The 57,671-nt window shown below is 66.9% G+C and carries 46 protein-coding genes, 1 tRNA gene and 1 pseudogene (2 of these 48 only partly in view); 32 read left to right on the forward strand and 16 right to left on the reverse strand.

The features are described 5' to 3' along the window. Positions 1-519, reverse strand: the 5' portion of a protein-coding gene (locus BKA23_RS07595; protein ID WP_211841621.1) for an LLM class flavin-dependent oxidoreductase. It extends 513 nt beyond the left edge of the window; the window shows 519 of its 1,032 coding nt (coding positions 1-519); its start codon is at positions 517-519; its stop codon lies off the left edge, out of view. A gap of 97 nt (positions 520-616) precedes the next feature. Between BKA23_RS07595 and BKA23_RS07600 the strand changes: the two genes are divergently transcribed. After that, on the forward strand, positions 617-2,155 hold the full coding sequence (locus tag BKA23_RS07600) for a S53 family peptidase (protein ID WP_145226937.1): 1,539 nt from the start codon (positions 617-619) through the stop codon (positions 2,153-2,155). 59 nt (positions 2,156-2,214) lie between these two features. On the opposite strand, the gene BKA23_RS07605 is transcribed toward BKA23_RS07600, so the two are convergent. Continuing rightward, entirely contained in the window at positions 2,215-3,225 is a 1,011-nt protein-coding gene (locus BKA23_RS07605; RefSeq protein ID WP_145226939.1) for an ankyrin repeat domain-containing protein, read from the reverse strand. 178 nt (positions 3,226-3,403) lie between these two features. Here BKA23_RS07605 and BKA23_RS07610 point away from each other — a divergent pair, with 178 nt between their 5' ends. From BKA23_RS07610 to BKA23_RS07640, 8 genes and pseudogenes are all read left to right on the forward strand, one after another. Next, positions 3,404-4,177 (forward strand): lysophospholipid acyltransferase family protein, encoded by a 774-nt coding sequence (locus BKA23_RS07610; protein WP_145226941.1) that lies wholly within the window; start codon positions 3,404-3,406, stop codon positions 4,175-4,177. A 3-nt stretch (positions 4,178-4,180) separates the two neighbouring features. Then, positions 4,181-6,280 carry a RecQ family ATP-dependent DNA helicase gene (locus BKA23_RS07615; protein ID WP_145226943.1) on the forward strand — a complete coding sequence of 700 codons (2,100 nt, stop codon included), beginning with the start codon at positions 4,181-4,183 and terminating at the stop codon, positions 6,278-6,280. Between the two features lie 95 nt (positions 6,281-6,375). Further along, positions 6,376-6,603 (forward strand): annotated as a pseudogene (locus BKA23_RS17965) (alcohol dehydrogenase catalytic domain-containing protein); the annotation flags it as partial. Between the two features lie 109 nt (positions 6,604-6,712). Further along, positions 6,713-7,372 (forward strand): MDR/zinc-dependent alcohol dehydrogenase-like family protein, encoded by a 660-nt coding sequence (locus BKA23_RS17970; RefSeq protein ID WP_246104509.1) that lies wholly within the window; start codon positions 6,713-6,715, stop codon positions 7,370-7,372. Between the two features lie 120 nt (positions 7,373-7,492). Continuing rightward, positions 7,493-8,872 (forward strand): DNA polymerase IV, encoded by a 1,380-nt coding sequence (locus tag BKA23_RS07625; RefSeq protein WP_145226946.1) that lies wholly within the window; start codon positions 7,493-7,495, stop codon positions 8,870-8,872. A gap of 102 nt (positions 8,873-8,974) precedes the next feature. Next, positions 8,975-12,394: a transglutaminase family protein gene (locus tag BKA23_RS07630; protein ID WP_145226949.1), complete on the forward strand. Its 3,420-nt coding sequence runs from the start codon at positions 8,975-8,977 to the stop codon at positions 12,392-12,394. A 13-nt stretch (positions 12,395-12,407) separates the two neighbouring features. Then, complete coding sequence (locus BKA23_RS07635) at positions 12,408-15,038, forward strand: circularly permuted type 2 ATP-grasp protein (RefSeq protein WP_145226951.1); 2,631 nt, start codon at positions 12,408-12,410, stop codon at positions 15,036-15,038. Next, a complete protein-coding gene (locus BKA23_RS07640) occupies positions 15,031-15,993 on the forward strand; it encodes a transglutaminase family protein (protein WP_145226953.1) in 963 nt (320 codons plus the stop codon). Before BKA23_RS07635 ends, BKA23_RS07640 begins: the two co-directional genes overlap by 8 nt. Positions 15,994-16,039: 46 nt before the next feature. Here the strand turns inward: BKA23_RS07640 and folP are convergent, their stop codons facing one another. Together folP and BKA23_RS07650 are read right to left on the reverse strand one after the other, a co-directional pair. Next, positions 16,040-16,906, reverse strand: coding sequence for a dihydropteroate synthase (folP, locus tag BKA23_RS07645; protein WP_145226955.1), 867 nt, complete (start codon positions 16,904-16,906; stop codon positions 16,040-16,042). Between the two features lie 128 nt (positions 16,907-17,034). Then, positions 17,035-17,328, reverse strand: coding sequence for a putative quinol monooxygenase (locus tag BKA23_RS07650; protein ID WP_145226957.1), 294 nt, complete (start codon positions 17,326-17,328; stop codon positions 17,035-17,037). 325 nt (positions 17,329-17,653) lie between these two features. Between BKA23_RS07650 and BKA23_RS07655 the strand changes: the two genes are divergently transcribed. Next, complete coding sequence (locus BKA23_RS07655) at positions 17,654-18,121, forward strand: class III extradiol ring-cleavage dioxygenase family protein (protein ID WP_145226959.1); 468 nt, start codon at positions 17,654-17,656, stop codon at positions 18,119-18,121. A gap of 7 nt (positions 18,122-18,128) precedes the next feature. Then, positions 18,129-18,956: a uracil-DNA glycosylase gene (locus tag BKA23_RS07660; RefSeq protein ID WP_145226961.1), complete on the forward strand. Its 828-nt coding sequence runs from the start codon at positions 18,129-18,131 to the stop codon at positions 18,954-18,956. A 903-nt stretch (positions 18,957-19,859) separates the two neighbouring features. Here BKA23_RS07660 and BKA23_RS07665 read toward each other — a convergent pair. The 3 genes from BKA23_RS07665 to BKA23_RS07675 form a co-directional block, all read right to left on the reverse strand. Further along, positions 19,860-19,942: transfer RNA gene (locus tag BKA23_RS07665), tRNA-Leu, on the reverse strand. A 122-nt stretch (positions 19,943-20,064) separates the two neighbouring features. Further along, entirely contained in the window at positions 20,065-20,649 is a 585-nt protein-coding gene (locus BKA23_RS07670; RefSeq protein WP_145226963.1) for a TerD family protein, read from the reverse strand. 93 nt (positions 20,650-20,742) lie between these two features. Beyond that, on the reverse strand, positions 20,743-21,750 hold the full coding sequence (locus BKA23_RS07675) for an NADP-dependent oxidoreductase (protein ID WP_145226965.1): 1,008 nt from the start codon (positions 21,748-21,750) through the stop codon (positions 20,743-20,745). A gap of 46 nt (positions 21,751-21,796) precedes the next feature. Between BKA23_RS07675 and BKA23_RS07680 the strand changes: the two genes are divergently transcribed. Beyond that, on the forward strand, positions 21,797-23,539 hold the full coding sequence (locus tag BKA23_RS07680; RefSeq protein WP_145228327.1) for an ATP-dependent DNA ligase: 1,743 nt from the start codon (positions 21,797-21,799) through the stop codon (positions 23,537-23,539). Positions 23,540-23,566: 27 nt separating this feature from the next. Beyond that, positions 23,567-24,910, forward strand: coding sequence for a M20/M25/M40 family metallo-hydrolase (locus BKA23_RS07685; RefSeq protein ID WP_145226967.1), 1,344 nt, complete (start codon positions 23,567-23,569; stop codon positions 24,908-24,910). A 138-nt stretch (positions 24,911-25,048) separates the two neighbouring features. Here the strand turns inward: BKA23_RS07685 and BKA23_RS07690 are convergent, their stop codons facing one another. Together BKA23_RS07690 and BKA23_RS07695 are read right to left on the reverse strand one after the other, a co-directional pair. Then, a complete protein-coding gene (locus BKA23_RS07690) occupies positions 25,049-26,848 on the reverse strand; it encodes an HNH endonuclease signature motif containing protein (RefSeq protein ID WP_145226969.1) in 1,800 nt (599 codons plus the stop codon). A 583-nt stretch (positions 26,849-27,431) separates the two neighbouring features. Next, positions 27,432-27,617, reverse strand: a complete 186-nt coding sequence (locus tag BKA23_RS07695; RefSeq protein WP_145226971.1) for a DUF5703 family protein — start codon at positions 27,615-27,617, stop codon at positions 27,432-27,434. 111 nt (positions 27,618-27,728) lie between these two features. Here BKA23_RS07695 and BKA23_RS17625 point away from each other — a divergent pair, with 111 nt between their 5' ends. Beyond that, entirely contained in the window at positions 27,729-28,070 is a 342-nt protein-coding gene (locus tag BKA23_RS17625; RefSeq protein ID WP_170226416.1) for a hypothetical protein, read from the forward strand. Between the two features lie 81 nt (positions 28,071-28,151). Here BKA23_RS17625 and BKA23_RS07700 read toward each other — a convergent pair whose 3' ends face one another. Continuing rightward, positions 28,152-29,108: an aldo/keto reductase gene (locus BKA23_RS07700; RefSeq protein WP_145226973.1), complete on the reverse strand. Its 957-nt coding sequence runs from the start codon at positions 29,106-29,108 to the stop codon at positions 28,152-28,154. Between the two features lie 56 nt (positions 29,109-29,164). Between BKA23_RS07700 and BKA23_RS07705 the strand changes: the two genes are divergently transcribed. The 6 genes from BKA23_RS07705 to BKA23_RS07730 all read left to right on the forward strand — a co-directional run bounded on the left by BKA23_RS07705 (position 29,165) and on the right by BKA23_RS07730 (position 34,360). Then, a complete protein-coding gene (locus tag BKA23_RS07705) occupies positions 29,165-30,253 on the forward strand; it encodes an LLM class F420-dependent oxidoreductase (RefSeq protein ID WP_145226975.1) in 1,089 nt (362 codons plus the stop codon). Positions 30,254-30,269: 16 nt separating this feature from the next. Beyond that, a complete protein-coding gene (locus BKA23_RS07710) occupies positions 30,270-30,977 on the forward strand; it encodes an MSMEG_4193 family putative phosphomutase (protein WP_145226977.1) in 708 nt (235 codons plus the stop codon). A gap of 9 nt (positions 30,978-30,986) precedes the next feature. Beyond that, positions 30,987-31,526, forward strand: a complete 540-nt coding sequence (locus BKA23_RS07715) for a DUF3090 domain-containing protein (RefSeq protein ID WP_145226979.1) — start codon at positions 30,987-30,989, stop codon at positions 31,524-31,526. Further along, complete coding sequence (locus tag BKA23_RS07720) at positions 31,504-32,310, forward strand: SCO1664 family protein (RefSeq protein WP_211841622.1); 807 nt, start codon at positions 31,504-31,506, stop codon at positions 32,308-32,310. Before BKA23_RS07715 ends, BKA23_RS07720 begins: the two co-directional genes overlap by 23 nt. A 25-nt stretch (positions 32,311-32,335) precedes the next feature. Further along, positions 32,336-33,580 carry a cysteine--1-D-myo-inosityl 2-amino-2-deoxy-alpha-D-glucopyranoside ligase gene (mshC, locus tag BKA23_RS07725; RefSeq protein ID WP_145228329.1) on the forward strand — a complete coding sequence of 415 codons (1,245 nt, stop codon included), beginning with the start codon at positions 32,336-32,338 and terminating at the stop codon, positions 33,578-33,580. Positions 33,581-33,763: 183 nt separating this feature from the next. Next, on the forward strand, positions 33,764-34,360 hold the full coding sequence (locus BKA23_RS07730; protein ID WP_145226983.1) for a GNAT family N-acetyltransferase: 597 nt from the start codon (positions 33,764-33,766) through the stop codon (positions 34,358-34,360). Between the two features lie 86 nt (positions 34,361-34,446). Here BKA23_RS07730 and BKA23_RS07735 read toward each other — a convergent pair whose 3' ends face one another. Then, positions 34,447-35,292, reverse strand: coding sequence for a PAC2 family protein (locus BKA23_RS07735; protein WP_145226985.1), 846 nt, complete (start codon positions 35,290-35,292; stop codon positions 34,447-34,449). Positions 35,293-35,575: 283 nt separating this feature from the next. On the opposite strand from BKA23_RS07735, the gene metH reads away from it, so the two are divergent. Then, positions 35,576-39,313, forward strand: coding sequence for a methionine synthase (gene metH / locus BKA23_RS07740; RefSeq protein ID WP_145228331.1), 3,738 nt, complete (start codon positions 35,576-35,578; stop codon positions 39,311-39,313). Positions 39,314-39,327: 14 nt separating this feature from the next. Further along, on the forward strand, positions 39,328-40,005 hold the full coding sequence (locus BKA23_RS07745) for an HAD family hydrolase (RefSeq protein ID WP_145226987.1): 678 nt from the start codon (positions 39,328-39,330) through the stop codon (positions 40,003-40,005). Positions 40,006-40,025: 20 nt separating this feature from the next. Here the strand turns inward: BKA23_RS07745 and BKA23_RS07750 are convergent, their stop codons facing one another. The 3 genes from BKA23_RS07750 to BKA23_RS07760 form a co-directional block, all read right to left on the reverse strand. Beyond that, a complete protein-coding gene (locus BKA23_RS07750) occupies positions 40,026-40,829 on the reverse strand; it encodes a RecB family exonuclease (RefSeq protein WP_246104603.1) in 804 nt (267 codons plus the stop codon). Between the two features lie 171 nt (positions 40,830-41,000). Next, positions 41,001-42,647 (reverse strand): hypothetical protein, encoded by a 1,647-nt coding sequence (locus BKA23_RS07755; protein ID WP_145226989.1) that lies wholly within the window; start codon positions 42,645-42,647, stop codon positions 41,001-41,003. Next, positions 42,644-43,603, reverse strand: a complete 960-nt coding sequence (locus tag BKA23_RS07760; protein WP_145226991.1) for an ABC transporter ATP-binding protein — start codon at positions 43,601-43,603, stop codon at positions 42,644-42,646. The genes BKA23_RS07755 and BKA23_RS07760 overlap by 4 nt, the downstream gene beginning before the upstream one ends. 161 nt (positions 43,604-43,764) lie before the next feature. Between BKA23_RS07760 and BKA23_RS07765 the strand changes: the two genes are divergently transcribed. From BKA23_RS07765 to arc, 4 genes are all read left to right on the forward strand, one after another. Beyond that, on the forward strand, positions 43,765-44,571 hold the full coding sequence (locus BKA23_RS07765) for an alpha/beta fold hydrolase (protein WP_170226418.1): 807 nt from the start codon (positions 43,765-43,767) through the stop codon (positions 44,569-44,571). Positions 44,572-44,649: 78 nt separating this feature from the next. After that, a complete protein-coding gene (locus BKA23_RS07770) occupies positions 44,650-45,792 on the forward strand; it encodes a M50 family metallopeptidase (protein WP_145226995.1) in 1,143 nt (380 codons plus the stop codon). A gap of 146 nt (positions 45,793-45,938) precedes the next feature. Next, a complete protein-coding gene (locus tag BKA23_RS07775; protein WP_246104510.1) occupies positions 45,939-46,967 on the forward strand; it encodes a tRNA (adenine-N1)-methyltransferase in 1,029 nt (342 codons plus the stop codon). Between the two features lie 71 nt (positions 46,968-47,038). Then, a complete protein-coding gene (gene arc, locus BKA23_RS07780) occupies positions 47,039-48,775 on the forward strand; it encodes a proteasome ATPase (RefSeq protein ID WP_211841623.1) in 1,737 nt (578 codons plus the stop codon). Positions 48,776-48,840: 65 nt separating this feature from the next. On the opposite strand, the gene BKA23_RS07785 is transcribed toward arc, so the two are convergent. Together BKA23_RS07785 and BKA23_RS07790 are read right to left on the reverse strand one after the other, a co-directional pair. Further along, on the reverse strand, positions 48,841-49,209 hold the full coding sequence (locus BKA23_RS07785) for a DUF3054 domain-containing protein (protein WP_246104511.1): 369 nt from the start codon (positions 49,207-49,209) through the stop codon (positions 48,841-48,843). After that, positions 49,206-50,174, reverse strand: a complete 969-nt coding sequence (locus tag BKA23_RS07790) for an alpha/beta hydrolase (RefSeq protein ID WP_145227003.1) — start codon at positions 50,172-50,174, stop codon at positions 49,206-49,208. Before BKA23_RS07790 ends, BKA23_RS07785 begins: the two co-directional genes overlap by 4 nt. 49 nt (positions 50,175-50,223) lie before the next feature. Here BKA23_RS07790 and dop point away from each other — a divergent pair, with 49 nt between their 5' ends. The 6 genes from dop to BKA23_RS07820 form a co-directional block, all read left to right on the forward strand. After that, positions 50,224-51,753, forward strand: a complete 1,530-nt coding sequence (gene dop, locus BKA23_RS07795) for a depupylase/deamidase Dop (protein ID WP_145227006.1) — start codon at positions 50,224-50,226, stop codon at positions 51,751-51,753. Positions 51,754-51,835: 82 nt separating this feature from the next. Then, positions 51,836-52,033, forward strand: coding sequence for a ubiquitin-like protein Pup (locus BKA23_RS07800; RefSeq protein WP_145227008.1), 198 nt, complete (start codon positions 51,836-51,838; stop codon positions 52,031-52,033). Further along, a complete protein-coding gene (gene prcB / locus BKA23_RS07805; RefSeq protein WP_145227010.1) occupies positions 52,030-52,857 on the forward strand; it encodes a proteasome subunit beta in 828 nt (275 codons plus the stop codon). Before BKA23_RS07800 ends, prcB begins: the two co-directional genes overlap by 4 nt. Positions 52,858-52,900: 43 nt before the next feature. Next, the gene (prcA, locus tag BKA23_RS07810; RefSeq protein ID WP_145227013.1) at positions 52,901-53,680 is read left to right on the forward strand and encodes a proteasome subunit alpha; all 780 of its coding nucleotides are present in this window, start codon (positions 52,901-52,903) and stop codon (positions 53,678-53,680) included. A 209-nt stretch (positions 53,681-53,889) separates the two neighbouring features. After that, on the forward strand, positions 53,890-55,905 hold the full coding sequence (locus BKA23_RS07815) for an ABC transporter ATP-binding protein (RefSeq protein ID WP_246104512.1): 2,016 nt from the start codon (positions 53,890-53,892) through the stop codon (positions 55,903-55,905). Beyond that, positions 55,902-57,671, forward strand: the 5' portion of a protein-coding gene (locus tag BKA23_RS07820) for an ABC transporter ATP-binding protein (RefSeq protein WP_170226419.1). It continues 105 nt past the right edge of the window; the window shows 1,770 of its 1,875 coding nt (coding positions 1-1,770); its start codon is at positions 55,902-55,904; its stop codon lies off the right edge, out of view. Before BKA23_RS07815 ends, BKA23_RS07820 begins: the two co-directional genes overlap by 4 nt.

The raw sequence follows: 57,671 nt of genomic DNA on the forward strand, positions 1-57,671 counted from the left end.
CCAGATCGGCGGCAGCGGAACGTCATTCGGCTGTGCGCTGATCGGGGCGAACGGGTGGTCGGCGGGGAAGCCGTCGACATACGCCATGAGCTCGGCGAACTGTTGCGGAAAATCGTTGGCGCTCAATGCTTCCCGACTTCTGCGCAGGGTCAGTGCGGTCAGCTGGTCGGTGCCGGGTGCCCGTCCGATGCCCAGGTCGACGCGCCCGGGATGCAGGGCTTCGAGCACCCGGAATGCCTCGGCCACCTGCAGCGGCGAGTGGTTCGGCAGCATGATGCCGCCCGCACCGACCCGGATGGTGCTCGTCGCGGCTGCGACGCTCGCGATCATCACGATGGGGGAGGAACTCGCGACGCTGGGGATGTTGTGATGTTCCGCAACCCAGAAGCGCTGGTAGCCAAGGGCTTCGGTGTGTCGGGCCAGCGCGATCGTCTCGTTGAGCGCGTCGGCGCCGGAGCGACCCGAGGAGATGGGGGACAGGTCGAGCACGGAGATCGGCAGGGAGATGGCAGCTGTCACGTCCTGTGCAACAGTCCGGTCGCGCTACATCATCCCGATCAGGATCCACAGCTTCCACCGGCCGTCACTGTCACCGGTCCGGCGAATAATCGAAAGCATGACGAACTCGATGCATGCGATCCCCGGCAGTCACCGCGAAGCCGTCGGCACAGCCATCGGCCAGGTCGACCCGACGACAGTGGTCGAGGCGACGCTCGTGCTGCGTCGCCCCGGTCAGGCGCCACCGGCCGACGCACCTGCTCTGAGCCGGGAGGAGTTCGCCCAGACGTATGCCGCAGCTCCCGCCGACATCGAGGCGGTCACCGACACGCTGGCGCCGCTCGGCGTCACGGTCGTCTCGCACAACGCCGCGGCACGCACCGTTCGGGTGCGCGGAACGGCAGCCGCGATCGGCGAGGCCTTCGGCGTCCAGTTGCAGACCACCGAGCTGCCCGACGGGCGTCGACAGGAGCGGATGCGCAGCGGTGAGATCTACGTGCCGCAGGCTCTTGCCGACATCGTCGTGGCAGTGCTGGGTCTGGACGATCGCGAGCAGGCACGGCACATGTCACAAGTGGCAACAGCCGACGCCGTTGCCACGAGTTTCACGCCGCTGCAACTCGCCTCGATCTATTCGATGCCCGAGGCCGACGGGGCAGGCGAGACGATCGCGATCATCGAGCTGGGTGGCGGGTTCGCCCAGAGCGATCTCGACCACTACTTCGGCGGCTTGAAGCTGACGACGCCCAAGGTCACCGCGGTCGGTGTCGACGGCGGCACGAACGTCGCTGGGCAGGCGCCGAACGGCGCCGACGGCGAGGTGCTGCTGGACATCGAGGTCTCCGGCGCGATCGCACCGGGGGCCGACATCCTGGTGTATTTCGCACCCAACACGGACGCGGGCTTTCTGGATGCGATCACCACCGCGGCACAGGCCGAGCCGACTCCGACCGCCATGAGCATCAGCTGGGGTCAGAGCGAGGACCAGTGGACCGCGCAGGCGCGCACCGCGATGGACGACGCCATCGCCGACGCGGTCGCGCTGGGTGTGACGGTCACGGTTGCCGCGGGTGACAACGGCAGCGGCGACAACGACACCACCGGTGGCTCGGTGCACGTGGATTTCCCAGCGTCGAGCCCGCACGCGCTCGCCTGCGGCGGTACCTCACTGAAGGCCGACGGTACGACCGTGGTGAGCGAAACAGTCTGGAACGACGGCACGTCCGGCGGTGCGACCGGCGGCGGCGTCAGCGACGTCTTCCCGCTGCCGAGTTGGCAGGCCGACGTCGGCGTGCCCGAGCGCAGCGGGACCACCACCTCGGGTCGAGGGGTGCCCGATGTCGCGGGCGACGCCGACCCGCAGACCGGCTACCAGGTGTATGTCGACGGCCAGGCGATGGTGATCGGTGGCACGAGCGCGGTCGCGCCGCTCTGGGCGGGGCTCGTTGCGCGGATCGCCCAGCTGACCGGCAAACGCCTGGGTCTGCTGCAACCGACGCTGTATTCCGGGGTTGTCGCAGGCACCGCGGCGAAAGCCGTGCGAGACATCACGACCGGCAACAACGGCGCGTATGCCGCGGGTCCGGGCTGGGACGCGTGCACCGGACTCGGCGTTCCGGACGCTGCCACGGCGACCGCTTTCGGCGGCACCGCCTGAGCATTGGGAGGTGCTGTCGAGAACGATTGCCGAGAACGATTGCACCGCGACAACACGCGTCAGCTGTCCGAAAGGTGCAACGCGGCGCTGAGTTGCCGGTCCACGTCGGCGTGGCCTGATCGATGATCGATCCGCTTCGCGCCGCGACGGCACCAGTACAACGCCGTGCGTCCCTTCACCGGGTCGCGGTGGTGCGGGTCGGCACCGTGTGCCAACAGATGCGACACCGAGGCGGCACGGCCACGCTCGGCGGCGAGTCGCAATGCCTGCCGGCCGAATTCGCGATCCTCGCCGTCGATGGGCACGCCGCTCCCGAGCAAGGCGTCGACCGCCTCGAGGCGTTCGTGATCTGCCGCCATGATGAGCGCGAGCAACCGTTGCTGACGCGGCTGCCCGCGCAGGTCCCAGCCGGTCAGGTCTCCGACGGCGGCCGCCAGCGGCAGGCTGTCGTATGACGCTCCGGCGTGCACGAGCAGGTCGAGGACACCGCTCATGCCGAAGACGGCCGCGTGGGTGAGCGCCGACGCGTTCGGAACGCCTCCGGCATCCGGTGTAGAGAGCCGTTCGAGATCGGCTCCAGCTGCGATGAGCACGTGCGCGACCTCGGTGTCTCCGTAACTGGCAGCCGTGATCAACGGCGTCTCGCGGTCACCGGGACCACCGTTAAGCGGCGCTCCCGCGGCGAGCAGCGCCTGCGCGATGCGCCCGGTGCCGGGCATGTCTCGCCATACGTTCTCGCCGACGGCACACCGCATCGAGGCGACGTACTGCAGCGGTCTGATGTCGCTGTGGTCGGACCACCCATGCAGCCGAGCGACGGCCAAGTCGGGATGCTGAGCGAGCAGAGCCGCGATGCGTGCCGGATCACGGCTGTCGAGGAGGACCCGACGCTCGACCTCGGCCATGAGACGCGGCCAGCTGGTGAAGCCGTAGTCCCGGGCAATGGTGCGTTGCGCGGTGTTGAGATCGAGTGACTCAAGCACCGCGGTGCCGTCCTTGGCCGCGGCAAGCAGGTCCTTGGCCTGCCGTCGCAGGTGGTCCGGATGCGGTCGCGGGGGCAGCTTGGACACGATGTCTCCTTCGCGTTCCGGTGGTCCGCGTCCCGGCACGAGGAGAGGTCGGTCTGAACGACGTGCTCCTGCAATCAGAGGTGAACTCTGTTCTGCCCGCGGACCCGGATGCGCCCTCTCGCGCGGAGTTCACGATAGCCAGCGGGTCGAGACGGCGTCCAGCGTAGGGTTCCGTCGCATGGAACCTCTCTACGACGGTGTAGTCCGCTTCGCGCTGGGTGTCTTCGCCGCGCAGGGCATCAAGTTCACCCGCATCGGTTCGGAGAACATCCCCAGGAGCGGCGGCGCCGTCATCGCGATGAACCACATCAGCTATTTCGACTTCGCCTATGCCGGTTATCCGGCCAAGGATCGTGGCCGGTTGGTGCGTTTCATGGCCAAGAAGGAGGTCTTCCACCACCCGGTGATGGGGCCGCTGATGAAGGGGATGCATCACATCCCGGTTGACCGCGCCGCCGGTGCTGCGGCATACAAAAGTGCCGTCGACGCCTTGCGCCGCGGCGAACTCATCGGGGTGTTCCCCGAGACGACCATCTCGCGCTCGTTCGAGTTGCGGGACTTCAAATCCGGTGCGGTGCGTATGGCGCAGGAGGCAGGCGTCCCCGTCATACCGATGATCCTGTGGGGGTCGCAGCGCGTCTGGACCAAGGATCATCGCAAGACGCTCGGCCGCTCCAAGGTGCCGGTGACGATCACCACCGGCGAACCGATCGAGATCCCGGACGGGTCGGATGTCACCGATCAGACCGAGCACCTGCACAAGGTGATGGAGGCCATGCTGCACACCGCGCAGGAGTCGTATCCGACGTTGTCCGGCGACGATCTGAAATACCTTCCGGCACGACTGGGTGGCACGGCTCCCACGCCGGAGGAGGCGGTGGAGCTCGACGCGGCCGAGGCGCAACGCAAGGCTGATTCGCGGGTTGCCAAGCGCGGCAACGGCCGGAACTGACCGGTGGCGGGGGAGGCCACACGGTCAGTCGAGGAGGTCGCCGCCTCGGTGCTGGCGCTGCTGGCCGGGCCAGGCGCGGAGCTGCGCGAGGGGCAACTCGAGGCGCTGCAGGCACTGACCCAGCCAGGGTCGCGCGTGCTGGTCGTGCAGGCCACCGGCTGGGGCAAGTCGGCGGTCTACTGGATCGCGACCGCCTGGGCACGCCGACAGGGTCACGGCCCGACGCTGGTGGTGTCACCGCTGTTGTCGCTGATGCGCGATCAGGTGGCAGCTGCCGCCCGGGCGGGTCTGCGCGCCGCGGCGATCAACAGCTCCAACGTCGACTCGTGGCAGCAGATCGAAGCTGATGTCTCGGCGAATCTCGTTGACGTTCTTTTGGTTTCGCCCGAACGTCTCGCGAACCCCGGCTTTGGAGCGCGGGTGCTGGAGGGCTTCGCGGGTCGACTCGGGCTGGTGGTCATCGACGAGGCGCACTCGGTGTCGGACTGGGGCCACGACTTCCGCCCCGACTACCGCCGGGTCACCGACGTGCTGCGCCGCCTGAATCCCGCGACACCGGTCCTCGCCACCACGGCGACGGCGAACGCGCGCGTCGTCACCGACCTGGCTGCCCAGTTCGGCGAAGACACCGTGGTCCTGCGCGGGCCGCTGGCTCGATCGAGTCTGCAACTGGCGGTCGTGGCACCGATGGGGGCATTGGAGCGGTACGCCTGGGTCGTCGACCAACTGCCGGACCTGCCGGGATCCGGCATCATCTACACGCTCACGGTGGCCGACGCCGAGCGTCTGGCCCATGCGCTGCAGGTGCGGTATGCCGATGCCCCGGGCCTGCAGGTTGCGGCATACACCGGGGCATTGGACGGTGACGATCGCGAGCGTCTCGAGGAAGACCTGCGGCACAACCGGGTGAAGGCGCTGGTGGCGACGTCGGCGCTCGGAATGGGGTACGACAAGCCGGATCTCGGCTTCGTCGTGCATGTCGGCGCGCCGCCGTCGCCGGTGTCGTACTACCAGCAGGTCGGTCGCGCCGGGCGTGCGATCGACCACGCTCTGGTCGCACTGCTTCCGTCCGGTGGTGACGACGGGATCTGGGATTACTTCGCGACCGCGACGATCCCGAAGGAGTCTCAGGTCCGCAGTCTGCTCGACGTGCTCGGCACGGCGACGGCCCCGATGTCGGTACCAGCGCTCGAGGCCGAGACCGGGCTGCGGCGGACCCGTGTCGAGTTGCTGCTCAAGCAACTGGCCGTCGACGGGGTGACCGAACGCTCCAGCGACGGCTGGCTGGCCACGGGCAAAACCTGGACCTACGACCGGGATCACTACGACGGTGTGCTCGCGGTGCGACGCCACGAAGCCGACATCATGCGCTCGTATGTCGCCGGCTCCCGTTGCCTGATGCAGTTGTTGCAGCTGTCCCTCGACGACCCCGATGCGGCACCCTGTGGACGTTGCTCGGTCTGCCTCGGCCACCTGCCGTCCCCGTTGCGCGAGAGCCCGGATGCACAGACCGTCGCCGCGGTGCGGCAGTTGTTGCGTCAGGAGCAGCATGTCCTGGAGCCGCGCAAGATGTGGCCCGGCGGTGCGTTCGGAGCACGTGGCCGAATTCCCGCAGGCATGGCAGCGGAACCCGGTCGCGTGCTTGTGCATGCAGATGCCGCGGAGTGGGCCGATCTGCTGGCCGGTCCGTTGAGCACAGACGGGGCCGCACCACAGGATCTGCTGGACGCATGTGTCGGGGTCCTGCACCAGTGGCGCAGCGAGTGGGCGAGTCGCCCGACGCTCGTCGTGGGTCTGCCCGCCGCGGGGTTGTCGCACCTGGTGTCGGAGGTGCAGGCGCATCTGGCGAACGTTGGGCGACTCGCGCAGGCACCGTGGCCGATCGACAGACCTGACATCAGCGACCTCACCTCCTCGGATGAAGCGGCTGTATGGCGAAAGACGTTCGCGCAGAGCGAGATTCCGCAGGTGCTCGCAGAGGTGGTCCTGCTGGTCGTCGACGAGTCGTCGTCGGGGTGGGCCGTCACCGTCGCGGCTGCGACACTGCGCGAAGCGGGTGCCGAGATGGTGCTGCCGCTGTTGATCCACCGCCGCATCGGCTGACCCTCAGGCGGCGCCCACGGGCGACCGCTACCGTCGGCGGCATGCGCGCACTCACCGTCATACCGATGCAGCAGGGCTCTTTGGCAGTGCAGGACATGCCCGAGCCGGACGCCGGGCTCGGTGACGTGCTCGTCGACGGTCTCGCCGTCGGAGTCTGCGGCACGGACCACGAGCTGAGCGAAGGTCTCTACGGCTGGGCACCCGAGGGTGCGCAGCGGCTGATCATCGGGCACGAGTCGCTCGGCCGGGTGCGCGAAGCACCGGCGGGGTGCGGTTTCGACGCGGGCGACCTGATCGTGGGCATCGTGCGGATGCCCGACCCGAAGCCCTGCGGCGCCTGCGCACACGGTGAGTGGGACATGTGCCGCAACGGGCTCTACACCGAGCACGGCATCCAAGCAGTTGCACGGTTTCGCGGCAGAACACTGGCGGGTGCGATCCGACCACGCGGTGAAACTCGACCCCTCGCTGCAGTCGGTCGGGATGCTGATGGAACCGACGACCGTCGTCGCCAAGGCGTGGGAGCAGGTCGACCGGGTCGGTGGTCGCGGCTGGTTCGACCCGACGTCGGTGCTGATCACCGGTGCGGGTCCGATCGGGTTGCTGGGCGCCATGCTGGGCGTGCAGCGCGGGATGGACGTGCACGTGCTCGACCGGATGACCGACGGTTTGAAGCCGCAGCTCGTGCGTGACCTGGGAGCGACGTATCACAGCGACCCGGTCGGCGAGGTGCTTGCTGCGGTTCGCCCGGAGGTCGTGATCGAGGGCACCGGCGCGGCGCCGGTGATCGAGGAGACGCTGAGAAATGCTGTGCCGTATGCGATCACGGTGCTGACCGGGATCTCCAACCCCGGCAGGAGCGAGAGCATCGACCTGGGTGCCATCAACCGCGGGCTGGTGCTCGACAACGGCGCCATCGTGGGCTCGGTGAATGCAAACCTGCGGCACTACGAGGCCGCCGCGGCGGCGTTGGCTGCTGCCGACCGGTCGTGGCTGGAGCGCCTGATCACCCGGCGCGTGCCGTTGGAGCAGTTCGCTGACGCATTCGCCGCACGCGCCGATGACGTCAAGGTCGTCCTGACCATCAGCTGACCTGAGTCGTCGGCTCGCGCGCGTCGACACCGACCGGTCTGCCCGGGCATCTTCTGCGTGAACAGGACCGTCTGCCCCAGCACGTTCTGGCCTGTCACCGCTCGCAGGCAGAATGTGCGGGTGCGTTCCGAGGCCAGTGTCATGCACCTCGACCTCGACGCCTTCTTCGCCGCGGTCGAGCAGCGTGACAAACCGTCGCTGCGGGGCCGACCGGTGTGCGTCGGTGGCGTCGGCTCTCGAGGAGTGGTGTCGACCGCGTCATACGAAGCACGGGCCTTCGGCGCACGTTCTGCCATGCCGACAGCGGAGGCACGACGGCGTTGCCCGCCTGGCACGGCCTTTCTGTATCCACGCGTCGAGGCCTACCGGACATCGAGCCGAATCGTCATGGATCTGCTACGGCAGCTCTCGCCGGTCGTCGAGCAGGTGAGCGTCGACGAGGCGTATGTCGATCTCGCGGCCGACCCCGCCCGTGACCTGTCACCGGATGCGTTGCGCACCGAGATCGGTGAACTACTCGACCGGATCACCGAAACCACCGGCGGCCTCACCGCGTCGGTCGGCCTGGCATCGTCGAAGATGCTGGCCAAGATCGGTTCGGAGCTCGACAAGCCGCGCGGGCTCGTGATCGTTCCGGCCGGGCAGGAGCTGGAAGTGCTGTCACCGTTGTCGGTGCGGGTGGTGAGCGGCATCGGTCCGGCGACCGGGTCTCGGCTGCGCACCTTCGGCATTGAGAGCGTTGCCGACCTGCAGCGGCTGGAACGCGCCGACCTGGTCAGCATCTTCGGCGAAGCCCACGGCGGCAGCCTTTACGAGTTGGCTCGCGCGCGCGACGACCGGTCCGTCGTCGTCGAGCACGAGGCCAAGAGCGTGTCCGCGGAGGAGACATTCGAGACCGACATCGTCGACCGCACAGTGCTGGATGCCGAGCTCGACTCGCTGTCCCGACGCACGTCGGCTCGGCTCGCCAAGGGGGCATTGTTCGCCAGAACCGTCACGATCAAGGTCCGCCAGCACGACTTCACCACCTTCACCCGTTCGGCGACCCTCATGCACGCCACCGGCGACGCGGGGACGATCGCCGACGTCGCCCGCCGGCTGCTCGACGCAGTCGACGTGTCGGGAGGACTGCGGCTGCTCGGCGTGGGAGTGTCCGGGTTCAGCGACCATGCGCAGGAGCAACTGCGCTTCGGCGACGACATTCCTCCCACCACAGAGCCTGACCGACACGACAAGTCCGACGGAGCACCCACCGACGAAGCTGCCATCCGCCCGGGCCGTCGGACGCCGGGCCCCGCGGCATACACGAGGACAGGCCCGCTGACCTGGGCACCGGGGCAGGACGTGGAGCACGCCGAGTATGGCGCCGGCTGGGTCTGGGGCAGCGGTCGCGGGCGGGTGACAGTCCGTTTTGAAGGCCCGGCGAGAAGTTCCGGTCCGGTCCGCACCTTCGCCACCGACGACCCCGACCTCAGCGCGGCACCACCGCCGGCATGGTGATCGTGCTCAGAAGGTGACGGCGCGCGTGAGGTGATCTTCCTCGCACGGGGACATCGCTCGCACGACGCCGTCGCGAAGCGGTCGTCACACTAAGGTGACGGGGTGACGATCCGGGTTGCCCTCCAGCACCGCACGACCTACCGATTCGATCAGCCGGTCACGGTGCACCCGCACACCGTCCGGCTACGGCCGGCGCCGCACAGCCGGACTCCGATCAGCGCGTACTCACTGTCGATCGTGCCGCGTGGGCACTTCATCAACTGGCAGCAGGACGCCTTCGGCAACTACCTGGCGCGGCTGGTGTTTCCCGAGAAGGTCAGCGAACTCGACATCTGCGTCGACCTGGTCGCCGACATGACCGTGATCAACCCCTTCGATTTCTTCGTCGAGGAGTATGCCGAGCGGTATCCCTTCGACTACCCCCGTGAACTGCGCGCCGACCTCGAGCCCTACCTGCGGCCGGTCGATGAGTCCGGCACCGGCACCGGCCCGGGCGCGGTCGTGTCGTCCTGGGTGCGCGACACCATCAGCTGGCCCGACGACGGCAGCCGCATCGTGGACTTCCTCGTCACGATCAACCAGCAGGTGCACGAGGCCGTCGGCTACACGCTGCGCATGGAACCTGGCGTGCAGACGCCCGACCAGACGCTGACTGCGGCGCTCGGCTCGTGTCGTGACAGCGCCTGGCTGCTTGTGTCGGTGCTGCGGCAGCTGGGTCTGGCCGCCCGTTTCGTCTCCGGGTACCTGATCCAGTTGACCTCGGACGTCGCACCGGTGGACGGGCCGAGCGGCCCGGCGGAGGATTTCACCGACCTGCACGCGTGGGCCGAGGTCTACGTCCCCGGTGCCGGTTGGATCGGACTCGACGCAACCTCAGGGCTCTTCGCGGGCGAGGGGCATATTCCGCTGTGCGCCACGCCGCATCCCTCCAGTGCCGCACCCATCTCGGGTGCCACGGATTTTGTCGGTGTCGACTTCGAGTTCTCCAACACCGTCAGCCGGGTCTTCGAGGACCCGCGCGTCACTCGGCCCTACTCACCGGACCAGTGGTCGCGGGTCCAGGCATTGGGGGCGCATGTCGACAGCTTGCTCGAGGCGGGGGACGTGCGCCTCACGATGGGCGGTGAACCTACCTTCGTGTCCGCAGCCGACACCTCCACGCCGCAGTGGGAGACCGCTGCCGATGGTCCCGAAAAGCGTGAACTGGCAACCCGATTGGCACACACGCTCAAGCAGCGCTGGGCGCCCGGTGGCCTCAGCCACCACGGTCAGGGCAAGTGGTACCCCGGCGAACCTCTGCCGCGGTGGCAGATCGGTCTGATCTGGCGCGCCGACGGTGATCCGGTCTGGGGTGACCAGTCCCTGCTGGACGACCCGTGGGGCGAACCTGTCGTCGAGCCGGCCAGTGTCGCCGCCGCCGAGCGCGTGCGCGCCCTGGCCCACGGCATTGCCGCACGTCTTGGTGTGCCGGCCGAGTGCACCAGGGCTGCGTACGAGGATCCGGTCGACCGGCTCCTCACCGAGGTGCGGGTGCCGGCGGGCGCACGGCCGGACGACGACATCGATCCCGAATCACTCTCGAACACAACGGAATCCGATCGCCAGGAAATCGTCGAGAGTGTCGATGCCAACGCCGGAGTGCCGGCCGGCTGGGTCGTGCCGGTGTTCCCGTTGCCGGACGGTGACGGTTGGGGGACCACGCACTGGCGCACCCGCCGGTCGCGCCTGTTCCTGATGTCAGGCACCTCGCCGCTCGGGTTGAGGCTGCCGCTGGGCTCGATCGCGTGGACCGACGCGCCATACGTGCCGGACGCCTCGCCCTTCGCCGCGCGCGGTGCCCTGCCGTCATACGAGCCCGTTGACGACAACCCCGACGTCGCTCCCGCGGTCGTACTCGACATCGAGGAGGCACCGCGCACCGCCCTGGCCGTCGAAGAGCGCGATGGCCACCTGATGGTCTTCCTGCCGCCGCTGAGCGAGCTCGACGATGCGCTGTCACTGCTGCGCGCGGTGGAGGGTGCTGCTCGCGCCGTCGGCTCGCCGGTCGTGCTCGAGGGCTACGCGCCTCCTGGCGATCCGCGCACCCGGTCGCTGACGGTCACTCCGGACCCGGGTGTCATCGAGGTCAACGTCCAGCCGACGGCATCCTGGCAGGAACTCGAGACGTTGACCACGACCTTGTTCGAAGATGCCCGCCAGTGCGGCCTCGCGACGGAAAAGTTCGACCTCGATGGCACCCACACCGGCACCGGTGGTGGCAACCACATCACGCTCGGCGGGCGAAGCGCCGCGGAGTCGCCGATGCTGCGCAGGCCCGATCTGCTGCGGTCGATGCTGACCTTCTGGCAGCACCACCCGGCGATGTCCTATGTCTTCTCCGGCAGGTTCATCGGTCCGACCAGCCAGTCACCGCGCGTCGACGAGGGCCGGCACGAGACACTCTACGAACTTGAGATCGCCTTCGCCGAGTTGGAGCGCGTCGCGGCCGAGCCGCCGGAGGAGTCGCTGCCGTGGCTCACCGACCGCCTGCTGCGCCATCTGCTCACCGACATCACCGGCAACACCCACCGCTCCGAGTTCTGCGTCGACAAGCTCTACAGCCCCGACTCAGACCGAGGACGACTGGGGTTGCTGGAATTACGTGGTTTCGAGATGCCGCCGCACCCGCAGATGTCGCTCGTGCAGGCGCTGCTGGTGCGCGCGCTGGTCGCCAGATTCTGGGACGAGCCGTATGCCGGGTCTCTCGTGCGCTGGGGCACCCGTCTGCACGACCGGTTCCTCCTGCCGGCCTTCGCGGCGGCCGATCTGCGCGACGTCGTCGGCTATCTCAACGACGGGCTGCACAATGCGCCGCCGTTCGACCTGGCGTGGCTGGATCCCTTCCTGGAGTTCCGTTTCCCGCGCCTGGGTGAGGTCGACGTCGAGGGCGTGCACCTCGAACTCCGTCAGTCCGTCGAGCCATGGCATGTGCTGGGCGAGGAAGTGAGCCAGTCGGGCACCGCCCGGTATGTCGATTCCTCCGTGGAGAAGGTCCAGGTCGCTGCGACCGGTCTTGTGCCGGGGCGCCATGTCGTCACGTGCAACGGGGTGCCCGTGCCACTGGTGCCGGTCCCCGGCAGTGGTTGGGGATTCGGTTCTCCTGGCACGGGATCGGCGCCCGACACCTGGGCCGGAGGCGTGCGCTTCCGGGCGTGGGCACCACCGTCGGCGCTGCACCCCACGATCGGTGTGCACTCGCCGCTGGTCTTCGATCTGGTCGACCGCTGGAACGAGCGATCGCTGGGTGGCTTCACCTACCACGTGGTGCACCCGGGGGGCCGTTCCTACGACGACTATCCGGTCAACGCCGAGGCAGCCGAGTCGCGTCGCAATGCGCGCTTCGAGGCCATCGGACACACCTCCGGGCGCGTCGACACGAGCAGGTGGCCGGAGTACGAGCGACTGGTGCGGCACGGCGGCGGGGAGTACCCCTCGACGCTGGATCTGCGGCGCTTCTCCGCCGGCCACCGCGTCACCTCGTAGGGTGGCTGCCACCATGACAGCGCTCACCCGCGACGACACCTCCGAGGTCGTCGGCACCTACCGGCAGCGGCTGGCGGATCTGGGCGCACCGCTGCTCGACGAGGTCCTGACTGCCGATGCCGTACGGCCCGCGAGCGTCGATCTGGTGGACCGCGTGAACGCACTCGGCGTCGATGTGCTCCGCGCCCGCAAGGCCGCCGCCCGTCGCTACCTGCAGGACGACGGCGTCACCTACGGCGTGAGCGCCGACGGTAACCGCAGCGGCCAGTGGCGCCTGGATCCGCTGCCAGTGGTGATCCCGGAGGACGAATGGCGTTCTCTTCGCGCGGGATTGCAGCAACGTGCCGAGCTGCTCGATCTCGTCCTGCGTGACCTGTATGCCGATCGCCGGTTGTTGCGCGAACGGGTGATTCCAGCGCGAGCGGTCCTGGGACACCCCGGCTACCTCCCGCAAGCTGTAGCGTCGGTCGATCCTGCCAAGAGGCAATTGATCCTGCCGTGTGCCGACCTGGTCCGGTCCTCCGGCGGTGACTGGGTTGTCATCGGCGACCGCGCCCAGGCTCCGTCGGGTGCGGGATACGCGATGGCCGACCGCCGCATCGTCGGACGGACGATGCCGGGGCTCTATCGCCATACCGAACTCTCCCGGTTGCGCGGCTTCTTCGACGACATGCGCCTGGCGTTGACGGACGCCGCGGCGGAGTCTGTGGCGCAGCCACGTGTCGTGCTGCTGTCGCCCGGGCCGTTGAGCGAGACCGCATTCGACCAGGCCTTCGTCGCGAGCCTGCTGGGGCTGCCGCTGGTGCAGTCGCAGGATCTGACCATGCGCGACGGGCGGGTCTGGTTGCGCACGACCGGCCGGCTGGAACCGGTCGACGTGATCCTGCGACGGGTCGACTCCGAATGGACCGACCCACTCGATCTGCTGTCGGCGTCACGGCTCGGCGTCCCTGGGCTGCTCGAAGCGGCCAGGACCAAAGCCGTGCGGATCGTGAACCCGATCGGCTCGGGTGTCCTGGAGAATCCCGCGTTGCTGCCCTACCTCGATGACGCGGCGCGTCTGCTGCTCGGTGAGCCACTGCGCCTGACCAGCGTGCGCACCTGGTGGTGCGGCGACAAGGAGCGGTCTCGCGAGGCGCTGGACCGGCTGCCCGAACTGGTGATCAAGCGCGCCGGTTCGCACACCCGATTCGGATGGGAGCTGACCCAGGACGAGGTTGACGCCACCCGCGCACAGATCGCGGACGAACCCTGGGCGTGGTCACTGCAGGAGCAGGCACCGATGTCGACCGTGCCGGTCATCAGCGGCGACGGGCTGTGGCCCCGGCACTTCGTCCTGCGCACCTTCGGCGTCGGCACCGAAAGCGAATACCGTTTCATGCCAGGTGGATTGGGCCGTGTCGCCGTCACCGAGTCCAGTCGCATGGTCTCCAACGTCATCGGCAGCCAGGCCAAGGATGTCTGGGTGCTGTCAGCAGGCGAAACCGCCGTCGACCACCACGAGCCGTCCGGCTGGTCCCGTGAGCTGCTGCCCGGGTTCGCGACCGGCAACGTCGGCCTGGCGCCGCGAGCCGCCGAAGATCTGTTCTGGCTCGGGCGGTATGCCGAGCGCGCCGAGACAGGCTCCCGGCTGTTGCTGGTGGCCGACGATCTGGTGGCCGACACGATGGGTCGGGCAGGAACGACGGCGGCCGCAGCGACCGAGGTGTTGTTGAAGGCGATCAGTGCGCTGACAACGGTTCCCTTCACCGCGCCGAGCCCGTCCAGTTCTTCGGTGACGGGTACGTCCCACGGCACTCCGGCCGAAGCGGGCACTTCGGGCGCGTCCGACGAGGCGAGCCGGCCGGGCGGCAGCGACGAGTTGGCGTTCCTGCAGCGACTGCTGTCGGAGGGGCACACGGCGGGCACCATCGCCTTCGCAGTCGGCCGGCTCATCGACGCGGCTCGCGCCGCCCGCGAGTTGTTGTCCATCGACACCTGGCTGATCCTCGGCCGGCTCGACCGGGCGTTGCAGGATGAACTACCCGCCGACGGGCATCTGCAGCCGGTCGTGTCGCAGGTGCTCGAGTCGCTCATCGCGCTTTCCGGCCTCAGCGCGGAAAGCCTGGTGCGCGACCTGATCTGGTCCTTCCTCGACGCCGGCCGCCGGGTGGAGCGTGCCCAGCAGACCGTGGCGCTGTTGCGGCATACGGTCGCCACCGATCGTGCCCCTATCACCGACGGACAGGTCGTCGAAGCGGTGCTGCGCGCGACCGACAGTCTGATCACGCACCGCCGACGCATCGCGGGAGGGCAAGGTCCGGCCTCTCCGCTGCACGTCGCAATCGACCTGCTGCTGCGTGACCGCACCAACCCGAGATCTGTGGCCTTCCAGCTCGACCGGTTGGCTCTCGCGCTGGACGCAGTGCCGGATTCGACCATCTCGCAAGCAATTTCGCAGATGCGGCAGTCGATTGCCGACTTCGACATCGACGCAGGCGTAGATCTGCAACGGCAGGGCCTGGGGGATGTGTTGGCCAGCCTCAACGGCGATCTGCGCGCACTTGCGTCGCAGATCGAAACAACTCACTTCGTGCGGCCGGCGACACAGCAGGCTCTTTCCGGTGGTGACCTGTCCACTGTGGGAGGACGGTCGTATGACTGAAGATCTGCACGCACCGCGCCACTACGAGGTGCGTCACGCGACGGAGTACACGTACGACGACTACGTCACGACGTCATACGCCCGCGCCTGTCTGCGGCCCCGCGAGACTCCCCAGCAGACGGTGGTGTCAAATCTGATCGAGGTGCTGCCTGCTGCGGACGTCCTGACCGAGCACCGCGACGTCTTCGGCAACTGGAGCCACTACATCGAGGTGCGCACGCGGCATACCGAACTCAAGGTCAATAAGACCAGCGTGGTGACGATCACTTGGCCGGAGGTGGACCTCGATCGGCTCAACCGCTGGACGGTCGCCGAGGCCGTGAAGCAGTTGCGACGTGCCGGCGGCGTCGATCCGGTCGATCATGCGATGTACTCGCTGCCGTCGGCGCTCGTCGAGATCACGCCCGCGGTGCGGCGGTACGCGAGCGAGATCCTGCCCGCCAACCGGCCGTATGGCGAGGCTCTTGTCGATCTCCACCACCGCATCTTCACCGACTTCGCCTACACCAAGGGCGCGACATCGACCACGACCACGCTGAGTGAGCTGCTGGAGAGCCGCGCCGGCGTCTGCCAGGACTTCGCCCATCTGGGTGCCGGATGCCTGCGGGCGGTGGGGCTGCCCGGCCGCTATGTCAGCGGGTACATCGAGACGGCACCGCCGCCCGGCAAACCGAAGCTGGCCGGTTCCGATGCAACGCACGCGTGGTGCGCGGCGATGGTGCCCGGTGGTGGATGGGTCGACCTGGACCCGACGAACGACCACTTCGCGGATTCGCGGTATGTCGTGACGGCGTGGGGACGCGACTTCCGCGACGTCTCGCCGTTGAAGGGTGTGATCTTCACCGAGAGCAAGTCCAGCCGGTTGCGGGTGGCGGTCGACGTGACCCCGCTCGAGGCGTCCGCGGTGCCGACGCCGCTGCCGGGCCCGAGTTCCCGCGAGGTAGTCCCGGGCTGACGCCGGTGACCGGGCAGAGATCTCGTGAGAGGTGCCGGCTGATGCCTCAGACCAGCCCGCGAGTCACCAGCGGGGGAGGCCGGTGACCTTTGACACTGGCCACCATCTCCAGCACCTGCCGGGTCTCGACAACGTTGTGCGCGCGGAAGACCGACGCACCGTGCCACGCCGAAATAGCTGTGGCGGCCAGGGTTCCGGACAGACGCTCCGCTGGAGGAAGCCCGCCGAGGGTCTCGCCGACGAAGTCCTTGTTGGACACAGCAACCAGCACCGGCCAGCCGGTCGCGACCAGTTCATTCAGCCGACGGGTGAGCGCCAACGAGTGCCAGGTGTTCTTGCCGAAGTCGTGGGTGGGGTCGATCAGGATCCCCTCCGCCGGGACGCCGCGATCGACCAGGTCGTGTGCGGCGGCAGTCACCGTGTCGAGGACCTCGCCGACGACATCGTCATACTGCACACGGAACGGCCTGCTGCGCGGCGTGGCCCCGCCGGTATGCGAACACACGTAGCCGGTGCCGAATTCGATTGCCACGTCGGCGAGTTCGGGATCATGGCCGGCCCAGGTGTCGTTGAGCAGGTCGGCGCCCTCCGCACAGGTGGCGGCCCCGACCTCGTGGCGCCAGGTGTCGACGCTGATGATCACATCGGGAAACATCTCGCGCAGCGCAGCGACGAACGGCACCACCCGGCGACATTCCTCGGCAACATCGACATCGTCCCCGACCCCGGCCTTCACCCCACCGACGTCGAGTATGTCGGCGCCCGCCTCGACAGCGCGGCGCGCCGCGGCCATGGCCGGCGCATCGAAAAATGTCGCACCGTTGTCGTAGAACGAGTCCGGTGTGCGATTGATGATCGCCATGACCAGAGCGCGGTCACTGCGCACCGTGCGGCCACGGAACATCATCGGCATGAGTCAGAGCCTAACCAGCCGGAGCGAGCTGGATGGTCGCGGGCGCGTCCCGGCATACAGCCCGATCGGTGAGTCTGCGGAGCTACCTCCGCGGATCGGGCGCGCAGATCAGAGGTAACCGATCAAACTCAGCGGATCAGGTTCAGTGGGTGGATCGCCGGTGCACCGGCCATGTGATCGCCGGCTGCCGCAAAGGCTGCCTGGATGTGTGGCGTCTGCATGTGCGCATCGAGATCAGCTTTGGACGACCAGGTCTCGACGGTGACGAAAACCGTTGGATCCACTGTCGATTGGCTCAACTCATAGCTGACGCAGCCCTCCTCACCCCGTGTCGGTTCGACGAGATCGGTGAGGGCGTTGCGCACGATGTCCTCCGATCCGGCCTTGGCGGTGATGATGGCGACGACCTGCACATCGGGCATTGACGGATCCGCTCTGTCATCCGGTGTGAACCGGTTCGGGATGTTTCGGGTGCTCTTCATGTATACGCCCGTCGACCTCAGTGGCGATGGTTAGGCTGCCGACGTGCTCACTCATTGTGTGGTCGTACCTGACGCACCGGTCCTCATTCCGTCGTTGGGTGGGTCCTCGGATTCCCTCGACCGGTGGCGCTCTGACTGCGTATCTGCAGTTCGGGTGGTCGACTGCGAGGATGCCGTTTGGCTCGCCATCGGTGTCGGCGGGCGGTCCGAGTCGATTTCGTCCGACATGGTGGCGCGTCTTTCGTCTTTCGGCGGGGCTGGATCAGTGTCGTTCAGTGACAACGCTGTTCAGGGCATCCGGCGTCCGCCGCCGGCGATGGCGGTCGCCGGATGGCTGCGCGAACAAGCTGGTGTGGCCCGCCTGACAGCAGAAGTCGTCCGAGAGGACGCGACGGCTGTCGAGTGCCGTGCTCTCGGTGCGAAGCTGCGCGCCGCCGCGACGCACCTGCTGGTGCTCGGCAGCGGCACCTTCACCTGGGAACCGACCGACACGGCGCCGGTCGCCGACGTTCACCCGATCGATGACATCGTGGCGAAGGCGCTGTCCGCGGGCGACCTGAGCCCGGTGGCAGCACTCGACGCCGACGTATGTCGCAACCTCCGGGTGACCGGTCGCGCCCCGTGGCAGGTCCTCGCCGGTGCGACTGAAACTGCTGCCATCGCAGTGGATTCGGCGGTGATGGAGGCGCCATACGGCGTGACGTATCACTTGGCCAGCTGGCGAATCGGCTGATCTCGGGATGTTGGATCAGCACCCGATCACCGGTCAGTCCTTCGAATCACCGGTGCCACCATGCTCCGGCTGGCCTGGTGATCCGGCTGAGCCGGCCACTCCAGTGGCCAGCTCGGAGGAACAGGTCGAACGGTTGGCGGCAGGTGCGGCTGATCTGACACAGCTCAATGCCCTGGTATCGGTATGTCGTGCGTGCCCTCGTCTGGTCGCCTGGCGCGAGGAGGTGGCGACGAGCGGACGACGCAGATCCTTTGCGAATCAACCGTATTGGGGTCGGCCGGTGCCCAGCTTCGGTGATCCGAACGCGAAGCACCTCATCGTCGGGCTCGCCCCTGCGGCGAACGGCGCCAATCGCACCGGGCGGATGTTCACCGGGGATCGATCCGGTGACTGGATCTACGCTGCACTCCATCGCGCGGGCTACGCATCGCAGTCGGTCTCGGAACATGCCGGCGACGGAATGGCGCTGACCGGCATACGTATCGCGGCTGCCGTCCACTGTGCTCCGCCGGACAACAAGCCGACCGTCGACGAGCGAGCCATGTGTGGCCACTGGCTCGACAGAGAACTCGAACTGTCCCTGCCGGATCTGACGTCGATCCTGGCGCTCGGTTCGTTCGCCTGGGACGCGACGATCGGCGCGGCACGCCGGCTCAGGTGGGAGGTGCCGCGTCCCAAACCTCGATTCGGTCACGGCGCGGTCACCGAGTTCAGGGCGGCGGGACGGGTGATCCGTGTCGTGGGCAGCTACCACGTCAGCCAGCAGAACACCTTCACGGGCAAGCTCACCGAGCCCATGCTCGACGCGGCAATCGCGCTTCTCCAATGGGCATGAGTAGACACAGGATCATTGATCTCACGCGCCCGATGGCAAGCGAAGTTCGACTACGGTGAACGCAGCCAGCGATGAAACCTCATGTGCGGTGGGCAGGCTCAAAGTAATGTCATTGGACCGTCCCATCCCACGTTGGCGTGGGCGCGTCGAAGTTCGATAGGGATTGGAGTTCGACTGTGAGAGGTTGGCCGATCAGCACCGGAAACGCCTCGACCCACTTGAGTGTCCGTCCTGGCAGGATGCTGGCGTCCGAGACACCGACATTCGACTCGACATCGATTACTGGTTGAACCTCTTGTGTCCCGGCGGTCGCTTGGAAGTACAAACCGGAGGAGTCGAATGAAGTGTCGCCGGTATTCACCACTGTGACCGTGAACTTTCGAAACTTGCCACCAGCAATAGGGGTCGCCGCCGCGTACTCGCTCGGTGTGTACGCCTCAAGTGGCGAAAGAGTGATGTCGAGGTTGTCAGCGGAGTCCTTGTAGGTAGCTCCGAACGGGATCGTGCCGGACTCCTGACTGCTCGTGGCGGCTGGTATCGAGCGGCTGGGTGCCGATGTAGTTGGCCCTGATGGGACTGATGCGCTCGCGGCAGCGCTTGAAGCGGTAGACGGCGCAGATACGGACGGCGCCGATGAGGCGCTGCACCCGGTGAGCAAGGCGAGCGGTAGGACGGTGATGAGTACCCCTGATTTGTTCATGCGCCGGACAGTAACGTCCAGAGGCGACAACGTCGATGGATCAACGTCGGTGGATCACCTCGGACACAACGTCGCATGTGATTCGAATCCGCTTTGAGGATCGGATCCGCTGGCGTCACACACCGGGCTGGCTTCGGGATATGAAAGCGGGCTCCAGGTACAAGAAAGGGCTCCGGCGCTGTGCACCGAAGCCCTTTTCGCTGTGTCCGGAGGGGGACTTGAACCCCCACCCCCGTTAGGGGACTAGCACCTCAAGCTAGCGCGTCTGCCATTCCGCCACCCGGACAAGTGGACGTTGAAACCACCGGTTTCCCGGGTGGCCAACGACCGGAAACACTAGCACGGGGGCAGCCGGATTCCGGAATCGACCGATTGGCCGTCAACGAGCTCCGCCGGCCCCCACGCCGGTCAGACCGACAGGCCGAAATCCCTGATCACACCAGCGAGTCCGGAGGAGTACCCCTGCCCGACCGCGCGGAACTTCCACTCGCCGTTGTTGCGGTACAACTCTCCGAACACGAGCGCCGATTCGGTTGCGGCATCCTCGCCGAGGTCGAAGCGCGCACCCTTCTCGGAGTTCGTCGGGTCGTCGGCATCGAACACACGGATGTAGGCGTCGGAGACCTGTCCGAAGTTCTGACCACGGGCTTCCGCCTGATCGATCGAGGCGACGAAGACGAGCTTGGCGACGTCCGGGGAGACTGACGAGAGCGCGATCTTGATCTGCTCGTCGTCACCGTCGCCCTCACCGGTGCGGTTGTCGCCCTGATGCTGCACGGCACCGCCGTCACCGCTCATGTTGTTGTAGAACACGAAGTCGCTCTCGCCGCGCACCTTGCCGTCCGCACCGCAGATGATGACCGAGGCATCCAGATCGAACTGCGCTCCGTCGGTGGTGCGCGGGTTCCAGCCGAGACCGACCAGCGCGGTCGACATACCGGGCGCTGCTTTCTCCAGCGAGATGTTCGCGCCCTTGCTCAGGTTGATGGCCATGTGTGATCCCCTTGTTCGAGAGTCGATGAGTTCTGCCAGTCTCAGCGCAAGAAGCCGCCCGCAGGTTCCCGACCGTCCACTGAAAACCTCGCGTCAGGAGACTTTGACGATAAGTTTCCCGAAGTTCGCACCGCGCAACAGCCCGCGGAATGCGTCCACGGTGTTCTCCAAACCCTCGACGATGTCCTCGCGGTAGGCAACCTGACCGTCGGCGATCCACGAGCTCATGTCGCGCTGGAACTGCTCGTGCTGGCTCGGCCAGAATTCGCTCTGGATGAAGCCACGAATCGTGAGGCTCTTGGTGAGAATCCGGCCCATGAGCTGCCCGGACCGATCGGGACCCTCCGGCAACGATGTCGCGTTGTAGGACGACACCAGCCCGCAGACGGGCACCCGCGCATACAGGTTCAGCCGGGGAGCCACGGCATCCCAAACGGCGCCACCGACGTTCTCGAAGTAGACGTCGACCCCGTCGGGAGTGGCGGCCTTGAGCTGGTCGCGGAAGTCCGGAGCGCGGTGATCGATGGCCGCATCGAAGCCGAGTTCGTTCAGATAGGCGACCTTCTTCGGACCGCCGGCGATACCGACCGCCCGGGCGCCCTTGACGCGCGCGATCTGACCGACGGCTGAACCCACCGGACCGGTCGCGGCCGCCACCACGACGGTCTCACCCTCCTTGGGCTGACCGATGGTCAGCAGACCCGAATATGCAGTGAAACCAGGCATGCCCAGTACTCCCAGCGCAGTCGACAGCGGCGCTGCATCGGGATCGAGCTTCACCAAATGCTTGGTCGACTCCACCGAGGCGGATTGCCAACCGCCATACCCGAGCACCACGTCCCCCGGTTGGAACCGGTCGCTCGCCTCGACCACTCGCGAGACGGTCGCACCGACCATCGTCTGGCCGATCTCGACCGGGGCCGCGTATGACGGAGCGTCGCTCATCCGGCCGCGCATGTAGGGATCCAGCGACAGGAACAGCGTCTGCAGCAGCGCTTGGCCGTCGCCCGGTTGAGGGAGGTCCACGGTCTCGATGCGGAAGTCGTCGTCGGTTGGTTCGCCGACCGGTCGGGATGCCAGAACGATTCGTGTGGTCTGCATCCATCCAACGTATGTCAGTGCGGAGGGTCAGACTGAGCCAGTGCTGATGTATGCCGTCGTCGCCGCCTCCCGTGATCTTGCCGCGACCCGTTCACGAAACGCCAAACGGGACGTCGTCGCGAGCGTCTTGCAGGCTGCGTCGGATGTCGAGGTGCCGCTGGTCGCGGACTATCTCGCCGGGGTGCTGCCGCAACGACGAGTGGGCGTCGGTTATCGCGCACTGCAGACACTTCCCGAACCTGCCTCGTCGCCGACACTGACGGTGAGCCAGGTTGACGGTCTGCTCGGCGAACTCGGCCGAGTCGCAGGGTCCGGGTCCGGAATGACCCGAAAGTCTTTGTTGGAGAGTCTTTTCGGACTGGCGACGGCGTCCGAACAGACCTTTCTTCGCGGATTGATCCAGGGCGAGCTACGGCAGGGTGCGGGCGACGGAATCATGCTCGCAGCCATCGCACACGCAGCCGACGTGCCAGAACCGGCAGTGCGCCGGGCGGTGATGCTGGCCGGCCGCGCCGCCCCGGTGGCAGCGGCGGCCATGTCAGGCGGTCTGCCCGCAGTCGAGGCGGTGCAGCTCGAACTCGGTCGTCCGCTGCGACCGATGCTCGCCGGGTCCGAACCGACCGTCACCGACGCCCTCGGGGGACCGCGCGCTGCTGATGAGCCTGCCGCGTCGACCCCCGTCGAGCGGTCGCCGAGGGGCGAGACTCGGTCACCTGAAGCTGTGCCTGCCTCAACAGCTGTGCCTGCCTCAACAGCTGCGCACGTCATCGAGACCAAGCTCGACGGAATCCGAATCCAGGTGCACAAACGTGGGGCCGACGTGAGCGTGTTCACGCGCACGCTCGAGGTCATCACCGACCGACTGCCAGAAGTCGTTGAAGCGGTGGCAAGTCTGCCCGCGCGTGACATGGTGCTCGACGGCGAGGCCATCGCGCTGCGATCGGACGGCTCGCCCGAGCCGTTCCAGGTCACCGGTGCACGCACGGCCAGTCGTGTCGATCCTGCGACATTGCGGGTCGAAACACCGGTCACCGCCCTGTTCTTCGACCTCCTGCACATCGACGGTCGTGACCTCATCGACGAGCCCCTGCACGAGAGGCTGGCGCACCTGGATGCCGTTGTGCCTCAGCGATGGCGACCTGCACGGGTCTTCACGTCCGATCCGCTCGAGGCTGAGTCGTTCTTCGAAGATCAGGTCGCTTTCGGTCATGAGGGAGTCGTCGTCAAGACGCTGGCTGCGCCATACGCCGCGGGCCGTCGCGGAGCAGGGTGGGTGAAGGTCAAACCTCGCCACACGTTGGACCTCGTCGTGCTCGCCGTCGAGCGGGGGAGCGGTCGCAGGAGTGGATTCTTGTCGAACATCCATCTGGGCGCCCGAGATCCGCGTACCGGAGATCTGGTGATGCTCGGCAAAACGTTCAAGGGGATGACCGACGAGATGTTGCGCTGGCAGACACAGCGGTTCACCGAGCTGGCGCTACGTTCCCCGACGCAAGACTCCGGCGACGACCCGACCGGCAACGACCCGACCGGCAACGACCCGACGTGCGACGACCCGACCGATCACATTGCGCCGGACGGCAACCCCGAGGACGACACCCTCGTGGACTGGGTCGTCCGAGTGCGCCCCGAACAGGTCGTCGAGATCGCCTTCGACGGCATCCAGCGTTCGTCGCGATATCCGGCAGGTATGGCGCTGCGCTTCGCCCGCGTGCTGCGCTACCGCGATGACAAGAGCGCTGACGAGGCCGACACGATCGACGTGGTGCGCCGTCTCGCGGGTTTCTGACGAACGCGCTCGTGGCATGGTGGTGGCATGAGCGATCAGCAGACCCGTGACGCAGGCAATCTCACCGCCGAGGACGAAGTGGTCCGCATCTGTCAGGACCTCATCGGCATCGACACCAGCAACTACGGCGACGGCCGCGGCCCGGGCGAACGCAAAGCCGCCGAATATGTGATGACGGAGTTGACCGAGGTCGGACTCGACCCGGTGCTGCTGGAGAGTGAGCCCGGACGAGCCAGCGTGATCGTGCGGATCGAGGGGGAGGACAGCACCCGCCCAGGGCTTGCGGTGCACGGCCACCTCGACGTTGTTCCCGCGAATCCGGATGACTGGCAGGTGGATCCATTCGCAGCGGAAATCAAGGACGACTGCGTCTGGGGCCGCGGAGCGGTCGACATGAAGGACATGGACGCGATGATCCTGGCGAACGTCCGCGAACTCGCACGGTCCGGTCGCAAGCCGCCCCGAGACCTGGTGGTCGGGTTTCTTGCCGATGAGGAGGCCGGTGGTCTCAAGGGCAGTCACTGGCTGGTCGACAAGCACGCTGACCTGTTCGACGGGGTCAGTGAGGCCATCAGCGAAGTCGGCGGCTACTCGGTGACCTTCGATGACAAGCAGGGCCAGCAGCAGCGTGCGTATCTGCTGCAGACCGCCGAGAAGGGCATTGCGTGGCTGCGGCTGCACGCCCACGGCCGGGCCGGGCACGGTTCAGTGCCTAACGATGAGAACGCTGTCGTCCGCCTCGCCGAAGCGATCACCCGGATCAACGCGCACACCTGGCCGCGCGAGTACATCGCTTCGGTACGACAACTGCTGGATGGTTTGTCGGACCTGGTGGGCATCAGCTACACCGACGACGACGCGTCCGCCCTGATGCAACGCCTCGGCGGAGCTCGGGGGTTTGTGGAGGGCACCCTGCGCGACACCGCCAATTTCACAATGCTGGACAGCGGTTACAAGCACAACGTCATACCGCAGACCGCTTCGGCGTCGCTTGATTGCCGCTTCTTGCCGGGCCACGAGGACGAACTCATGTCGGTCATCCGGGAGCTTGCCGGCGAGTATGTCGATGTCGAGGTGCTGCATCACGACATTGCGCTGGATGCACCGTTCGAGGGGCGACTGGTCGAGGCGATGACGTCGTCTCTGCTTGCCGAAGACCCGGGCGCCGCGGTGCTGCCGTACTGCCTGTCGGGTGGGACGGACAACAAGGCGCTGAAGAAGCTGGGCATCGTGGGCTACGGCTTCGCGCCGTTGCGGTTGCCGGCTGATCTCGACTTCGCACCGATGTTCCACGGCATCGATGAGCGAGTTCCGTTGTCCTCACTGCACTTCGGAGCACGCGTGCTGGGCAGGTTCCTCGCGACCTGCTGAATTGCGATTCGGAGCACGCGTGCTGGGCAGGTTCCTCGCGACCTAGTGAACTTCCGTTCCGCGCGCACGTGACCGACGAGCCTCCGTGCGGTCTGCCGATCAGCCAACCCGATCAGCCAACTTGCTCGACCTGCGCGGTCAGGCGACGTTCGTGGACTCGAAGCCGCTGCGACGCCCTGCCACGACATCCGTCTGCCGCTGGCGTTCGCCCATGCGGCCTGGTGTGAGGTCCCATGTCACGTGTCCGGCTGTTGTGGTGGCGGTGTAGCCGTCGCGGTGAATGATGGTGTGGTGTCGGGCGCAGACGAGGGCTGAGTTGGTCAGGCTGGTGCCGCCGCCGGCCCACCAGGGGATGATGTGGTGGACTTCGCACCATGCGGGTGGTCGGTCGCATCCGGGGAAGGTGCAGTGCCGGTCTCGGACGATCACGGCTGTGCGTAAACCTGCGGTGACGAGTCGTTTTTGTCGTCCGACGTCGAGTGGTTCGCTTGTTGCACCGAGTACGACGGAGATGAGGTCTGCGTCGCATGCCAGTCGGCGTGCGGATGCCGGATCGATGACGTCCCCACTGCTCGTGATTGCGTGGCCGCGACCCTCTGTGAGGCCTTCCAGTGGAAGCAGAACGGCGACCTTCGCGGTGCCGGACATCGGCGACATTGAGGTATCCAGATCACGTGTGGCATGCGTGATCAGCTCGAGCAGTGCATCGAGTCGACGCTTTCCGGGTGAGCGCGTATCTCGCCGAGCGCTGGCACCGACGGTGCTGTCGTCAACGGTGCTGTCGTCAACGGTGCTGTCGTCAACGGTGCTGTCGTCAACGGTGCTGTCGTCGACGGTCGTGGGCGGGCTGGCACAGCTCGCACTGTCTGGTTGCGTTGGTACAGCACCCGTTGTTACAGCATCCGATTTTGCAGCGCCGGATTTTGTAGCACCGGACTTTGCAGCGCCGGGCTTTGCAGCGCCTAGTTCGGTTGCTGCTTCTCCGGTCGACGTACGACAGTCGCCGGTGTCTCTTTCTGTCGTGCCTTCTGCGGGGTCCTTTGTGTCAGCCTCGTCGCGAGTCATGTCGGTGCCTTCGCCGTCCCCGTTCTCGGCAGGCTTACCGTCGCGGGCGTTTGCTGCTGAACCGGGGTAGCGAGTCACGTCGGCGTCATACGTGCCGCTCGTGTCTGGCACGTTTTTCACTTCTTCACGACGCGTCTTAGGTCGCGGAGCGCTGGTGGCGTTGAGTGCTTCTTTGACGATCGCGGCGTGAGCGGGGGACAGGTCGGCGATCAGACGCACCATTCCAGTGGGTAATTCGCGCCAGGTGAGGGATTCCACCTGCTGGTGGTGGTCCTCGTCGTCCGCGAGTTGATCGTCACCGAAGGCGGCGATCAGGCGCCTGGTCAGGGTGCGTAAAGAGCGAGGACTGAAGTCTTCGAGTGCGAGAAACCATGAGTGGATCTCGCTGCGTTCAACGGTCGGGAACAGTGGCGCGACTTTTTCTGCTTCGCGCAGAGCGACTGCGGCAGTGCCTACTGTGACCTGCCCGTCTCGGACTGCCCCGATGATGGCGTGGTTGCGCGCATCCCGTGCGGCGGTGGCGATATCGGCGATCGCGCGTGCTTGGTGGTGAGTGGTGCCCGGGGTCAGATCACGCACCCATTGCGTGGTCGATGCTGCGGTGGACTGTGCGACAACGCCGCGATCGACCGCGTCTGCTGCGGCGAGTGCGGCGATCGCCTCGGCGCGGTGGCTGATGGTCAAAGCCGCTGATGCCAGATGCGCCAGATCGCGCTCAGCGAGTTGATAGGTGGCAGCCGGCCACGCCTGGAGCACCTGCACGAACTCGTCCGTGGCATTCAGCAGTTCGGCGGCGTGGCCGGGTGCTGCGGGTGTGACCTGATCGCAGGCGACAGTCAGCGGAGTGTCAGGTGTTGTCGGAACGTGTTCCATGACCGCCTCCTCGCGCTGTGGTTGGTTGATTCGACCTATGACTATTAGAACATATGTCGGAACCCGTGACAAGTGTCTAACCGCGTGAAATCTGTTAAAACACAACGCAATTCGTGATCGTTATCCACAAGCTCCGCATCTGTCGGTCTTCATCCACAGAGCACCAGAATTCAGATTTCCGTCCGTCCACAGTGAGTGGACCAGGGCCGCGGGCCGACGAGGGTGCAGATCTCGTAGCCAATATCGCCGCAATGGAAGACAGGAGGAATGTGACGGATCCAGGAGGGTCGCGGCGGCGAACGTAGGGGCAGGGGAAGGCCCACCGCGAGAGGGCGACAAGAACGGCGAGCGCGGCGAACGTAGGGGCAGGAGAAGGCCCACGTGATGTCGGCCTGAGACACGCCAACTCCGAAGGACGGACGCGCGTGAGATCGGCATGCTGCGCGAACCCACCGAGATGACTTCCGTCGTCTATCCACGAGGTCACCCATCGCCCGGGGAACTACCGAACACTTTGTCGTCGACATCGCGTTCACCCGACGAGGTCACCCATCGCGCAGGGGATACCCGGGTGAAAGTCCGCTCAGGCCGTGCGGGCGACCCGGATGATGCGCCGCCGCAACCACACTCGCCGCGCCCCGCCCATGTAGACCCGCGTCCGTGCCAGCTCCCAGTGGCCGTATTCGGCGTGGTCGGTGAGCGCTTGGCGCACATCTGCGCGGCTGGTGTCACGGGGAAAGGTCAGCACCCGAAATTCGTATTCGGTCATCACCGTCGATTATCCACATCGCGCTCACGCAACCGCATCGAATCCGCAGCGACACAGCTGGAATCCAGGGTCGCGCTGCCAACACGCGGCTCCGACCGCTACCGTCTGATCATGACCGCAGACCCGCGCGCCGCTTTGTCCTCGCTTGTGAGTGCCTTCGAACGTCACCTTGAGGCTGCAGCCGCCCGGCGTGACGAGAACGACCCGACCGTCGTTGCCGCCTACCGCGACCTTGCGGACGCTTTTGAGAGCTACGACGACGCCCTGATGGACACCTATGGCGAGGTCACCCCGCTCGAGGTGTACAGCGGCGATGACGACGATGAGTTCGACGATGACGATGAAGATGACGACGAGGATGACGACGACCTCGACGACGAGGACGAAGACAACCACTACATCGGCTTGCCCGACGACGAGGCAGACGACGTGGAGTTCGAAGACCGCAACTGACACGGCGTTCCGCCGGCAGATCAACCGGCCCCTCACCGCACGCGGCAGACCGGTCAGCCGATGGCGCTCAGCCGGTCCTGCTCAGCCCTGACTCCACCGGGCCGGGTCCGACACGTCGTCGAGCGCCTGCCCGATCTGCGGGGGAAGCTCGAGCGTCTCGCTGCGCAACACCGTTCTCAGCTGCGCGGCATTGCGCGCCCCGACGATCAGCGAGTCCACACCCCGCCGTTCGCGCGCCCACGCCAGTGCCACCTCGGCCGGAGTGCTCGACAACCCATCTGCGGCCATGACGACCGCGTCGACGATCGCGTCACTGTGTCCGCCGAGCCGCTTCTTGGCCCATTGGGTATGACGCCCGGCGGCTGCTCGTGAGTCTGCCGGCACACCCCGCCGGTATTTTCCGGTGAGCACGCCACCGGCCATGGGCGCCCAGGCGAGCACTCCCGCGCCAACGTGCGCCGCGGCAGGAATGGCCTCCGCCTCAGCCGTGCGTTCAACGAGACTGTGCTCGATCTCGTTGGCCACCAGCGGGATACGCGCCTGCGAGAGATACGCCGCAGCGGCCACGAGCTGCCATCCCGCGTAGTTGCTGACCCCGACATACCGAGCGCGTCCCGACGTGACCGCGTATTCGCACGCCGACATCGTCTCGGCGAGCGGCACGTCCGGGCTCCACGTGTGCACCAACCAGAGGTCGAGGTGGTCGGTCCGCAACCGGCGCAGAGATACATCCAACTGGTCCAGCAACGTGCCTCGGGAGGTGTCGACCACCCGATGCCCGGTCGTCCGCGAGATGCCGGCCTTGCTGATGAGAGTGATCTCGGATCGCGCGCCGTCGGCCAGCAGCTCGCCGAGCAACTCTTCGGATCCACCATCGGCATACCCGTACGCGGTATCGATCGAGATGCCGCCGGAATCCCTGAAGTCCCGAAGCAAGACCGCCGCCTCGACCGGGTCGACGCTGTCCGCCCAGCCCATCGTGCCGAGAGTCAGACTGCTGACCCGCAGCCCCGATTTGCCGAGAGTCCGAATACGCACCCACCCACGGTAGTCGGCGGGCGGCCACTGGACAGCGTGGGAGTAGCGTCGCCGTCGTGAGACTGGGCATCAACCTCGGCTACTGGGGCACCCGAGGCACCGACGACCTCGTGACGATGCTCGCTCTCGCTCAAGCCGCTGACACCGCCGGCTATGACATCGCGTGGCTGTCGGAGGTCTACGGCTCGGACGCCCCAACTCTGGTGGCGCATCTCAGCGCGCACACCAGTCGCCTCCACTGGGGGACCGCCGTGATGCAGATCCCCGCGCGCACCCCGGCGATGACGGCGATGACTGCCGCCACCCTCGACCGCATCACCGGCGGACGGTTCTGCGTGGGCCTCGGCGTCTCGGGTCCGCAGGTCAGCGAGGGCTGGCACGGCGTCCGCTTCGACGACCCGCTCGGCCGCACCCGTGAGTACGTCGACATCGTGCGCCGTGCACTCGCTCGCAAAAGCGTCGACTACGACGGCGATCACTTCCAGCTTCCGTTGGCCGGTGGCCAGGGCAAGGCGCTGCGCCTCCTGCTGCGTCCCGAGCAGAAGACCGTGCCGATCTATCTCGCCTCGATCGGTCCACGCAACCTCGAACTGACCGGAGAGATCGCCGACGGTTGGCTCGGCATCTTCGTCAGCCCGGAGCACCTGCACGAACAGCTCGAACACCTGCGCGCCGGTCGCCATGCCAACAGCCACGACGTCAACAGCCACGACACCGACGGCCCCGGCGATCTCGACGGCTTCGACGTCGCCGCGTCCGCCAACCTCAGCATCGCCGATGATCTCGACATCGCCGCCGATCGCCTGCGTGACAACGCCGCCCTGTATGTCGGCGGCATGGGCTCGCGGCGCAGCAATTTCTACAACGCCCTCGCCGGCCGGATGGGGTATGCCGATGCTGCCGCTGCGATCCAGCGGTTGTACCTCGACGGCCGACCACGGGATGCCGCGGCAGCCGTGCCCCTTGGTTTCATCGGGCAGACTGCCCTGGTCGGACCCCGTGAGCGCATCGCACCACGACTACATGCCTACGCCGATGCCGGAGTGACGACTCTCAACATCACGCCGTATGGCGACAGCCTCGACGACCGGATCGCATCGGTGCACGCACTGGCCGAACTCATGCAACAGGAAGGATTGCGCTGACCAGCGCGAATCTGCAATGGCCACAGTCCTTCTCGTCCGGCACGGCCGGACCTCGGCAAATTCCGGCGGTGTGCTCGCTGGATGGACACCCGGCGTCAGCCTCGACGACACCGGCCGCGAACAGGTCGACCGCCTGCGGGCCAGGCTGGCGCAGCTGTCGATCGTGCGGCTCGTCGCCAGCCCGCTGCAGCGCTGTCAGGAAACGGCTCAGCGGCTCGTCGACGGCCACGACGTGCGAATCGAGCGCGACGACCGGTTGGGGGAGTGTCACTACGGTGCCTGGACCGGTCGGAAGATCAGCGAGCTGGCCAAGGACCCGCTGTGGCGCACCGTCCAGGACCACCCTTCCGCTGCGACCTTCCCCGACTCGACCGACTACCCAGCCGAGTCATTGCGTGACATGCAAGCCCGTGCCGTCGCGGCCGTCCGCGAGGTCGACGCGCAGGTCGAGCGTGACTCCGGCCCCCACGCGCTCTGGATCGCTGTCTCGCACGGAGACGTCATCAAGGCACTCGTCGCCGACGCGATGGGAGCCCACCTGGACGAGTTCCAGCGGGTCGTCGTCGGACCGGCATCCCTCAGCGTCATCCGGTTCACCCAGCGACGGCCCTTCGTCATACGCGTCAACGACAACTGCGGGCGCGTCGACGACCTGATCCCAGCCAAACCACACGACGGTGACGCCACCCCTGGCGGCGAGACCGACGCGGCGCCGGAGGATTAGGGTCGGTCCATGCCGATCTTCGAGTTCACCCGGCCGGACCGGTTCATCGCCGGCACGGTGGGGCCCCCTGGTGGTCGCACCTTCTTTCTCCAAGCGGTGCAGGGCCGCCACGTCATCTCGGTGTCTCTGGAGAAGGAGCAGGTCGCAGTCCTCGCCGAACGCGTCAACGACCTGCTCGACGAACTCTCCGTGGCCGACGACATCCCGGCAGCTCCGCAGGACAACGACCCGCTGACGACCCCCATCGAGGACGAGTTCCGGGTCAACACCCTCAGTTTGGCCTGGGAGCCCGAGCAGGAGGTTCTGATCATCGAGTGTCACGACCGGCAGGTCGAACTCGAGCCGACCGAGGACGGCGAGGACATGCTCGAGGTGACCGACCCTGACGCCAGCATGGTGCGGGTCGTGCTCGGTCCCGCCCAAGCGCGCGAGTTCGCCCGGCGCGGCCTGGCATCCGTTGCCGATGGGCGCCCACCCTGCCCGTTCTGCGGCGGCCCGCTCGATCCGACCGGACACATCTGCCCGCGTGCCAACGGATACAAGCGCTGAGCACATCCTGCAGCTGCTGCAGGATGGCGAACTCGAGGTCGAAGGCCGGCTGACCGACGCATCCAACACCGTGCTCCGTGTGTGGGCGGAGGTGTCCGGTTCACGAATCCCAGCTGTTTACAAGCCAATTCGCGGAGAGCGTCCACTGTGGGACTTCCCCGACGGGACGCTCGCCGCACGAGAGCGCGCGGCATACCTGGTGTCGGTGGCTGGCGGCTGGAGCTGCATCCCTCCGACGGTTCTGCGCGACGGGCCGTTCGGCGAAGGCTCGGTCCAGCAATGGGTCGGCGCTCTGGACGAGCGCGAGGATCCGGACCTGTTGCGCGTCGACCCGCCTCGTGGCGTCCCGAGCGGCTATCTGCCGGTCGTCGGGCTCAGCGACGAGGATGACGCGCCACTGGTCGTGTCGCATGCCTCGGACAGACAACTGCGCGACATCGCGCTGCTCGACATCGTCCTCAACAACGCCGATCGCAAAGGCAGCGCCCTGATCCCCGAGGCCGACCGGCTGTATGCCGTCGACCACGGCCTCACCCTGCACGAGGAGGACAAACTCCGCACCGTCCTGTGGGGATTCGCCGGATCCCGGCTCCGCACCGACGAAATCCAGCGCCTGTCGGAGCTGCAGGATGCCGTTGCCGGAACCCTCGGGCAGCAGCTGCGAGAGCTGGTCACCCGCGCAGAGCTCGAAGCGCTGGAGGCGCGAATCGCCATACTGCTGCGTCAGGCTCGATTCCCCGAACCGCCGGATCACCGGCATCCGCTGCCGTGGCCGTTGTGGTGACCCAGATACCCTGCAACGCGTGACGATCGCTCCATGGCCCGCCCCGCAGTTGCCAGTCCTGGTCGGTGAGGGCCCGGCGCTCGCCCTGCACTCCGAACGCGACGGTGCTGCTCGGATCCTCCAGGTCGACGGCACGGCGACGATGTACGTCTGCGGAATCACGCCGTATGACGCAACCCACCTCGGCCACGCCGCCACCTATGTCACGTTCGACCTGGCCAACCGCGTGCTGCGCGACGGGGGGCATCCGGTGCGCTACGTGCAGAACGTCACCGACATAGACGACCCATTGCTCGAGCGTGCCGCCCGCGACGGTGTCGATTGGCGCGAACTGGCGACCAGCGAGATCGCGCTCTTCCACGACGACATGAGCGCACTACGTGTCCTGCCGCCGGACCACTACGTCAGCGTCGTGCAGTCCATGGACCGCCACGTGGCGGTGATCAACGACCTGGTCGCCAAGGGCGTCACCTACACCGTCGAGACACCCGATGCCGTCGATGGTGCCGACGTCTACCTCGATCTGTCGACGCAGACCAGTTTCGGGTCGGTCAGCGGATGGGACCGCGGCCAGATGTTCGAGGTCTTCTCCGACCGTGGCGGGGATCCCGACCGCGCAGGAAAGCGCGACGCCCTGGACCCGCTGCTGTGGCGCGCCGAGCGCGAAGGCGAACCGGCCTGGGACGGCGGTCCGATCGGCCGTGGTCGTCCCGGCTGGCACGTCGAGTGCACCACCATCGCTCTGGACCACCTCGGCATGGGCTTCGACCTACAGGCCGGCGGCACCGATCTGATCTTTCCGCACCACGAGATGTCCGCTGTGCAGGCAGTCGCTCTCACGGACACCACCCCCTTTGCGCACGCGTACGCACACCAGGCGATGGTGGCCTACGACGGCGAGAAGATGAGCAAGTCCAAGGGCAATCTCGTACGCGTGTCGCAGTTGCGCCGCGCCGGTGTCGACCCGATGGTGATCCGGCTCGTGCTTCTCGACCAGCACTACCGCAGCCCGTGGGAGTACACCGACCAACTGCTCACCGATGCTGAAAAACGTTGGCACACATGGCAGTCCGCCCTTACAACCGGTGGCGATGAGGGTGCGGACGAGTTGGTCACGACGATCCGTCAGGCACTGGCCGACGATCTTGATTCGCCGACTGCCGTAGGTGCTGTCGATGCATGGGCCGCGACGGCACCGCAGGCCGGGAGCCCTGCGGTGATGGTGCGCGAGGCGCTCGACGCGCTGCTGGGACTCGCGGCCCACGACTGACACCGGACGGTTCCTCGCGATCGGCCGTCCCGCACGATCTGCTGTCGAACGCCGGCCTTTCGAGAGCTGGATCTCTGACCCGGCACTTCGAGCACAGCGGTCTCGAGCGGTCGCTGGTTTCACTTGTCCGTCTTCTTTCGTCGTCGGCCCGCCGATGTCACCGTTCCGCCGTATGGTGAAGGAATGACCGATGCAATCGTCGCTGGCTACGTCATACGTGCTCTGACCGATGACACGTGGGATGCGTTCGCGCGCATGGTCGATCGCACCAACGGCATCTTCGGCGGCTGCTGGTGCACGTGGTTTCACACGATGAGTGGCGAGAAGACCGGCGACGCGCAGTCCAACCGTGACCTCAAGCGTCGCCTGGTCGCCGAAGGTCGCGCGCATGCCGCCTTGGTGTTCGACGGTGAGGATGCCGTCGCCTGGTGCGAGTACGGCTCGGTCGACGAACTGCCGAACATCTACCACCGCAAGCAGTACGAGCAGGAGTGCAGCCGGGTGCCGAACCATCGGCTGACCTGCATCTACGTCGACAAGAAGCACCGTAAGCGGGGCCTGTCAGCGGTTGCCCTGCAGGGTGCTGTCGATCTCATTGCAGCTGCCGGCGGCGGTCGCACAGAGGGATACCCGCAGGACCTGCCCGAAGGTAAACGAGTGTCAGCATCCTTCCTCTACAACGGAACTCGCCGGTTGTTCGAGCAGGTCGGCTTCACCTACGACCGCCCAAAGGGACAGAACCACTGCGTCATGGTGCGAGACATCGCGCCCGCTCACTGAAGCGCGCATCCGCCGGCCCGGAGCATCCGGCATGGCCGGTGAAACCGAGAACTGACCCCGGATCCCACCGGGCGGCATCCCGTCGATCAGTCGTCGGTCTCGCGCCGCCGCAGATATCTCTCGAACTCCCGCGCGATGGCGTCGCCGCTGGCTTCGGGCAACTCGGTGGTGTCCTGTGCCTCCTCCAGGGAGTGCACATAGTCGGCTACCTCCTCGTCGGAAGCAGCCAACTCATCGACGCCGTGCTCCCACGCACGCGCCTGGTCGGGCAGGTCGGCGTGGCCGATCAGCGAGTCCAGCAGTTCCTCCAGCCGGGTCAGCAGCGCCAGCGTCGCCTTGGGGGACGGGCTGCCGCCGGCGTAGTGCGGCACCGCGGCCCAGCACGACAGCGTCGGCAGCAGCGCCTTGTTCGCGGCATCGGTCACCACGCCGACGATCCCGGTGGGGCCTTCGTAGCGACTCGGTTCGACGTCATACCGCTGGCGTGTCTCGTCGTCCTCGGCGGTCACCGTCACCGGGATCGGCCGAGTGTGCGGCACATCGGCCAGCAGCCCACCGAGCGTGATCACCATGGCGACCTCGCAGTCGACGGCGAAGTCGATGATCTCGCGGGTGAAAGACAGCCACTTCATCGACGGCTCAATGCCCTGGACCAGAAGCACGTCACGGTCCAGCGGCGTGTCACGTGCCAGGAAGATCTTTGTGGTGGGCCAGCTGACCTCACGGTTGCCGGGCTCACCGCTGACTCTGGGCCGGTTGACCTGGAAGTCGTAGTAGATCTCGGGGTCGACCGCAGCGATCGGAGTGGCGTTCCAGGTGCCGATCAGATGCGCGATCGTCGCCGACGCAGTTTCGCCGGCGTCATTCCACCCCTCGAACGAGGCGATCATGATCGGGTCGCGCAACAAGGGCACGTCCTCGAACTCGATCACCTGTGGACCTCCTGACATCGGGCGGCGGCTGAACCGCCCCAAGCTTAGGCACTGGACGAGCGCCACGGACCAGGTATGACGAACGCTGGCGTGTCAGGCGAACGCGACGGCCGTGCCGGCCCCGCTAAAATCGAGGTGACCTCGCGCCTTCGGGCGCGTTTTGGCGAAGGGAACCCCGACAGTGAGCAGCCGCTCCGACAATGTCCGCACGCTCGATCGCTCCGAGCCGCAGCGCGACGACTCTCTGGTCCGACCGGACTGCACCGCCGAACTCAGCGAGGCGATGGCACAGCGGGTGCTCCTGCTGGACGGTTCGATGGGCGTCTTCATCCAGCGACACAAGCTGTCCGAGGAAGAGTTCCGTGGCGAGCGGTTCGCCGACTGGTCTCAGGACGTCAAGGGCAACAACGACCTCTTGTCGCTGACCCGGCCGGAGTTGATCCGCTCGATTCACGACGACTACCTGCGCGGTGGCGCGGACATCATCGAGACCAACACCTTCAGCGCACAACGCATCTCGATGGCTGACTACGGGATGCAGGACCTCAGCTACGAACTCAACCTCGAGGCTGCCAAACTCGCGCGTGATGCCTGCGATGCCGTCGCGACGGCCGATCGCCCGCGCTATGTGGCGGGTGCGCTCGGCCCCACCAACCGCACGGCATCCATCTCGCCCGACGTCAACGATCCGGGCGCCCGGAACACCTCGTTCACCGAGCTCGTCGACGCCTACCTCGAACAGGCGAACGGTCTGGTCGACGGGGGCAGCGACCTGCTGCTGGTCGAGACGATCTTCGACACTCTCAACGCCAAAGCGGCGATCTTCGCCATCGAGACCTTGTTCGAGGAGCGTGGCCGCAGGTGGCCGGTCTTCATCTCCGGCACGATCACCGACGCGTCCGGGCGCACGCTGTCCGGGCAGGTCACCGAGGCCTTCTGGAACAGCATCCGGCACGCCCGCCCACTCGCAGTGGGCTTCAACTGCGCTCTCGGGGCAGCCGACATGCGCCCGTATGTCGCCGAACTTGCCCGAATCGCAGACTGTTTCACGTTCTGCTATCCCAACGCCGGTCTGCCCAACGCCTTCGGTGAGTACGACGAGACCGCGGAGGAGATGGCCGAGATCGTCGGCGGCTTCGCAGCTGACGGCCTGGTCAACGTGCTCGGCGGTTGTTGTGGCACGACCCCGGAGCACATCGCCGCGATTGGCGAGCGCGTCGGCAGCGCGACTCCCCGGGTGCCGGCGACGACGGCGCCCGCGCTGCGGCTCTCCGGCCTCGAACCACTCAACATCACCGAGGACTCGCTGTTCGTCAACGTCGGCGAACGCACCAACATCACGGGGTCAGCCCGCTTCCGCAAGCTCATCAAGGAGGGCGACTACAACACCGCTCTCACGGTCGCCCGGCAACAGGTCGAGGCCGGCGCGCAGGTCATCGACGTCAACATGGACGAAGGCATGATCGACGGTGTCGCGGCCATGGACAGATTCTGCAAGCTGATCGCGGCGGAGCCCGACATCTGCCGGGTGCCGGTGATGATCGACTCCTCCAAATGGGAGGTCATCGAGGCCGGCCTGCGGTGCGTTCAGGGCAAGTCGATCGTGAACTCCATCTCGATGAAGGAGGGTGTCGTGCCGTTCATCGAGCGAGCGCGACTGTGCCGCAAGTATGGCGCCGCGATCGTCGTCATGGCCTTCGACGAGACCGGCCAGGCGGACACCCTTGAGCGTCGCAAGGACATCTGCGGGACGGCATACAAGATCTTGACCGAGGAGGTCGGATTCCCGGCCGAGGACATCATCTTCGACCCGAACATCTTCGCGGTGGCCACCGGCATCGAAGAACACGCCAACTACGGGGTCGACTTCATCGAGGGCACCCGCTGGATCAAGCAGAACCTCCCGGGAGCGCTGGTGTCCGGCGGCGTCTCGAATGTCTCGTTCAGCTTCCGCGGCAACAACCCCGTGCGGGAGGCGATTCACTCGGTCTTCCTGTTCCACGCCGTGCACGCAGGGATGGACATGGGCATCGTCAACGCCGGAGCCCTCGTCGTCTACGACGAGATCGACCCGGAGCTGCGCGAGCGCATCGAGGACGTCGTGCTCAACCGTCGCCCGGACGCCGCTGACCGGCTTCTCGAAATCGCCTCCGAACACAACAGATCCAGCGAAAAGGTCGACGACGGCACCGCGAACCAGTGGCGCGCCCTGCCGGTTCGCGAGCGCATCACTCACGCGTTGGTCAAGGGCATCGACGAATTCATCGTCGACGATACCGAAGAGATGCGGGTCGAACTCGCGGAGGCAGGAGAGCGGCCGCTCAACGTCATCGAAGGCCCGCTCATGGACGGCATGGGCGTGGTCGGCGACCTGTTCGGCGCGGGCAAGATGTTCCTGCCGCAGGTGGTGAAATCGGCACGTGTCATGAAGAAGGCCGTCGCCCACCTGATCCCGTTCATCGAGGCCGAGCGCAAGCCCGGTGACGCCGCGCACACCAACGGCAAGATCGTGATGGCGACGGTGAAGGGCGATGTCCACGACATCGGCAAGAACATCGTCGGCGTGGTCCTGCAGTGCAACAACTACGACGTGGTCGACCTCGGAGTGATGGTTCCCGGGCAGAAGATTCTCGATGCCGCCAAGGCAGAGAACGCAGATCTCATCGGGTTGTCCGGGCTGATCACGCCGTCGCTGGACGAGATGGTGTCCTTCGCTCAGGAGATGGAGCGGCAGGGGCTCGACATACCGCTGCTGCTCGGTGGTGCGACGACCTCGCGCGCGCACACCGCCGTCAAGGTCACGCCGAAGTACCACGGCCCGGTGGTGTGGGTGAAGGACGCATCGCGCTCCGTGCCGACGGCGGCCGCGTTGCTGTCGGACGAGCGACGGGATGCCTTCATGGCCGACGTCGACGCCGATTACGAGTCCATCCGGCGCCGTCACGCGGCCAAGAACACCGACCGCCCGCTTGCGACGTATGACGAAGCTCTCGAGCGCCGCACACCCATCGACTGGACCGGCTATCGGCCACCGCGGCCTCGATTCCTGCTGCAGCAGGCGCGCGACGTGTGCGACGGGCCGACCTGCGACCACCCCGGTGGCCACGTGTCGTCCTACACCCGCACGTTCACCGCGTACTCCCTGGAGACACTGCGTGAGTACATCGACTGGCAGCCGTTCTTCAACGCGTGGGAGATGAAGGGCCGCTATCCCGACATCCTCAACAATCCGGCGTCCGGCGAAGCGGCACGCAAACTCTGGGACGACGCCCAGACCATGCTCGACAAGCTCATCGCCGACCGGTGGATCGAGGCCCGTGGCGTGGTCGGCTTCTTCCCGGCCGCGGCGGTCGGCGACGACATCGAGGTCCACACCGACGAGACACGTCGCGAGGTGCGCACGACCTTGCACTCGCTGCGGCAGCAGGGTAAGCACCGTGAAGGCGTACCGAATCGCTCCCTGGCCGACTTCATCGCACCCAAGGACACCGGGCTGCGTGACTACATCGGTGGCTTCGCGGTCACGGCCGGCATCGGCGTGCAGGAGCGGGTGCAGGCATTCAAGGACAGCCTGGACGACTACAGCGCCATCTTGCTGGAGTCGTTGGCCGACCGCCTCGCGGAGGCCTTCGCCGAACGCATGCACGCCGTGGTGCGGCACGAGTTGTGGGGCTACGCACCCGAGGAAGCGCTCGACAACGCCGACCTGATCGCCGAGAAGTATGTCGGCATCCGTCCCGCGCCCGGCTACCCCGCCTGCCCGGATCACACCGAGAAGCTCACGCTCTGGGAGCTGCTTGACGCCAAAGCGCAGACGTCGGTCGAGCTCACCGAGTCGATGGCGATGTGGCCGGGAGCATCGGTGAGCGGCTGGTATTTCTCGCACCCGCAGTCGCAGTACTTCGTCGTGGGTCGGCTCGGGCAGGACCAGGTCACCTCTTACGCGGAGCGCAAGGGCTGGTCGATGGCACAGGCCGAGAAGTGGCTGGCGCCGAATCTGGGTTACGAGCCGGAGGACTGATCATCGAGACAGCGATGCCCTCGGCCATCTCGAGCCGCACCCTGCCTGCCGCCATCCTGTGGGACATGGACGGCACGATCGTCGACAGCGAACCCTTGTGGATCGCCGCCGAGCATGAGCTCGTCGAGTCGTATGGCGGTCGGTGGAGCCAGGAGCTGGCGCTGCAATGTGTCGGCAATCCGTTGCTGGAGTCGGCGCGCATCATCCGTGACAACAGCCTGGTGACGCTGACCCCGGAGCAGATCGTCGACTACCTGCTGGAGCGCGTGATCGCCGGCATGCGCCAGGAGTTGCCGTGGCGCCCCGGCGCACGCGAGTTGCTCGAGGCCGGCGTTGCCCGCGGCATCCCGAATGCGCTGGTGACCATGTCGTATCGCTCGTTCGCCGACGTGCTGGTCGATGCGGTCCCTGCCGGCACGTTCGCCGTGCTGGTGACCGGCGATCGTGTTGCCAACGGCAAGCCGCACCCGGAGGCTTATCTGACGGCCGCGGTCGAACTCGGCGTCACCCCGGAACACTGTGTCGCAATTGAGGATTCGCTACCTGGTGTCACGTCGGCCACCGCCGCGGGGATTCCGACGATCGCGGTGCCGCACGTGGTGTCGCTTCCGCCGATCGACGGCGCCACCCAGGTCGACTCGCTCAGCAGCCTGGACATCACCACGCTCTGGTCTGTCGCCACCGGCAACTGAGGCGCTCCCACCGGCGCTGATCACTCCTCGGTAGGTGCGACCTCGCCGGCGCGAACCGGGTCCAGTGCCAACTGCACCGCATGCGCCGGCAGCGGCGGGGGAGTGCCGCCCCACTCGGGGCACAACGCCTTGTGGTCGCACCAGTCGCACAACCGTGTCTTGTTGGCCCGCCAGTCACCGGTCTGTGCGGCGCGCTCGATGGCCGACCACAACGCCTTCACTTTGCGCTCGGTCGCCAGCAGGTCGCGCTCCTCCGGCTCGTAGCGGACGATCTCGCTGTTGCCGAGATAGACCAGCTGCAACATGCGAGGGATCACCCCGCGGGTGCGCCAGAGGACAAGTGCGTAGAACTTCATCTGGAACAACGCCTTCGCCTCGAACAACTCCGAGGGCGAGCGTCCGGTTTTGTAGTCGACCACGCGCATCTCGCCCGTGGGCGCCACGTCGAGCCGGTCGACGTAGCCACGCAGGGTCAGCCCGTCGACGTCGGCCTCGACATACAGCTCGCGCTCGGCGGGCTCGAGCCGTGTCGGATCCTCCAACGCGAACCACCGGTCGACGAGCACCGCCGCATCGGCCAGCCAGGCTGCCAGTTCGGTGTCGGTCTCGCCTGCGAGCACAGCCACGTCCGGGTCGCGCTCGATCATCTGCCGCCACTGTGGGTCGATCAACTCGTGCGCGGCCTCGACGGTGCGCTGCCCGGCCGGAACGTCGAACAGCCGCTCCAACACCGCATGCACGAGCGTGCCGCGTGCGGCAGCAGCACTCGGCGGCTGCGGCAGCCGGTCGACGACCCGGAAGCGGTACAGCAGCGGGCACTGCATGAAGTCGGATGCGCGGCTCGGCGACAGGGCCGCCCGTCGCGGCGCGGGTGCATCGGCGGCCGGATCTGCAGTGCTCACAGCGTCATCCGCAGTCGCGGCCTCGCGTTCGGTGGTCATGTCCAGCTCCGTCATACCGCTCAATCTAGGGCCCGGCACCGACAGGGGGACGGATCAACCCAGGTCTCGACGACCGACTGCCCATGAGCCCAAGGCCACCACGATCACCGCGGCGAGCAGGAACACCAGGCTGAGGTGCGTCGGGAATGCCGCGCCGATCTGAGCCGGCACGTGCGCGTGAGGGGAGATGTCGCGCAGCCACCGTGGAGCTGCCAACAATTCGCCCAGCGGCCCGAGCAGAAGGTCCGCCACGACCGCCAGCCACCCCACCCGGATCCACGCAGCATCGAGGCCGTATGCGGCGAACGCCACTGCCGCGACGGCCATCGTCGGTGGCCATTGCGCAACAACGGCTCCGAACATGGCGGCAGCACCCGCAGTGTGGCCACCCGACAAGGCCGCGCCCAGCATCATTCCCGCGGCGCTCAGCAGCATCGTCAAGGCAGCCGCGGCAGCCATCACGACAGCGGCGACCAACCGCCGCCGCGGCGAGACTCCCGTCGACAGCAGCACTTCCGCATGCCCGGCGCGGTCGGCGTCGCGTAGCGATGCGCTGACGGTGACCGCGGCGGCCGTGGCGGCGACCGCGACGAACGCGATGACCGTGTTGAGGACAGCAGTGACCAGATCGACGTGCGCACCCGCTGCGCCGCCGCCGAGTTTTCGAACCAGATCGCCCGTGCCGCCAGAACCGACCAGGTCACCGATCGAATTCGTGAGGAGGCCGACCAGCACGCAATATCCGAACGCACCGGACAGCCACGGCGTCAGCGCCGCGCCAGTGGTCCGAACCGTCACCGTGAAGATCGAAACCGGCCACCACGCAGTCGGGCGTCCTGGTTTCGAAGCGATGAGACCAGCACCCAGATCGCGCCGCCGCGCGATCGTCGCGGAGGTCCAGACCCCGGCCCCGAACACCAGCAGGCACGGCAGGACCGGCGCCACAGATCGAGCACCGAACGGATCGACGTGTTCGGCCCACCCAAGCGGCGACACCCAGACCAACCAACGCCACGTGTCGTCCGCATCCCCGATGCCTCTCAGGAGATAGGCGGTCAACATGAGCGACGACGAGACGGCGATGGAGGTGCGAGATGTCGTCACCACCTGATCGACCACCAGCGCCACACCGACCGCCATGAGGCCGGCACAGAGGAATTGAACCGTCACGAGCGCAGCCGAACCGGCAGAGACGCCGACCACGGCGCTGGTCACGCCTGTCAGCACGGCACCTGCGATGGCGGCCAGACCGGCGACGACCGCCGCGGCCACAACGGGTGCGGCTGAACCGACCGCACCGGCGCGCACGAGTTCCAACCGGCCGCTCGACTCGGGACCGCGCAGATTTCGCGTCACTGTCGCGGCCGCGATGACCGCAGCGATCAGCAGGGCGAACATGCCGATGCGCCATACGGCAATCGGACCGATACCCGAGGTGTCACGCAGACTCCCGAGCAGGATCCGAAAGACGGGGTTCGCACCGGCGCCCGTGGCCAGAGCCTCCCGCGATGACCGGTCGGGATACAGCGGCGCGAGCGACGCAGCAGTCGCGGCCAGGAGCACCGGCACGACCAGCACACCCACGGGAGTCGCCATCCGCTCGGTGCGCAGCGCGAGCCGGATCAGGTCGGATGTGCCGGCGAGCGCGTCGCGCCACGGGGAGGAACGGCCCTCCTCGCCGATGCTGCCGGTGCTGGTCATCGATCCGTGCCGTCGTAGAACCGGAGGAACAACTCCTCCAACGTCGGCTGGGTGACAGACAGGTCCACAACTCCGGCGGATGCGAGCGCGGCGACGGTCGGCCCAAGCATCGCCCGGGTGACCGAGAAGCTGACCCGGTGGTTCGCCGGGTCCGATGCCGGGCCGACAACGAAGTCAGACACGCCGTCCGTGCCGTCGAGCGGACTCGGGTCACCGCGGATCTCGGCTTCGACACGGACGGTGCTGACGTGCCGCAGCCGGGCGAGTTCACCGGCCTCGACGGTCTTGCCGGCCCGGATGATCGTCACCGTGTCGCACAGCTTCTCAACCTCGCTGAGGATGTGGCTGGACAGCAATACCGATGCCCCGGCAGCAGCCGCTTCACGCACACAGTCGGCGAAGACGTTCTCCATGACCGGGTCGAGTCCGGAGGTCGGTTCGTCGAGAATGATGAGTTCGGTCGGTGCGGCGAAGGCTGCGACCAACACCACCTTCTGCCGATTACCCTTGGAATACGTGGAGATTCGTCGCGTCGGATCCAACTCGAACCGTTCGAGCAAGTGGCTCACTGCGGTCTGGTCACGTCGGACGTGCCGCATCCCGAGGAGCAGATCGATGCATTCTCCACCGGTCAGGCGTGGCCACAGGGCCACATCACCGGGCACATATGCCAGTCGGCGATGCACGGCGGCGGCGTCCCGCACCGGATCAGCCCCCAGGATGCGCACCGTGCCGGCGTCCCTGTGGACCAGGCCGAGCAGCACACGGATCGCGGTGGATTTACCCGCGCCGTTCGGTCCGAGGAAGCCGGCGATCTGACCCTGCGGCACACGCAGGTTCATTCCGTCGAGCGCGCGGTGTGTTCCGAACGACTTGACCAGGCCTTCGATCTCGATCGCCGGAACTGCTGAGGACGTGGGCGCCTTCTGCAGATCGCCGTCGGGTCGATCCGCCATACGTTCCCACCTCGTCTCGCGTCGTCTCGACGATCACCGGACGGCCGCAGACCGACACTTGGACCCGAGGCTCATTGTCGGCAGGTTAAGCACCTGCTTCGGTATGACGCAACGCTCCGCCGCGTTGCGCGCCCGTGACGTGCGGCGTGCAGAATCGGTGCGTGATCGAACCCTCCTGGTGGCACACGCTCAGTCGTCCTGACGGAACTGAAATCTCTTATGTCGCAGTGGGTTCCGGTGATCAGACGGTGCTTCTGCTGCATGGCCTCGCCGGTTGTGCCGAGGAGTGGGGGCAGACGATCGACGGTCTGCGCGGGCGGTGTCGCGTTGTCGCGCCCGACCAGCGGGGCCACGGCAGGTCCACCCGCATCCCGTCCGATGTGAGCAGCCGGTCATACGTCGAGGATGCCGCGGCCGTCATACGTGCGGTGTCCGACAGGCCCGTCACAGTCATCGGTCACTCGATGGGTGGCCACACGGCGCTGCTGCTGGCAGCCGAGCACCCGCAGCTGGTCGACCGACTCATGCTGGTCGAATCCGGCGTCGGTGGTGGCGGGGACGCCGCCACCGCCCCGACCGCAACCCGGCTGCGCCGGTGGCCGACGGTCTTCGTCGACCGCGAGGAGTTCTACGAGTTCTTCGGTGGACCACCGGCCGTCGCACGGGTCTGGGCCGACGGGCTCAACGTGCGCGTGGACGGACTGCACCCCCGGTGGGATGCCGCAACGCTCGTCTCCGCCCTCACACATGTGCACCTGATGCCGCGGTGGCGGGCATGGGACAGCATTACAGCGCCGACGACGCTGGTCCACGCGGACGCCGGAACGGTGGCCGCCACCGAGATCGCCGAGATGGTCACGAGGCGACCCGAGGTGCGCACGGAACAGATCGTCGGCGCCGGTCACGACGTGCACCTCGAGCAACCGGAGAAGTGGCTCGAGGTCGTCGGCCGGTTCCTGCAGGACTGAGTCGATCCGCTGTGGATCTGCAACGAGCCCCTCGGCGCGACAGCCGACGCCCGTCCGCGTACGACTAATCTTGCTGCCATGGCGACGCAGCAGCAGGACACCAGCGGCGCCGGTTGGCGGATGGGCTCCGTCATGGGCATTCCGGTCTACCTGGGCCGCAGCTGGATCGTCATCGCGGTCGTCATCGTCGTCACCTTCGGCCCTCAGGTGGAAGACAGGCTGCCGTACCTCGGTGGCCAGGCGTATGTCGTGGCGATGCTCTACGCGCTGCTGCTTCTGCTGTCGGTCCTCGCGCACGAGGCCTCGCATGCGGTGGTCGGCAAGTGGCGCGGCTACGAGGTGCGCCAGATCGTCGCGGATCTGTGGGGCGGACATACGGCATACGACACCGACGATGCCTCGCCGGCCTCCAGCGCGCTCGTCGCCGTGGCCGGCCCGCTCACCAACGGAGTGCTGGCCGGTGTCGCCTGGCTGTTGCTGCCGCACGTCACCCGCGACGTGCCGCAATTGCTCATCGTGGCGTTCTTCGTCGCGAATGCCTTCGTGGCGATCTTCAATCTGTTGCCCGGCTTGCCGCTGGACGGAGGCTTTCTGGTCGACGCGCTCGTATGGCGCATCACCGGTTCCCGCCCCACCGGTCTGATCGTGGCCGGCTGGTGCGGCCGCATGCTGACTGCTCTGGTCGTGCTCGGAGCGCTCGCCTGGACCTACGGCAGCGGCGGATCGCCGGACTACGTGACGATCATCTGGGCGGTGTTCATCGCCGGCTTCCTCTGGTTCGGCGCCAGCAGTTCGATCGAACGCGGCAAGGCACAACGCCTGCTGGCCCGTGTGACGGTCGATGCAGTGGTGCGGCCGGTTGTCTTCGCGCCGGGTGTCACCCTCGTCAGCGACCTGCCCAGCAACATCGCGATCGCGGTCTGCGACCACGACGGCAAGCCGTGGGGGCTGATCCCGAGTGACCAGCGAGAGCTGGTGCCCGTCGGAGCGCGCGACCACACGACCGCCAACTCGCTTGCCCAGACACAGGCCACGGGGTGGGCGTGCCAGGTGTCGTCGCCGCAGGCCGACGTGACCGAATTGGTGCGCACGGTGCAACTGTCGGGGGAGCAGATGCCGAACGTGCTGGTCTTCGATGGGGCCGGGCGTCCATTGGGCGTTGTCGCAGTCGCTGAACTGGGCGACGCGCTCCGGCGAGCCGAGCACCAAGCGGCGCGCTGAGGACGCGCCTCATCAGCCGCGACTGGCGCACCACTCGCATATTTGACGCCAGGGCGCCTATCACCGCCACCACATCACATATCCGGCGCGACGCGGACCTCGGCCGACTCGCGGGCCACGCTCCGTGGTCCGTAAGATCGCCCCTCGTGACCGTCTCGTCTGAACCCACCGGCTCCGCCGCCCGTCGCGGCCCCTTCCGAGCAGGAGAGCGTGTCCAACTGACCGACCCCAAGGGTCGGATGCACACCCTGACGCTCACCCCGGGCAAGCAGTTCCACACCCATCGCGGGCACCTGCTGCACGACGACCTCGTCGGCAGCCCGGACGGCAGCACGATCACCAACACCGCCGGCGTCGAATACCTCGTGATGCGGCCTCTCCTGTCGGACTACGTCATGTCGATGCCGCGCGGTGCCGCTGTGGTCTACCCCAAGGACTCCGGCCAGATCGTCGCCATGGCCGACATCTTCCCGGGAGCACGCGTCGTCGAGGCCGGCGTCGGTTCCGGTGCACTGTCGATGTCCCTGCTGCGAGCCGTCGGCGACCAGGGCAGCGTCCACTCCTTCGAGCGTCGGGCCGAATTCGCCGACATCGCCCGCGGCAACGTCCGCGACTTCTTCCAGGGCGAGCACCCCGGCTGGACCGTGACCGTCGGTGACCTGGTCGAGGCTCTGCCGCAACACATCGAGCCCGGCACGGTCGACCGCGTCGTGCTGGACATGCTCGCTCCATGGGAGTGTCTCGATGTGGTTGCCGACGCCCTCACTCCAGGCGGCGTGATCATTTCGTATGTCGCAACCGCGACTCAGTTGTCCCGTGTCGCGGAGGCGACCCGGGCGCACGGCGGCTATACCGAGCCTCAGGCGTGGGAGTCCATCGTCCGTGGCTGGCATCTGGAAGGCCTGGCTGTGCGGCCGGAGCACCGCATGCACGGCCACACCGGCTTCCTCGTGACCGCGCGACGCCTCGCTCCGGGAGTGAAACCGCCGCTGCGCAAGCGTCGGCCGGCCAAGGGGGCGTATGGCGATGCCGACGGTTCGAATGCTGAGATCGACGACACCAGTGTGATCAACGACACATCGCAGTGGACCCCCGAGGATCTGGGCGAGCGACCGGTCTCGGAGAAGAAGATTCGCAAGCTGCGGCGATCACTGAGCGAGCCGACCGGCGAATGAGCAGCGTCGGCGGTTAGGGTCGGATGGCATCACTCGCAGGGCGTTTCGCCCGCGCGGCGAAGGAGGCCATCATGGGCGACACGCCCACGCAGTCCAACACCCCGGACGAAAGCCCGGAGAGCCTGCAGCACGACGTACGGGCCTACCGCGACCGACTCGCGGTCAACTCCGCCGGGCGCAGTCCGCGCGACCTCGAGCAGCAGGTGCACCAGTTGCAGTCCTCGGTCGGCACCCTCTCGGCCCAGAACGAGCGCTTGGTCCGCACGCTCAAAGAGGCCCGCGAGCAGATCGTCAATCTCAAGGGCGAGGTCGACCGGCTGGCCCAGCCGCCCGCGTCATACGGCGTGATCGTGGCGATGCATGATGACGCGACCGCCGACATTCTCTCCAGCGGCCGCAAGATGCGAGTCGCGGTGAGTCCGTCCATCGAGCCCCGCGATCTCGCGCCGGGCCGCGAGGTCATGCTCAACGAGGCGCTCAACATCGTCGCGGCGGCCGGTTTCGAGCAGGTCGGTGAACTCGTCCAGGCCAAGGAACTCCTCGGCACCGAGCGTGTCCTGGTGGTGTCGCACGCCGATGAGGAGCGCATCTGCCGCGTCGCCGGATCGTTGCAGGATCAGGTGATCCGCGCAGGCGACTCGCTGCTGATGGACAACCGCAGCAGCTTCGTCTTCGAGCGAATCCCGAAGGCCGAAGTCGCCGACCTCGTGCTCGAAGAAGTCCCCGACATCCACTATGAGGACATCGGTGGTCTGTCCGGTCAGATCGAGCAGATCCGCGACGCCGTCGAGTTGCCCTACCTGCACGCCGAACTCTTCCGCGAGCACGCCCTTCGCCCGCCGAAGGGTGTGCTGCTCTATGGCCCGCCCGGCTGCGGCAAGACCCTCATCGCCAAGGCCGTCGCGGCCAATCTGGCCCGCAAGGTGTCCGAGAAGACCGGCCGCGAGGAGACCGCGTACTTCCTCAACATCAAGGGCCCGGAGTTGCTGAACAAGTATGTCGGAGAGACCGAGCGCCACATCCGGTTGATCTTCCAGCGGGCTCGTGAGAAGGCTTCTGACGGCACTCCCGTCGTGGTCTTCTTCGACGAGATGGAGTCGCTGTTCCGCACTCGCGGGTCCGGTGTCTCCTCCGACGTCGAGACGACGATCGTGCCGCAGTTGCTGGCCGAGATCGACGGTGTCGAGCGGCTCGAGAATGTCATCGTCATCGGTGCCTCCAACCGCGAGGACATGATCGATCCGGCCATCCTGCGTCCTGGGCGCCTGGACGTGAAGATCAAGATCGAGCGCCCGGACGCCGAAAGTGCACGCGACATCTTCGGCAAGTACCTCACGACGGACCTGCCCCTGCATGCCGATGATCTGGCCGAGAACTCAGGGTCGGTGGAGGCGACGGTCGAGGCGATGATCCAGGCGACCGTCGAGCGGATGTACACCGAGATCGACGAGAACAAGTTCCTCGAGGTGACCTACGCCAGCGGCGACAAGGAGATCCTGTACTTCAAGGATTTCAACTCCGGCGCCATGATCCAGAACATCGTCGACCGCGCCAAGAAGATGGCGATCAAGGATCAGCTCACCACCGGTGCCAAAGGCATCCGGATCGAGCACCTGCTGCGCTCCTGTGTCGACGAGTTCAAGGAGAACGAAGACCTGCCCAACACAACCAATCCTGATGATTGGGCGCGTATTTCGGGCAAGAAGGGCGAGCGGATCGTCTACATCCGCACGCTCATCGACGGTAAGGACGGCGCCGAGCCGGGCCGCTCGATCGACTCGATCAAGGGCACCGGCCAGTACCTCTGATCGCTGCCACGCTCGCGGTCGAGCGGTCGAGCGATTGAGGGGGTGCGGCTGGCGTATGCCTGCCCTCAGGCCGTGGCCGTGCGACGGCGAGCCAGCAGCAGCGCGATCGCGCGCCAGCCCATCATGAACAGCCCGAGGAACAACGTCGCGACGATGACGAAGGACACCGCGACACCGCGACCGGTGACATGGCGCACCGCCATACCGACGCCGACGGTCAGCAGCCAGACCGGCCACGATGCGACGAGGGCGATCGGCGGCTCACGCCGGACAGCGAGCACCAGCACCCAACCGGCCGCCGCACCCGCGAGGAAGGGCCAGGCCGTTCCACAAGCGTCCAGCACCGGGCTGGCTTCGTGGTGTGACGCACGACCGATCGCCGCGAAGACCAGGATCATCACGACATCCAGCACGGCCGCGATCGGCCACTTCACGCCAACCACCCGCGCACCTGGTCGACGATCTCCCATCGGGCCTGCACGCAGGCGGGCGCGACCCCGGGCAGATTGATGAAACCGTGCGGCATGGCGTGGTACCGCGTGTGCCGCGTCGCGACGCCCGCCGCGCGCAGGGTTTCGGCATACACCTCGCCCTCCTCGCACAACGGGTCACGCTCGGCGGTCTGCACCAGCGCCGGAGCGAGCCCGGCGTGCGAGGCCGCCCGCAACGGGCTGACCTGCGGGTCCTCGGGCGCGACTCCTGACCCGTCGAGGTAGTGCGCCTTGTAGACGTCGAGAGCCTCACCGTCGAGGATCGGCGCGTCGCGCACCTGCTGGTGGATCGACAGATCGACCGCCGGATAGATCAGCACCTGACCGGCGAGCTCGGCTCCGGTGTCGCGCGCGTGCAGGGCGACCAAGGCGGAAAGGTTGCCGCCCGCGCTGTCGCCACCGACGACGATCCGACCGACGCCCGCCAGCTCCTCAGGGGCGGCACGCACCCACTCGAAGGTGTCGATGCAGTCCAGCACGGCCTGAGGAGCTTTGTCCTGTGGCGCTTTTCGGTAGTCCGGTGCCACGACCAGGACACCGAGCTCGTCGGCGATCATCGTCAGGAGCGAGTCGTAGTCCATCGGTCGCCCCATGGTCCAGCCACCACCGTGGTAGTAGACGAAGACAGCCGAGCCCTCCGCGCGCTGACGCGGCGAATACGTGCGCGCGGGGATCCGGGTGCCGTCACGCATCGGGATCGACGTCATCGACCGCGTCACGCGCGAGCGCAGCGCGCCCGTCACCAACGTCGCCGGAAAGACCGGTGGCGGCGACAGCGCCCGCGCCTTGGCGATCTGCTCCGGGGTGAGCGTCGACAGCGGCTTGCGGTTGGCTTTGTCGATCGCGACCAGGAAGAGCCGCAGCCGCATCGGCATACCGCTCGTGCGTTGCCACAGAGATCGAGTCACCCGCTCAGTATCTGTCGTTACCCCCAGCCGCAGAGATTAGGGTCGGCCCATGACAGTGAGACGGGTGATGGGGATCGAAACCGAGTACGGCATCTCGGTGCCCGGTCAGCCGACCGCCAACCCGATGGTGCTGTCGGGCCGGGTGGTGACGGCGTACGCGACGCAGCAGGGCATGCGAGCCGCCCGGGCCGGGTGGGACTACGAGGACGAAGCGCCGTTGCGCGACGCCCGTGGCTTCGATCTGGCGCGCGGTGCCGCCGATCCGAGCCAGCTGACCGACGAGGAGGATCCCACCCTCGCCAACGTGGTGTTGACCAACGGCGCACGGCTGTATGTCGATCACGCCCACCCGGAATACAGCTCACCGGAGGTCACCACACCCCGTGCCGCCATCACCTGGGACCGCGCCGGTGAGCTTGTGATGCGCGAGGCGGTCCGATTGCTGGCCGTCCCCGGCACACCCGGGGTGAACCTCTACAAGAACAACACCGACGGCAAGGGTGCGTCCTATGGCACGCACGAGAACTACCTGATGCGGCGCAGCACACCGTTCTCCGAGATCGTCCGCCACCTGATCCCGTTCTTCGTCGCGCGGCAGATCATGTGCGGGTCGGGCCGCGTCGGCATCGGCACCGAGTCGCAGCGACCCGGATTCCAGTTGGCTCAGCGGTCGGATTTCTTCGAGGTCGAGGTGGGCCTGGAGACCACGCTCAAGCGCCCGCTGATCAACACCCGGGACGAGCCGCACGCCGCCGCCGATCGCTACCGGCGGTTGCACGTGATCCTGGGTGACGCCAATCACGCCGACGTGGCCGGACTGCTCAAGCTCGGCACCACCAGCCTCGTGTTGGGCATGATCGAGGCCGGCGCGGTCAAGGACGATCTCACGGTGGACAAACCGGTCGAGGCGCTGCGTCGGTTGTCCCACGACCCGACGCTGCGGGCCACGGTGCAGGTAGCAGGTCGACGCACCATGACGGGCCTTCAATTGCTTTGGAATTACTACGAGCTCGCCGACAAGTGGCTGCAAGAGACGTATGCCGGTGAGCTCGACTCCGACACCGCCGAGGTCATGCTGCGATGGGAGGAAGTGCTGACCGCGCTTGAGCGCGACACGATGGATGCCGCCCGGCAGGTCGACTGGGTGGCCAAGCTGCGCGCTCTGGAGGCCTTCCGCGACAGGGGCGGCCTCGACTGGTCGGACCCCGCCCTGCGAGCGATCGACATCCAGTGGTCCGATGTCCGCGCGGACAAGGGCCTGTTCAACAAGATGTCCGCCGCGGGCAGGTTCGAGCGGTTGATCACCGACGAGCAGGCGGCAGCGGCGGTCGCGTTGCCCCCAGAGGACACGCGCGCCTACTTCCGCGGCACCTGCCTGGCCCGGTTCCCGCACGAGGTCGCGGCAGCATCGTGGGACTCGGTGATCTTCGACGTACGCAGCCAGCCCAGCCTGCAACGCGTGCCGATGCTGGAGCCCGAGCGCGGCACGAAGACCCACGTCGGTGCGCTGCTCGAACAAGCCGACAGCGCCGACGAGTTGCTTCGGCTGTTGGGCACGACCGGTCGTTCGCAGAGCTGAACAGGCGGGTCTCTCGCGGGTGTCTGTGGCTGGACGTAGGGTTGGGCCAGACCATCCGGAGCACCACGAGAGGCGGACCGCCATGGCCACCCAGGAACGCAAGAGCCCGCAGCGTCGCGACGCCGACCCGGCCGACGAGGCGCCGGAGCCGGGCCCGGGTGCGCCCGCGGCACAGGGCGTCAGCAATGACACCGACAGCGTCCTCGACGAAATCGACAGCGTGCTCGAGTCCAACTCCGAGGAGTTCGTCCGCGGCTTCGTCCAGAAGGGCGGCCAGTGAGCGCCCGCGACACCGGTCGACTGCCGTCGGCATACCTGCAGCCGGGTTCGTCGTCGTTCACCGAGTTCCTCGGTGCCCATGCGCCGCAACTGGTGCCGGGGTCACGCGCCGCCATGCACACCGGTGCCGCTGTGGAGGCGCCGCACGGCACCACGATCGTCGCGGTGGCCTACGACGGGGGAGTCCTGCTCGCGGGTGACCGTCGCGCGACCATGGGCAACCTGATCGCCAACCACGAGATGCGCAAGGTTTTTGCAGCCGACGACTACTCGGCTGTCGGCATCGCCGGCACCGCCGGTGTGGCGATCGAGATGGTCCGGTTGTTCCAGGTCGAGCTCGAGCACTACGAGAAGATCGAGGGCGAGCTGCTCTCGCTCGTCGGCAAGGCCAACCGTCTGGCGACGATGATCCGCGGCAATCTCGGGATGGCCATGCAGGGCCTGTCGGTCGTGCCGCTGTTCGCCGGCTACGACCTCGACGGCGGCCGCGGGCGGATCTTCTCCTACGACGTGACCGGCGGTTGTTACGAGGAACACGACTACCACTCGGTCGGCTCCGGCTCGTTGTTCGCACGCGGCGCCCTGAAAAAGCTGTGGCGGCAGCAGCTTTCGCAGGACGATGCCGTCCGCGTGACCATCGAAGCCCTGTATGACGCCGCCGACGACGACTCCGCGACCGGCGGCCCTGACCTCGGCCGGCGCATCTGGCCGACCGTCGCGATCGTCGATGCCGAGGGCGTTCGCTTCTGCAGCTCCGAGGTGCTCGAGGGCGTCGTCGAGCAGGTCGTCTCCGACCGGCGCACCCCGGGAAGCCGCACCCGATGAGCCTGATCGCCAGCGCCGATGCCCACGTGAAGGACCCCGTCCGATGAGTATGCCGTTCTACGTCTCGCCCGAGCAGTTGATGAAGGATCGCGCCGACTACGCGCGCAAGGGCATCGCCCGCGGGCGCGCGGTCATCGTCGTGGCGTATGACCGCGGTATCGCCTTCGTCGCCGAGAACCCCAGCCGCGCGCTGCACAAGGTCTCCGAGATCTATGACCGCATCGCCTTCGCCGCGGTCGGCAAGTACAACGAGTTCGAGAACCTGCGGGTCGCGGGCGTGCGCTACGCCGACCTGCGCGGCTACTCCTACGACCGCAGCGATGTGACTGCCAGGGGCCTGGCCAACGCGTACGCCCAGACCCTCGGCACGGTGTTCACCCAGGAGTCCAAGCCGTACGAGGTCGAGATCGTCGTCGCTCAGGTGGGCGCCGACCAGGAGTCGGACCAGATCTACCGCCTGACCTATGACGGCTCCGTCGCTGACGAGCGGGGATTCGTCGCGATGGGCGGTGGTGCGGACCGCATCAGTACCGGTCTCGACGAACAGTGGCGGGTCGGACTCGACCTCGGCGAGGTGCTGCGTCTGGCGGTTGCGCTGCTGGCTGTCGACCCGCAGGGCGAGGAGACCCGCACCCTGGGAGCTGACCAACTCGAAGTCGCAGTGCTCGATCGCAGCCGCCCACGTCGCACCTTCCGCCGGGTCAACGGCACACTCCTGGAAGCGCTGCTCAGCACCGACGACCCGACCAAGGACGTGCCGTTGAATGACGTCGCCACCGGCGTGCACGACACCCACCGACCCGACGACGAGCCGCTCGCCTGAGACAGACGTATCTCACCGAAGGCGAACGCCGGCGGCGGCCGGCGTCATTAACCAGGTGAACAATGTCGGTGCCCTCTGACATGATCGGACCAGACCGCCACGCATGACGATGACTGTTTGACTTCAACCGCACTTGAGCATTCAGGCTGTGTCCTGCCACCACCCGCCCCACAGTCAGGACCTGCGCACTCATGGACCACCCTGCCCCGGTGACCGTCACAACTCACACCCCGGGGCAGGCCGGATTTGTCTCGCGTCCGGTGATCGCACCGGCCCCGGAGCGTCGGCGCCGGCATACCGATCTGTTGCGCTTGCTGCCCTATCTGCTGCCCTACCGGGCGAGGTGGCTGACGATGGTGATCGTCGCGATCACCAGTCTTGGCGCGACCGTCGCCATACCGCTGATGACCAAGGCAGTCATCGACGGGCCGGTCCGCCATCACGACCAACACCACCTGTGGACCCTTGGTGCTGCCGCCCTGGCCGTCGGCATGTCAGAGGCGATTCTGTGGTTCATCCGGCGGTGGCTGGTGTCGCGGGCGACCATGGGAGTCGAGCGCGACATCCGCAAGGATCTCTACGCGCGCCTGCAGATCCTGCCGATGTCGTTCCACAACAACTGGCAGTCCGGCCAGCTTCTCTCACGCATCATGAGCGACCTGAGCACTGTTCGCAGGTTCCTCAGTTTCGGACTGGTCTTCCTGCTGCTCAACATCCTGCAGATCATCGCGATCACCGCGATCCTGCTGGCGTTGTACTGGCCGCTGGGCGTGATCGTTCTGATCTCGATCCTGCCGATCACCGTGACCGTCCTGCACAACCAGCGGCAGTTCACCGCGCTGTCGCGTATGGCGCAGGATCAGTCCGGCGTCGTGGCGACCAATGTCGAAGAATCCGCGCTCGGGCTGCGAGTCGTGAAGTCCTTCGGTCGTGAGCAGTACGTCTACGACCGATTCGACACCCAGGTCACCCATCTGTTCGACATACAGGTGCGCAAGGTCCGGCTGCAGGCGCGCTTCTGGACGATGCTCGAAGTCATCCCCAACATCACCCTCATCGTGGTGCTCGGATTCGGAGCAGCCGCAACGGGATCCGGCCGCATTACCATCGGCACCCTTGTTGCGTTCATCACGATGATGCTGTCGTTGGTGTGGCCGATCGCGTCGCTCGGTTTCTTGCTCTCGATGACCCAGGAGGCGATGACGGCCGCCGACCGGGTCGCCGAGATCTTCGACACGGAGCCCGAGATCAGCGATGGTCCCGTCGACGCCGTGTCCGGCGCCGGCCGCCTGGAGTTCGTCGACGTGGGCTTCCGGTTTCCGGGGCCGCCCGCTCATGCGGGGGAGCACGACGTCTCCGACGACTCCGCTGCCGTCACTCCGCCGGCGGCCGACGACTCGGCGTGGGCGCTTCGGCACGTCGACCTCGTCCTCGAGCCGGGCGAGACGATCGCCCTGGTCGGCGCGACCGGCTCGGGCAAGTCGGTGCTCACATCATTGGTGCCGCGGCTCTATGACGTCAGCGAGGGCTGCATCCGCATCGACGGTGTCGACATACGGGAGCTGACCCTGACAGCACTGCGGTCGACGGTCGCGACCGCGTTCGAGGATCCGACGCTGTTCTCGCTGTCCGTACGCGAGAACCTCACGCTGGGCCGGCCCGATGCGACCTATAACGAGATCGCCCAGGCCATCGACGTTGCGCAGGCGCACTTCGTGCACGACCTGCCCTTCGGCCTCGACACCCGCATCGGAGAGCAGGGCATGAGTCTGTCGGGTGGGCAGCGGCAACGGTTGTCATTGGCTCGGGCTGTCCTCGCGCGTCCGCGTGTCCTGGTGCTCGACGACACCCTGTCCGCACTGGACGTCCACACCGAAGCTCTCGTCGAGCAGGCGCTGCGCCGGGTGCTGCACGATGTCACCGGCATCGTGGTGGCGCACCGCGCGTCGACCGTGCTGCTCGCCGATAAGGTGGCGCTGCTCGAACACGGCACGATCACCCATGTCGGCACGCACGCCCAACTGCTCGCGACGGTGCCCAGCTACCGGTTCCTGTTGGCGGCCGACGACGAGCTCGACGACGCCATGCCCGAGCCGACGTGGACCCAAGACGACGAGCGCCTGGCTGCTGACGAACGCCACCTTGTCGAGTCCGCGACCGACGAGGTCTGCCGTGACCGCGGAGACCGCTATCCCTCGGAAACGGCAGAGGAGGCCCGCCGATGAGCACCGACACCCAGCAGCCAGAACACGTTTCGGCCGATGCACCGCTGTCCAAGCCCGAGGAACGTTGGCGTGGCCTGATGTCAGAGGCCTCGGACGATCTGCCGATCGACGAGACTGCTCCACGCCGCGCGGAAGCGCGCGCCCTGCTGCGGTCACTGCTCACGCCGTACAAGCGCATGGTGCTGATCCTGATGGTCATCGTCGTGGTCGAGAACCTCGCGAGGCTGTCGGTCCCACTGCTCGTGCAACTCGGTATCGACCACGGTGTGCCACCGATCACCGACCATCACAACTACCACGACCTCATCACGATCGTGTCAGTGCTCGTTGCGGTCGTGCTTGTGCAGGCCACGAGCCGGGTGTTCTTCCTCCGCAGGTCGGGGGAGATCGGTGAGCGCGTGCTGCTGACCCTGCGGCGCAGGGTGTTCCGCCACTTCCAGGATCTCGACGTCACCTTCCATGACAAGTACACCTCCGGGCGCGTGGTCAGCCGGTCCACCAACGACGTCGAGGCCATCCAGGAGATGCTCGAGAACGGCTTCGACAGTCTGATAACGGCCGTGCTCACGTTGATCGGCACCGCCATACTGCTGGTCTTCCTCAACGTCGAGCTCGGCCTCATCTGCCTGATCAGCTTTCCGATCCTCATCGCGCTCAGTGCGTGGTTCCGTGGGGCGTCGGCCAAGACCTACCGCGAGGTTCGTGAGAGCGCGGCGCTGGTCATCGTGCAGTTCGTCGAGACCATGACCGGCATCAAAGCTGTCCAGGCCTACCGCCGGGAGCCGCGCAACCAGGAGATCTTCGAGGAGGTGGCCGACCGTTATCGTGCGATCAACGAGAAGACCTTCCGCTTGGTCGCGATTTTCATGCCGTCGGTGTCCCTCGTCGGCAACGTGATGACCGGAGTCGTGCTCATCTACGGCGGATGGCGGGTGCTGCACGGACACATGACGATCGGCGTGCTCACCGCGTTCCTGTTGTATCTGCGGATGTTCTTCGAGCCGATGCAGGACATCACCCAGTTCTTCAACACCTTCCAGTCGGCATCTTCGGCGCTGGAGAAGCTCGCCGGTGTGCTCGCGCACAAACCCGCGATCAGTGACCCCGAGCAGCCACTGCCGCTGCGCGATCTGCACGGCGCCATGCGTTTCGACGATGTGCACTTCGGGTATGTCGCCGACCGGCCGGTGCTGCCCGGCCTCACGCTCGACATACCTGCCGGGCAGACCGTGGCGCTGGTCGGCACCACCGGTGCCGGCAAGACCACCATCGCCAAGCTGCTCGCCCGCTTCTACGATCCGACCTCGGGGCGAGTGCTGCTGGACGGCACCGACCTGCGCGACATCGAGCAGGCGCAGTTGCGGCAGCACGTCGTGATGGTGACCCAGGAGAACTTCATGTTCGAGGGGTCTGTCGCCGACAACATCCGCTTCGGCCGACCGACCGCGACCGATGACGAGATCCGTGGGGCGGCCGAGGCGGTGGGCGCTCACCACTTCATCGCACAGCTGCCGCACGGCTATGACACCGACGTGGCCAAACGCGGCGGCCGGCTCTCGGCGGGGCAGCGACAACTGGTGGCGTTCGCACGTGCCTTCCTCGCCGATCCCGCCGTGTTGATCCTGGACGAAGCGACGTCGTCGCTGGACATTCCCAGCGAGCGGCTGGTGCAACGTGCCCTGGAGACCGTGCTCGCCGACCGCACCGCACTGATCATCGCCCACCGGCTCTCGACGGTCGAGGTCGCCGACCGGGTGCTCGTGCTC

This window comes from Rudaeicoccus suwonensis (assembly GCF_007829035.1).
Lineage (GTDB): Bacteria > Actinomycetota > Actinomycetes > Actinomycetales > Dermatophilaceae > Rudaeicoccus > Rudaeicoccus suwonensis.

What these genes read in the sequence shown, in the direction of transcription:
- BKA23_RS07600 (WP_145226937.1), top strand. Translation starts at nt 617, where the DNA reads ATGACGAACTCGATGCATGCGATCCCCGGCAGTCACCGCGAAGCCGTC.
- BKA23_RS07610 (WP_145226941.1), top strand. Translation starts at nt 3,404, where the DNA reads ATGGAACCTCTCTACGACGGTGTAGTCCGCTTCGCGCTGGGTGTCTTC.
- BKA23_RS07635 (WP_145226951.1), top strand. Translation starts at nt 12,408, where the DNA reads ATGACAGCGCTCACCCGCGACGACACCTCCGAGGTCGTCGGCACCTAC.
- BKA23_RS07640 (WP_145226953.1), top strand. Translation starts at nt 15,031, where the DNA reads ATGACTGAAGATCTGCACGCACCGCGCCACTACGAGGTGCGTCACGCG.
- folP (WP_145226955.1), bottom strand. Translation starts at nt 16,906, where the DNA reads ATGCCGATGATGTTCCGTGGCCGCACGGTGCGCAGTGACCGCGCTCTG.
- BKA23_RS07650 (WP_145226957.1), bottom strand. Translation starts at nt 17,328, where the DNA reads ATGCCCGATGTGCAGGTCGTCGCCATCATCACCGCCAAGGCCGGATCG.
- BKA23_RS07660 (WP_145226961.1), top strand. Translation starts at nt 18,129, where the DNA reads ATGTTGGATCAGCACCCGATCACCGGTCAGTCCTTCGAATCACCGGTG.
- BKA23_RS07670 (WP_145226963.1), bottom strand. Translation starts at nt 20,649, where the DNA reads ATGGCCATCAACCTGAGCAAGGGCGCGAACATCTCGCTGGAGAAAGCA.
- BKA23_RS07675 (WP_145226965.1), bottom strand. Translation starts at nt 21,750, where the DNA reads ATGCAGACCACACGAATCGTTCTGGCATCCCGACCGGTCGGCGAACCA.
- BKA23_RS07680 (WP_145228327.1), top strand. Translation starts at nt 21,797, where the DNA reads ATGTATGCCGTCGTCGCCGCCTCCCGTGATCTTGCCGCGACCCGTTCA.
- BKA23_RS07685 (WP_145226967.1), top strand. Translation starts at nt 23,567, where the DNA reads ATGAGCGATCAGCAGACCCGTGACGCAGGCAATCTCACCGCCGAGGAC.
- BKA23_RS07690 (WP_145226969.1), bottom strand. Translation starts at nt 26,848, where the DNA reads ATGGAACACGTTCCGACAACACCTGACACTCCGCTGACTGTCGCCTGC.
- BKA23_RS07695 (WP_145226971.1), bottom strand. Translation starts at nt 27,617, where the DNA reads ATGACCGAATACGAATTTCGGGTGCTGACCTTTCCCCGTGACACCAGC.
- BKA23_RS17625 (WP_170226416.1), top strand. Translation starts at nt 27,729, where the DNA reads ATGACCGCAGACCCGCGCGCCGCTTTGTCCTCGCTTGTGAGTGCCTTC.
- BKA23_RS07710 (WP_145226977.1), top strand. Translation starts at nt 30,270, where the DNA reads ATGGCCACAGTCCTTCTCGTCCGGCACGGCCGGACCTCGGCAAATTCC.
- BKA23_RS07715 (WP_145226979.1), top strand. Translation starts at nt 30,987, where the DNA reads ATGCCGATCTTCGAGTTCACCCGGCCGGACCGGTTCATCGCCGGCACG.
- BKA23_RS07730 (WP_145226983.1), top strand. Translation starts at nt 33,764, where the DNA reads ATGACCGATGCAATCGTCGCTGGCTACGTCATACGTGCTCTGACCGAT.
- metH (WP_145228331.1), top strand. Translation starts at nt 35,576, where the DNA reads ATGGCACAGCGGGTGCTCCTGCTGGACGGTTCGATGGGCGTCTTCATC.
- BKA23_RS07745 (WP_145226987.1), top strand. Translation starts at nt 39,328, where the DNA reads ATGCCCTCGGCCATCTCGAGCCGCACCCTGCCTGCCGCCATCCTGTGG.
- BKA23_RS07750 (WP_246104603.1), bottom strand. Translation starts at nt 40,829, where the DNA reads ATGCAGTGCCCGCTGCTGTACCGCTTCCGGGTCGTCGACCGGCTGCCG.
- BKA23_RS07755 (WP_145226989.1), bottom strand. Translation starts at nt 42,647, where the DNA reads ATGACCAGCACCGGCAGCATCGGCGAGGAGGGCCGTTCCTCCCCGTGG.
- BKA23_RS07760 (WP_145226991.1), bottom strand. Translation starts at nt 43,603, where the DNA reads ATGGCGGATCGACCCGACGGCGATCTGCAGAAGGCGCCCACGTCCTCA.
- BKA23_RS07770 (WP_145226995.1), top strand. Translation starts at nt 44,650, where the DNA reads ATGGCGACGCAGCAGCAGGACACCAGCGGCGCCGGTTGGCGGATGGGC.
- arc (WP_211841623.1), top strand. Translation starts at nt 47,039, where the DNA reads ATGGGCGACACGCCCACGCAGTCCAACACCCCGGACGAAAGCCCGGAG.
- dop (WP_145227006.1), top strand. Translation starts at nt 50,224, where the DNA reads ATGACAGTGAGACGGGTGATGGGGATCGAAACCGAGTACGGCATCTCG.
- BKA23_RS07800 (WP_145227008.1), top strand. Translation starts at nt 51,836, where the DNA reads ATGGCCACCCAGGAACGCAAGAGCCCGCAGCGTCGCGACGCCGACCCG.
- prcA (WP_145227013.1), top strand. Translation starts at nt 52,901, where the DNA reads ATGAGTATGCCGTTCTACGTCTCGCCCGAGCAGTTGATGAAGGATCGC.